General features: G+C 32.5%; 54 protein-coding genes, 1 pseudogene and 1 other annotated feature (2 of these 56 only partly in view). Of the genes and pseudogenes, 43 read left to right on the forward strand and 12 right to left on the reverse strand.

The annotated features are described in order from the left end of the window. Both DFR54_RS05885 and DFR54_RS05890 read right to left on the reverse strand, forming a co-directional pair. Positions 1–330: the beginning of an HD domain-containing protein gene (locus DFR54_RS05885; RefSeq protein ID WP_114289421.1), read on the reverse strand. The gene continues 1,023 nt to the left of window position 1, outside the view; 330 of the gene's 1,353 nt are visible here — the first part of the coding sequence; its start codon is at positions 328–330; its stop codon lies off the left edge, out of view. Continuing rightward, positions 327–1,184 carry a lipoate--protein ligase family protein gene (locus tag DFR54_RS05890; RefSeq protein ID WP_170126928.1) on the reverse strand — a complete coding sequence of 286 codons (858 nt, stop codon included), beginning with the start codon at positions 1,182–1,184 and terminating at the stop codon, positions 327–329. The genes DFR54_RS05885 and DFR54_RS05890 overlap by 4 nt, the downstream gene beginning before the upstream one ends. A 140-nt stretch (positions 1,185–1,324) precedes the next feature. On the opposite strand from DFR54_RS05890, the gene DFR54_RS05895 reads away from it, so the two are divergent. The 16 genes and pseudogenes from DFR54_RS05895 to DFR54_RS05970 all read left to right on the forward strand — a co-directional run bounded on the left by DFR54_RS05895 (position 1,325) and on the right by DFR54_RS05970 (position 17,141). Continuing rightward, the gene (locus tag DFR54_RS05895) at positions 1,325–1,762 is read left to right on the forward strand and encodes a YwiB family protein (RefSeq protein WP_114289425.1); all 438 of its coding nucleotides are present in this window, start codon (positions 1,325–1,327) and stop codon (positions 1,760–1,762) included. A gap of 85 nt (positions 1,763–1,847) precedes the next feature. Next, entirely contained in the window at positions 1,848–2,450 is a 603-nt protein-coding gene (gene rpoE / locus DFR54_RS05900; protein WP_086341618.1) for a DNA-directed RNA polymerase subunit delta, read from the forward strand. A 58-nt stretch (positions 2,451–2,508) separates the two neighbouring features. Further along, a pseudogene (locus DFR54_RS13535) lies at positions 2,509–2,840 on the forward strand (DUF1622 domain-containing protein). A gap of 134 nt (positions 2,841–2,974) precedes the next feature. Further along, complete coding sequence (locus tag DFR54_RS05910; protein WP_114289427.1) at positions 2,975–4,450, forward strand: aldehyde dehydrogenase family protein; 1,476 nt, start codon at positions 2,975–2,977, stop codon at positions 4,448–4,450. A 163-nt stretch (positions 4,451–4,613) separates the two neighbouring features. Further along, positions 4,614–5,480, forward strand: a complete 867-nt coding sequence (locus DFR54_RS05915; RefSeq protein ID WP_114289428.1) for a class II fructose-bisphosphate aldolase — start codon at positions 4,614–4,616, stop codon at positions 5,478–5,480. Between the two features lie 191 nt (positions 5,481–5,671). Next, positions 5,672–6,937: a UDP-N-acetylglucosamine 1-carboxyvinyltransferase gene (gene murA / locus DFR54_RS05920; RefSeq protein ID WP_114289430.1), complete on the forward strand. Its 1,266-nt coding sequence runs from the start codon at positions 5,672–5,674 to the stop codon at positions 6,935–6,937. Positions 6,938–6,942: 5 nt separating this feature from the next. Continuing rightward, positions 6,943–8,214 (forward strand): transcription termination factor Rho, encoded by a 1,272-nt coding sequence (rho, locus tag DFR54_RS05925; RefSeq protein ID WP_114289432.1) that lies wholly within the window; start codon positions 6,943–6,945, stop codon positions 8,212–8,214. Positions 8,215–8,304: 90 nt separating this feature from the next. Next, positions 8,305–8,568, forward strand: coding sequence for a type B 50S ribosomal protein L31 (locus DFR54_RS05930; protein WP_086341624.1), 264 nt, complete (start codon positions 8,305–8,307; stop codon positions 8,566–8,568). 145 nt (positions 8,569–8,713) lie between these two features. Further along, positions 8,714–9,304 carry an AAA family ATPase gene (locus DFR54_RS05935; protein ID WP_114289434.1) on the forward strand — a complete coding sequence of 197 codons (591 nt, stop codon included), beginning with the start codon at positions 8,714–8,716 and terminating at the stop codon, positions 9,302–9,304. 48 nt (positions 9,305–9,352) lie between these two features. After that, on the forward strand, positions 9,353–10,183 hold the full coding sequence (gene nadE, locus DFR54_RS05940) for an NAD(+) synthase (RefSeq protein ID WP_114289436.1): 831 nt from the start codon (positions 9,353–9,355) through the stop codon (positions 10,181–10,183). Positions 10,184–10,196: 13 nt separating this feature from the next. Continuing rightward, positions 10,197–12,020 (forward strand): LTA synthase family protein, encoded by a 1,824-nt coding sequence (locus DFR54_RS05945; protein WP_114289438.1) that lies wholly within the window; start codon positions 10,197–10,199, stop codon positions 12,018–12,020. Positions 12,021–12,175: 155 nt separating this feature from the next. Continuing rightward, positions 12,176–13,024, forward strand: a complete 849-nt coding sequence (locus tag DFR54_RS05950) for a helix-turn-helix domain-containing protein (RefSeq protein ID WP_170126929.1) — start codon at positions 12,176–12,178, stop codon at positions 13,022–13,024. An 84-nt stretch (positions 13,025–13,108) separates the two neighbouring features. Further along, positions 13,109–13,549 carry a hypothetical protein gene (locus DFR54_RS05955; RefSeq protein ID WP_114289441.1) on the forward strand — a complete coding sequence of 147 codons (441 nt, stop codon included), beginning with the start codon at positions 13,109–13,111 and terminating at the stop codon, positions 13,547–13,549. Between the two features lie 234 nt (positions 13,550–13,783). Further along, positions 13,784–14,302 (forward strand): GNAT family N-acetyltransferase, encoded by a 519-nt coding sequence (locus DFR54_RS05960; RefSeq protein ID WP_114289442.1) that lies wholly within the window; start codon positions 13,784–13,786, stop codon positions 14,300–14,302. A 22-nt stretch (positions 14,303–14,324) separates the two neighbouring features. Beyond that, positions 14,325–16,688: an HAD-IC family P-type ATPase gene (locus tag DFR54_RS05965; protein ID WP_114289443.1), complete on the forward strand. Its 2,364-nt coding sequence runs from the start codon at positions 14,325–14,327 to the stop codon at positions 16,686–16,688. A gap of 129 nt (positions 16,689–16,817) precedes the next feature. Beyond that, positions 16,818–17,141 (forward strand): MazG nucleotide pyrophosphohydrolase domain-containing protein, encoded by a 324-nt coding sequence (locus DFR54_RS05970; RefSeq protein WP_114289445.1) that lies wholly within the window; start codon positions 16,818–16,820, stop codon positions 17,139–17,141. Between the two features lie 14 nt (positions 17,142–17,155). On the opposite strand, the gene DFR54_RS05975 is transcribed toward DFR54_RS05970, so the two are convergent. Both DFR54_RS05975 and DFR54_RS05980 read right to left on the reverse strand, forming a co-directional pair. Beyond that, positions 17,156–17,530, reverse strand: a complete 375-nt coding sequence (locus tag DFR54_RS05975; protein ID WP_114289447.1) for a hypothetical protein — start codon at positions 17,528–17,530, stop codon at positions 17,156–17,158. A gap of 80 nt (positions 17,531–17,610) precedes the next feature. Next, a complete protein-coding gene (locus DFR54_RS05980) occupies positions 17,611–18,474 on the reverse strand; it encodes a YitT family protein (RefSeq protein WP_227258697.1) in 864 nt (287 codons plus the stop codon). 424 nt (positions 18,475–18,898) lie between these two features. Between DFR54_RS05980 and DFR54_RS05985 the strand changes: the two genes are divergently transcribed. From DFR54_RS05985 to DFR54_RS06025, 9 genes are all read left to right on the forward strand, one after another. Beyond that, entirely contained in the window at positions 18,899–20,449 is a 1,551-nt protein-coding gene (locus tag DFR54_RS05985) for an ABC-F family ATP-binding cassette domain-containing protein (RefSeq protein WP_114289449.1), read from the forward strand. Between the two features lie 188 nt (positions 20,450–20,637). Then, positions 20,638–21,273, forward strand: a complete 636-nt coding sequence (locus tag DFR54_RS05990; protein WP_114289451.1) for a hypothetical protein — start codon at positions 20,638–20,640, stop codon at positions 21,271–21,273. A 112-nt stretch (positions 21,274–21,385) separates the two neighbouring features. After that, positions 21,386–22,501, forward strand: a complete 1,116-nt coding sequence (locus DFR54_RS05995) for a helix-turn-helix domain-containing protein (protein ID WP_114289453.1) — start codon at positions 21,386–21,388, stop codon at positions 22,499–22,501. A 2-nt stretch (positions 22,502–22,503) separates the two neighbouring features. After that, positions 22,504–22,728, forward strand: a complete 225-nt coding sequence (locus DFR54_RS06000) for a PLDc N-terminal domain-containing protein (RefSeq protein ID WP_227258693.1) — start codon at positions 22,504–22,506, stop codon at positions 22,726–22,728. After that, entirely contained in the window at positions 22,725–23,630 is a 906-nt protein-coding gene (locus tag DFR54_RS06005) for an ABC transporter ATP-binding protein (RefSeq protein ID WP_114289455.1), read from the forward strand. The genes DFR54_RS06000 and DFR54_RS06005 overlap by 4 nt, the downstream gene beginning before the upstream one ends. After that, positions 23,627–24,391 carry an ABC transporter permease gene (locus tag DFR54_RS06010; protein WP_114289457.1) on the forward strand — a complete coding sequence of 255 codons (765 nt, stop codon included), beginning with the start codon at positions 23,627–23,629 and terminating at the stop codon, positions 24,389–24,391. The genes DFR54_RS06005 and DFR54_RS06010 overlap by 4 nt, the downstream gene beginning before the upstream one ends. Positions 24,392–24,546: 155 nt before the next feature. After that, positions 24,547–27,174 (forward strand): pyruvate, phosphate dikinase, encoded by a 2,628-nt coding sequence (ppdK, locus tag DFR54_RS06015; RefSeq protein ID WP_114289459.1) that lies wholly within the window; start codon positions 24,547–24,549, stop codon positions 27,172–27,174. A 19-nt stretch (positions 27,175–27,193) separates the two neighbouring features. Beyond that, a complete protein-coding gene (locus DFR54_RS06020; RefSeq protein WP_086341642.1) occupies positions 27,194–27,820 on the forward strand; it encodes a helix-turn-helix transcriptional regulator in 627 nt (208 codons plus the stop codon). Further along, positions 27,817–28,647 (forward strand): pyruvate, water dikinase regulatory protein, encoded by an 831-nt coding sequence (locus tag DFR54_RS06025; protein ID WP_114289461.1) that lies wholly within the window; start codon positions 27,817–27,819, stop codon positions 28,645–28,647. Before DFR54_RS06020 ends, DFR54_RS06025 begins: the two co-directional genes overlap by 4 nt. Before the next feature lie 89 nt (positions 28,648–28,736). On the opposite strand, the gene DFR54_RS06030 is transcribed toward DFR54_RS06025, so the two are convergent. Continuing rightward, positions 28,737–29,102, reverse strand: coding sequence for a hypothetical protein (locus tag DFR54_RS06030; protein WP_114289462.1), 366 nt, complete (start codon positions 29,100–29,102; stop codon positions 28,737–28,739). Positions 29,103–29,184: 82 nt separating this feature from the next. Continuing rightward, positions 29,185–29,727 (reverse strand): DUF2179 domain-containing protein, encoded by a 543-nt coding sequence (locus DFR54_RS06035; protein ID WP_086341646.1) that lies wholly within the window; start codon positions 29,725–29,727, stop codon positions 29,185–29,187. Positions 29,728–29,884: 157 nt separating this feature from the next. Between DFR54_RS06035 and DFR54_RS06040 the strand changes: the two genes are divergently transcribed. Then, a complete protein-coding gene (locus tag DFR54_RS06040) occupies positions 29,885–31,543 on the forward strand; it encodes a glycerol-3-phosphate dehydrogenase/oxidase (RefSeq protein ID WP_114289463.1) in 1,659 nt (552 codons plus the stop codon). Between the two features lie 14 nt (positions 31,544–31,557). Here the strand turns inward: DFR54_RS06040 and DFR54_RS06045 are convergent, their stop codons facing one another. Then, positions 31,558–32,271, reverse strand: a complete 714-nt coding sequence (locus tag DFR54_RS06045; RefSeq protein WP_086341648.1) for an alpha/beta fold hydrolase — start codon at positions 32,269–32,271, stop codon at positions 31,558–31,560. A 24-nt stretch (positions 32,272–32,295) separates the two neighbouring features. Continuing rightward, positions 32,296–33,111, reverse strand: coding sequence for an NUDIX hydrolase (locus DFR54_RS06050; RefSeq protein WP_114289464.1), 816 nt, complete (start codon positions 33,109–33,111; stop codon positions 32,296–32,298). A gap of 334 nt (positions 33,112–33,445) precedes the next feature. On the opposite strand from DFR54_RS06050, the gene abc-f reads away from it, so the two are divergent. From abc-f to DFR54_RS06065, 3 genes are all read left to right on the forward strand, one after another. Beyond that, complete coding sequence (gene abc-f / locus DFR54_RS06055) at positions 33,446–34,987, forward strand: ribosomal protection-like ABC-F family protein (RefSeq protein WP_126809038.1); 1,542 nt, start codon at positions 33,446–33,448, stop codon at positions 34,985–34,987. A 102-nt stretch (positions 34,988–35,089) separates the two neighbouring features. Beyond that, entirely contained in the window at positions 35,090–36,727 is a 1,638-nt protein-coding gene (locus DFR54_RS06060; RefSeq protein WP_114289466.1) for an FAD-dependent oxidoreductase, read from the forward strand. 41 nt (positions 36,728–36,768) lie between these two features. Continuing rightward, on the forward strand, positions 36,769–37,038 hold the full coding sequence (locus tag DFR54_RS06065) for a metal-sensitive transcriptional regulator (protein WP_086341652.1): 270 nt from the start codon (positions 36,769–36,771) through the stop codon (positions 37,036–37,038). Between the two features lie 56 nt (positions 37,039–37,094). Here the strand turns inward: DFR54_RS06065 and deoC are convergent, their stop codons facing one another. Beyond that, a complete protein-coding gene (gene deoC, locus DFR54_RS06070) occupies positions 37,095–37,760 on the reverse strand; it encodes a deoxyribose-phosphate aldolase (RefSeq protein WP_114289467.1) in 666 nt (221 codons plus the stop codon). 188 nt (positions 37,761–37,948) lie between these two features. Beyond that, positions 37,949–38,202, forward strand: a binding site (T-box leader). Between the two features lie 77 nt (positions 38,203–38,279). On the opposite strand from deoC, the gene DFR54_RS06075 reads away from it, so the two are divergent. The 8 genes from DFR54_RS06075 (at position 38,280) to sufB (ending at position 46,242) form a co-directional block, all read left to right on the forward strand. Beyond that, positions 38,280–39,317: a methionine ABC transporter ATP-binding protein gene (locus tag DFR54_RS06075; protein WP_114289468.1), complete on the forward strand. Its 1,038-nt coding sequence runs from the start codon at positions 38,280–38,282 to the stop codon at positions 39,315–39,317. Continuing rightward, positions 39,310–39,996, forward strand: coding sequence for a methionine ABC transporter permease (locus DFR54_RS06080; protein WP_114289469.1), 687 nt, complete (start codon positions 39,310–39,312; stop codon positions 39,994–39,996). Before DFR54_RS06075 ends, DFR54_RS06080 begins: the two co-directional genes overlap by 8 nt. A 27-nt stretch (positions 39,997–40,023) precedes the next feature. Then, positions 40,024–40,863, forward strand: coding sequence for a MetQ/NlpA family ABC transporter substrate-binding protein (locus DFR54_RS06085; protein ID WP_114289470.1), 840 nt, complete (start codon positions 40,024–40,026; stop codon positions 40,861–40,863). Positions 40,864–41,058: 195 nt separating this feature from the next. Next, entirely contained in the window at positions 41,059–41,829 is a 771-nt protein-coding gene (sufC, locus tag DFR54_RS06090) for a Fe-S cluster assembly ATPase SufC (protein WP_086341657.1), read from the forward strand. A 19-nt stretch (positions 41,830–41,848) separates the two neighbouring features. Beyond that, on the forward strand, positions 41,849–43,138 hold the full coding sequence (sufD, locus tag DFR54_RS06095) for a Fe-S cluster assembly protein SufD (RefSeq protein ID WP_114289471.1): 1,290 nt from the start codon (positions 41,849–41,851) through the stop codon (positions 43,136–43,138). Between the two features lie 2 nt (positions 43,139–43,140). Continuing rightward, positions 43,141–44,373 (forward strand): cysteine desulfurase, encoded by a 1,233-nt coding sequence (locus DFR54_RS06100; protein ID WP_114289472.1) that lies wholly within the window; start codon positions 43,141–43,143, stop codon positions 44,371–44,373. Next, complete coding sequence (gene sufU / locus DFR54_RS06105) at positions 44,360–44,794, forward strand: Fe-S cluster assembly sulfur transfer protein SufU (protein WP_114289473.1); 435 nt, start codon at positions 44,360–44,362, stop codon at positions 44,792–44,794. Before DFR54_RS06100 ends, sufU begins: the two co-directional genes overlap by 14 nt. 53 nt (positions 44,795–44,847) lie before the next feature. Then, complete coding sequence (gene sufB / locus DFR54_RS06110) at positions 44,848–46,242, forward strand: Fe-S cluster assembly protein SufB (RefSeq protein ID WP_086341661.1); 1,395 nt, start codon at positions 44,848–44,850, stop codon at positions 46,240–46,242. A gap of 96 nt (positions 46,243–46,338) precedes the next feature. Here sufB and DFR54_RS06115 read toward each other — a convergent pair whose 3' ends face one another. Continuing rightward, entirely contained in the window at positions 46,339–47,247 is a 909-nt protein-coding gene (locus DFR54_RS06115) for a tyrosine-type recombinase/integrase (RefSeq protein WP_249033370.1), read from the reverse strand. Between DFR54_RS06115 and DFR54_RS06120 the strand changes: the two genes are divergently transcribed. From DFR54_RS06120 to DFR54_RS06135, 4 genes are all read left to right on the forward strand, one after another. After that, the gene (locus DFR54_RS06120; RefSeq protein ID WP_114289474.1) at positions 47,235–48,236 is read left to right on the forward strand and encodes a hypothetical protein; all 1,002 of its coding nucleotides are present in this window, start codon (positions 47,235–47,237) and stop codon (positions 48,234–48,236) included. The genes DFR54_RS06115 and DFR54_RS06120 overlap by 13 nt on opposite strands. Before the next feature lie 114 nt (positions 48,237–48,350). Next, positions 48,351–48,764, forward strand: coding sequence for a hypothetical protein (locus tag DFR54_RS06125; protein WP_114289475.1), 414 nt, complete (start codon positions 48,351–48,353; stop codon positions 48,762–48,764). Positions 48,765–49,716: 952 nt separating this feature from the next. Next, complete coding sequence (locus DFR54_RS06130; protein ID WP_399292088.1) at positions 49,717–50,880, forward strand: recombinase family protein; 1,164 nt, start codon at positions 49,717–49,719, stop codon at positions 50,878–50,880. Next, the gene (locus DFR54_RS06135) at positions 50,873–51,304 is read left to right on the forward strand and encodes a hypothetical protein (protein WP_114289477.1); all 432 of its coding nucleotides are present in this window, start codon (positions 50,873–50,875) and stop codon (positions 51,302–51,304) included. The genes DFR54_RS06130 and DFR54_RS06135 overlap by 8 nt, the downstream gene beginning before the upstream one ends. Positions 51,305–52,133: 829 nt before the next feature. Here DFR54_RS06135 and DFR54_RS06145 read toward each other — a convergent pair. Further along, positions 52,134–53,108, reverse strand: a complete 975-nt coding sequence (locus DFR54_RS06145; RefSeq protein ID WP_206172280.1) for an NAD-dependent epimerase/dehydratase family protein — start codon at positions 53,106–53,108, stop codon at positions 52,134–52,136. A gap of 127 nt (positions 53,109–53,235) precedes the next feature. On the opposite strand from DFR54_RS06145, the gene DFR54_RS06150 reads away from it, so the two are divergent. Together DFR54_RS06150 and DFR54_RS06155 are read left to right on the forward strand one after the other, a co-directional pair. Next, positions 53,236–54,435 (forward strand): helix-turn-helix transcriptional regulator, encoded by a 1,200-nt coding sequence (locus DFR54_RS06150; protein ID WP_114289479.1) that lies wholly within the window; start codon positions 53,236–53,238, stop codon positions 54,433–54,435. Between the two features lie 170 nt (positions 54,436–54,605). Next, a complete protein-coding gene (locus tag DFR54_RS06155; protein ID WP_114289480.1) occupies positions 54,606–57,521 on the forward strand; it encodes a glycoside hydrolase family 2 TIM barrel-domain containing protein in 2,916 nt (971 codons plus the stop codon). A gap of 108 nt (positions 57,522–57,629) precedes the next feature. Here the strand turns inward: DFR54_RS06155 and DFR54_RS06160 are convergent, their stop codons facing one another. Further along, positions 57,630–57,671, reverse strand: partial view of a MerR family transcriptional regulator gene (locus DFR54_RS06160; protein ID WP_114289481.1) — the 3' end only. 864 nt of this gene lie beyond the right edge of the window; the window shows 42 of its 906 coding nt (coding positions 865–906); its start codon lies off the right edge, out of view — the gene reads right to left on this strand; its stop codon occupies positions 57,630–57,632.

Genomic DNA, 57,671 nt, shown 5'->3' on the forward strand with positions numbered 1-57,671 from the left:
TCCCACGTCATGAAGTAAAGCAGCACATAAAGCAACTAAGCGTTCACTATCATCCCAACCATTTTCTGGATCCTCTTCAATAGAAAAATTTCGAGCAAAGAAGTTACAAATTCGTCTAGTAATCTCATAAACTCCTAAAGAATGACCAAACCTAGAATGCTCAGCTGCGTGAAAAGTGAAAGAAGAAGTTCCTAATTGTTTGATTCTTCTTAATCTTTGAAATTCTTTAGAGTTAATTAATTCTAAAATAATTTGATGCTCTACATGAATATATTGATGAATAGGATCTCTGAAGACTTTTTCTATTGGAAGTTTTGCTTCAAAGCTCATTTATTTAACGCCTCCCAGTTAATAATTTCATTTCTTTGTAACATTCTTTTTTCTTGAAAAGTATAACTTTCTTTAAAGTCCTCTGATTCTAAAAAGTCATTAAATGTCTGCTGTTTTTCATCACTTATGATGTAATCAGTTGCGATGACTTTTTTTAGGCGTGTAACCATATCAGCTACTGTTAAATCAGCTTTAAGTAAGTCAGATAAGTTAGCCATCGAGTCAGGGTTAACAGGCGGGAAGTTTTTTTGACCAAAATCTTCACCTAAACTTGCTTGATAAAAATCTCTGACTAATTCGCCACGTGCTTGTTGATTCCCGTTAACACTTAAATAAATCATGATGCCAATTCCTTTTTTTATTCTACGTTGAGAGATACCAGCAAATTTTTTACCATCAATACTTAAATCAAATTCTCCAGGACAATAAGAATCTGATACTTCAAAGGCATCAATGGACGCTTTGAAATCACCTAATGCTTTTTCAATGACTTCTTTCATAAATTCATAGCCATTATCAATTGAGATGGCAAATTTTTCAGAAGGTTGAGGCATAATTAAAGAGAAATTAAGGACTCCCTCATCTGCTACAACTGCTAAGCCACCAGAATTTCTAACAATTGGGTGGTACTGATTAGACATAATAGAAGTAAGTCCTTTTTCTAGGTCATTAACTCGAGTGTCTTGCATACCTAAAATAAGTTGATTTTTCATTGTCCAAAAGTGGAAACAATTTACTTGGTGATTTCCTGCATATTCGGCTAAAATATCTGTATATATAAATGGCTCCAATGCTTGATTAGGTTTTATTTGATATTGTTCAAGTAAGAGAGCTTGTTTATTTGATTCTGTCATGTGAAACACTCCTAAATAGATAGTAAACTTATTATACATGAATTTTGACAAAATATTGAATAAATAAGCTTTGACTTTATTTGACAAAAGCATGGAACCCGTGGAAAATAGAGGAAAGATTAAATAGAGGTGCTTGTAAAATGGAAGAAAGAAAATCAATACCAGTTATCATAAAAGTGAAGACAGAAGTTTTCCAAGAAAATGAATTAAAAGAATTTTTTATGGAAGAAGAAGGACAAATAGTTAGAATCGGTGAAGTTCTTTATATTAGATACAATGAACAGTTAGAAGGTGTCGATAACAAGGTTTCAGTTACAATGAAAATTTTAGCAGACGGTAGCGTTCAGTTGATTCGCGCAGGGGACGTACGAATGAAATTAAAATTTGATTACCAAAAACACAATGAAACGCATTACCAAACATCATTTGGAACTATGTGGATTACAACTTTTACTAATAATATGCGTGTTAGCTTAAAAGATCGTCCTTACTCAGGACAAGTGACTATTGATTATGATTTATTTGGTGGAGATGAAAAAATTGGTGTCTACCATCTAGAGTTAAATTTTACAGCGTAAATAGACTTAAAAAGTCATATTTGAATTGCATTGACACTGTAGTTATTGTATTATAAAGAGTAGACTGTGAAAGGACGTGTGCCAGTTGGAATTAGACGTATTTAAAGGTATCGACAAAAAAGAAATTTCAATGATTGAAGTGGCTCATGCTATCTTAGCTGAGCGTGGCGATATTATGGATTTTTCAGATTTAGTAAACCAAATTCAAACTTATTTAGAAAAAGCAGATAGTGAAATTAGAGATGTATTACCTCAATTTTATACAGATTTAAATATTGATGGTAGTTTTATTTCTTTAGGTGATAACCGTTGGGGCTTACGCTCTTGGTATCCAATCGATTCAATTGATGAAGAAGTTTCAGGAATTGATGAAGATGAAGATGAAACTGTTCGTCGTAAAAAACGTAAAAAAGTTAATGCCTTTATTGGTATGGACGAAGATGCCATTGACTACAACGATGACGATCCAGAAGATTCAGATATTCATGATGAAGATGATGAAGAGTTATACGAAGAAGAAGATGACGATGAAGCAAAAGAAATTAAAGAATACACAACTGATTTATCAGAAATCGGTGATGTAGATGAAGATACAGATGAAGCAGAAGGTTTAACAATCGTTGATGAAGATGATTTAGACGAAGATGATCTTTATGAAGAAGACGAAGAAGAAACTGAAGAAAATTAATTAATTAAAAGAGCATCTTTTTAAAGGATGCTCTTTTTTTAAAAGTGAGGAAATAAAAATGGTGCATCAATTAGTGGAGTATATTATTTTTGCTTTGAATTCTTTTTCAGTTGTCATTTTATTATTTGGTGTTGGAAAAGCAATGATTGATTTCTTTAAAAATAAATTTAGTGGATTAGACCGAATGAGTATTTCAAAAAAAATAACTATGTGAAAATGTATTTAGGGTCTTATGTTTTATTAAGTTTAGAAGTTTTAATTGCTTCTGATATTATCGAAACAATTCTGAATCCATCAATTGAAGATATTTTAATTTTAGCTGGTGTAGTAGTGATTAGAACAGCGATTTCTTACTTCTTAGGTAAGGAAATGGAGAGTACTGAAATTTAAAAAAAGGAAGCTTAACATCTTAAAAAAGTGTTAAGCTTCTTTTTTATTTCAAACAAAACACTTGTAATATTTTTTAACAACGCTTACAATATCAACTATACCAAAAAAACAAAAATGTTAGGAGAGATTTTTAAATGGTTGATTTTAATATAGATGAAAGCTATGGTATGTATATAAATGGTGAGTGGACCAATGGTGTTGGTTCTAAAAAGATAGCTAGTCTCTCACCGGCAACTGGTGAAAAATTAGCAACTTTTATAGATGCAGTCGATGAAGATGTGGATATGGCTGTTTCAGCTGCACAAGAAGCATTAGTTGATTGGAAAAAATGGTCACTTCTAGACAGAAGTAATTTATTATTAAAAATTGCTGATGTGATTGATGAGAACATGGAACATTTAGCAATGGTTGAATCGATGGACAATGGAAAACCAATTAGAGAAACAAGAACAATTGATGTGCCACTTAGTGCAGATCATTTTAGATACTTTGCAGGTGTTATTAGAAGTGAAGAAGGAAGTGCTACAGCATTTGATGAAAATACATTAAGTATAGTCATTCGTGAACCAATCGGAGTAGTCGGACAAATTATTCCTTGGAACTTTCCGATTCTTATGGCTGCTTGGAAAATAGCGCCAGCCTTAGCTGCAGGAAATACAATTGTTATTCATCCATCATCATCTACTTCACTAAGTTTACTTGAGCTGGTTAAGTTAATTGGACCGATGTTACCAAAAGGAGTTTTAAATGTTATTACTGGTAAAGGTTCTAAATCTGGTGAATATATGTTACACCATGAAGGATTTAACAAACTAGCTTTCACAGGTTCTACTGAGATTGGTCATAATGTGGCAAAAGCTGCAGCAGAAAGATTAATTCCAGCTACTTTAGAATTAGGTGGTAAGTCAGCGAATATTTTCTTTGATGATATGCCTTTTGAAAAAGCAATTGAAGGAGCACAATTAGGTATTCTTTTTAATCAAGGCCAAGTTTGTTGTGCGGGGTCAAGAATTTTCGTTCAAGAAGGAATTTATGACAAATTTGTTAATGCTTTAAAAGAAAAATTTGAATCAGTAGTAGTAGGTGGTCCTTTAAATGAAGATACTCAAATGGGAGCTCAAGTAAATGAGGCACAATTAAGAAAAATTGAAGATGCTGTAGAAAGAGGTCGCAAGGAAGGAGCAACTATTTTAACAGGAGGGACAAGATTAACAGGTGCTTTAAGTAATGGTTGTTTCATGAGACCAACTTTATTAACAGATGTGACAAATGATATGGAAATTGCTCAAGAAGAAATTTTTGGACCTGTTGCTGTAGTTATTAAGTTTAAAACAGTTGATGAAGTGATTAAACTGGCAAATGATTCTGACTACGGATTAGGTGGTGGTGTATGGACTAATAATATCAATACAGCTTTAAAAGTTGGACGTGGTGTTGAAACAGGACGTGTCTGGGTAAATACGTATAACCAAATTCCAGCAGGTAGTCCATTTGGTGGTTATAAAAAATCTGGTATTGGAAGAGAGACTCACAAGGCAATTTTAGATAGTTATTCTCAAACTAAAAATATTTACATTGATACAAATGAGAATCCGATTGGACTGTATTAATTTGTATTAAATAGTAGGAAGATGAAATGGTTTGAAAGTTTCAGAAAATTCATAGTAAAATTTTAGTTTAACTAGCAAAATGGAGTAAACAGTGGTAAAATAACCGTGTTAGCTAAGCTAAACTTAATAAAAATCTTTATCCAAAATTAGGAGGAAATTATTTATGGCATTAGTATCAGCAGCAGAAATGTTAAAAAAAGCTAGAGAAGGACAATACGCAGTTGGGGCTTTTAATACAAACAACTTAGAGTGGACTCAAGCTATCTTACGCGGAGCTCAAGCAGCAAACGCACCAGTTATGATCCAAACATCTATGGGAGCAGCTAAATATATGGGTGGCTACCAAGTTTGTTACGATATCGTAAAAGATTTAATTGATTCAATGGGAATTACAGTTCCTGTAGCTTTACATTTAGATCATGGTGAATACGAAGATGCTTTAAAATGTATCGAAATTGGATATACTTCAGTAATGTTCGATGGTTCTCATTTACCATTTGACGAAAACTTAGAAAAAGCTAAAGACGTTGTTGCTAAAGCTCACGCTGCAGGTGTTTCTGTAGAATGTGAAGTTGGAAGCATCGGTGGAGAAGAAGACGGAATTATTGGCTCTGGTGAATTAGCAGATCCAGCTGAATGTAAAGCAATGTCTGATACAGGTATTGATTTCTTAGCAGCAGGTATTGGTAACATCCACGGTTCATACCCAGAAAACTGGACAGGATTAAGCTTTGAAACTTTAGAAGCAATCGCTGACGTTACTGATGGTAAACCTTTAGTATTACACGGTGGTTCTGGTATTCCTTTAGACCAAGTACAAAAAGCTATTTCTTTAGGTGTTTCAAAAATCAACGTAAACACTGAATGTCAAGAAGTATTTGCATCAGCTACACGTAAATACATCGAAGAAGGTAAAGACTTAGAAGGTAAAGGATTTGACCCTCGTAAATTATTAGCACCAGGATTTGATGCTGTTACTGAATTAGTTAAAGAACGTATCGAATGGTTCGGTTCTACAAACAAAGCGTAAATAATTTTTAAGAAGAGATTAGCACTTTAGCTAGTCTCTTTTTTTGTTTAAAAGACATAAATGTATCTATGACTTTTTTTAGTGACCTATTTATGGTAGAATATCATTGGTTAATAAAAACTAGATGAAACTTGTAGCTGCTTGTAAAAAAGCAGCTTTTTTAAAGTATAAAGTGAGGAAATTTAAAAATAATGAAAAAATTGGTTATTAACGGTGGAAAGAAGTTAAAAGGTGAAGTTAAAATCAGTGGAGCTAAAAATAGTGCTGTCGCATTAATTCCAGCAGCCATTTTAGCAGACTCACCAGTTATTTTAGAAGGTGTACCTGACATTAAAGATGTCCACTCATTAAAAGAAATTTTAGAAATGATGGGTGTAACTGTCAGTTTTGAAAATAATCGCATGAAAATTGATCCAACAAATATGAAATCAACACCAATGCCTAGTGGCAAAATCCAAAGTTTACGTGCATCGTATTACTTCATGGGAGCATTATTAGGTAAGTTTAACGAAGGTGTCGTTGGTTTACCAGGTGGTTGTTACTTAGGACCTCGTCTAATTGATTTACATATCAAAGGATTTGAAGCTTTAGGAGCAACAGTTACAACTGAAAATGGAGCAACTAATTTAAAAGCAGCTGAAGGATTAACAGGAACTAGAATCTATATGGATATGGTTTCTATTGGTGCAACAATTAATGTTATGCTTGCAGCTGTAAAAGCTGAAGGTCGTACAGTGATTGAAAATGCAGCTCGTGAACCTGAAATTATTGATGTAGCAACTCTATTAAACAACATGGGTGCTAATATTCGCGGTGCAGGTACAAATGAAATTCGTATTGATGGTGTGAAAGAATTACATGGTTGCCGTCATTCTATTATTCCAGACCGTATTGAAGCTGGAACTTATTTAGCAATGGCAGCAGCATACGGTGACGGTGTTAAAGTTAAAAATGTGATTCATGAACATTTAGAAAGCTTTATTGCGAAATTGACTGAAATGGGCGTTAAAATGACAATCGAAGAGGACTCAATTACAGTTCATCTTTCAACTGGTCTTAAAGCAGCTAACGTGACAACAGTTCCTTATCCAGGATTTGCAACAGACTTACAACAACCAATTACACCTTTATTATTATTAACAGAAGGCACAAGTATTGTAACAGATACTATTTATGAAGCTCGTGTTAACCATATTCCAGAATTAGTAAGAATGGGTGCTAACGCTAGTATTGAAGGTAACATGATTGTTATTAATGGTAACCCAGATTTACAATTAGTTGGAGCAGAAGTAACTGCAAGTGATTTAAGAGCAGGAGCTTGTTTAGTGACGGCTGGTGTTATGGCTACTGGAGAAACTAAAATTTCAAATGTAGGTAATATTTTAAGAGGTTACGATAGTATTATTGAAAAATTAACAGCTCTTGGTGCAGATATTCGCATGGAAGAAGAGGAGTAGTTGATATGCGTGATTATTTAACTATGGGGGAACTTGAAAACAAAACATTAAAAGAAATCTACACTTATGCCAAAGATTTTAAAATCCCTTATTATAGCCAAATGAATAAAAAAGAATTATCTTTAGCCGTGATTCGTGCGCAAGCTGAAAAGCAAGGCTTTTTCATGATGGAAGGTGTTCTTGATATTGTTTCTCAAGATGGCTATGGTTTTTTAAGACCGATTAATTATTCATCTAGTAAAGAAGATATTTATATTTCAACATCTCAAATCAGACGTTTTGGATTAAGAAATGGGGACAAAGTAGCTGGAAAAGCTCGCCCACCAAAAGAATCAGAGCGTTATTATGGTTTGATGCATGTAGAAACTGTTAACGGGAAAAACCCGGAGGAAGCTAAAGAACGTCCTCACTTTCCTGCTTTAACAGCTCTTTATCCGGATAAACAAATTAAACTTGAAACACATAAAACACGACTTGCTACAAGAATGATAGATATATTTGCTCCAGTTGGTTTTGGACAACGTGGATTAATCGTTGCCCCACCAAAAGCGGGTAAAACAAGTGTCATTAAAGAAATTGCTAATGGTATTAGTAAAAATTACCCTGATGTCGAGTTGATTGTGCTTTTAATTGATGAACGACCAGAAGAAGTAACTGATATTGAGCGTAGTGTCAAAGGGGAAGTTGTGTCATCGACTTTTGACCAAAAACCTGAAAACCACACGCGTGTAGTAGAGCTTGTTTTAGATAGAGCTCTTCGTCTTGTTGAAGATAAACGAGATGTAGTTATTTTAATGGACAGCTTAACTAAATTAGCAAGAGCCTATAACTTAGTGGTTCCACCAAGTGGTAGAACACTAAGTGGTGGTGTTGATCCAGCATCATTCTATAAACCAAAACGTTTCTTTGGTGCTGCCAGAAATATTGAAGAAGGTGGAAGCTTAACTATTTTAGCCACTGCTTTAGTCGATACAGGTAGTCGTATGGACGATGTGATTTATGAAGAGTTCAAAGGAACAGGTAATATGGAACTTCATTTATCACGTGAGCTATCTGAAAGACGAGTATTCCCAGCGATTAATATCAAGCGTTCTGGTACAAGAAAAGAAGAACTTTTAATTGCACCAGAAAACCTAGAAGAAGTCTGGAAATTACGCCGAAACATGAAGGGTGATTCGATTGACTTCACTAATCAATTTTTAAATGTCTTGAAAAAGACTGATGATAATGAGGCATTCTACAAAACTTTTAAAGATGTTTCATTTACAAAAAAGTAATTGCTAATTTGAAATCGACGTGTTAAAATAGTAGCGTTGTATAATAACTCTGTTTCAGCAAATGACTCAGGGCAAAGGAGAGAAAAGAACATGAAACAAGGAATTCATCCAGAATACCATCCAGTAGTTTTTATGGACACTCAAACAGGGTTCAAATTCTTATCTGGATCAACTAAACATTCAGAAGAAACTGTCGAATGGGAAGATGGTAACACTTACCCAGTAATCCGTGTGGAGATCACATCTGATTCACATCCATTCTATACAGGTCGTCAAAAATTCACTCAAGCAGACGGACGTGTGGACCGCTTCAACAAAAAATACGGTCTCAAAGACGAAAACGCTGCAGAGTAATCTTGCACCGAAAAAACAATGTAACTTACAAAGTTTTAAGAACTTCTCTAGAAATAGAGGAGTTCTTTTTTTGATTCCAGTAGCATTATTTGATTTAATGTAGTAGTAGATAAACAAATTAATAGAAAAATATAGGTGACAAGAGATGATTATTTGGTTAAATGGCGCTTGGGGTTCAGGGAAAATAACAACTGCAACGGAACTTTATAAAAGATTACCTGGTAGTATGATTTATGATCCAGAAGAAGCAGGATTTTTTATCAATAAGGTATTACCGAAAGAATTACATCAATCAGATTTTCAAGACTTTAAAGAGTGGCGTGAAATTAATGTTCAACTGTTAAAAAAATTAGCTAATGATTTTGATGGAGATATTATTGTTCCTATGACTTTAATCAATTCTCTTTATGTAGAAGAAATTATTGGTGAGCTAAGTCAGTCAAATGTGGAGATATATCATTTTATACTCGAAACGACTCCTCAAACTCTTAATCAGAGATTAGATAAACGTTTTGAGGGAAAAAAGTCTTGGGCTAGAGAGAGAATTGAAATCGCTGTGTCTTCATTAATAGAATTAGAAGGAGCTAAAAGAATTAAGACAGATGATTTATCTATTGAAGAAGTATTAGACCAGATTACAAAAGAAACAAACATAAAATTACTTGATGACAATAGATCAGCTTTTAAGAAAAAAATAGATCGTGTGCTTTTAAGTCTTAAAGAAAAAGTAATCTAATCGTAAATATCAGTATGCTATAATATAACAAAGCAAGGAGAGATAATGATGAGAGAATTACAGAAAGAAATCATAGAAACATTACAAGTATCACCAAGTATTGAACCAGGAATTGAAGTTCGTGATCGTGTTCATTTCTTAAAGGCTTATTTAAAAAGATATCCTTTTATCAAATCATTAGTATTAGGAATTAGTGGTGGGCAAGACTCTACCTTAGCTGGTAAGTTAGCTCAAATGGCTATTTCTGAAATGAGAGAAGAGACAGGTGACACGAGTTATCAATTTATCGCCATTCGCTTACCTTATGGAAAACAAAACGACGAGGATGATGCAAATAAAGCATTAGCTTTTATTCAGGCTGATAAAGAATATGTTGTTAATATTAAGCCAGCTGTTGACCAGTTAGTGGCTGAGTTAAAAGATAATAGTAATCTGCCTATTGGGGATTTTAACAAAGGAAATATGAAAGCAAGACAACGTATGATTGTTCAATATGCCGTTGCTGGTGAATTTAATGGGGCTGTTCTTGGAACAGATCACGGCGCAGAGGCAGTTACAGGTTTTTATACTAAATTTGGTGACGGAGCTGCTGATTTATTACCACTTTCAGGTTTAAATAAACGCCAAGGACGTCAATTGTTAGCATTTTTAAATGCTGATGAAAGTTTGTATTTAAAAGTACCAACAGCAGATTTAGAAGAAAATAAACCAATGATTGCTGATGAAGTAGCTTTAGGAGTAACTTATGAAGCAATTGATGATTATTTAGAAGGTAAAGAAGTAACAAAAGAAGCAGCTGAAACGATTGAGAATTGGTATCTAAAAACAATGCATAAACGTCATTTACCAATTACACAATACGACACATTTTGGAAGTAAGTAGGTTTATTTAATGACATTAAAATCAAAAAAACTCGCAAAATTTAGGTCACCTTGGGTAGGTCTATTACTTAGCGTTGTTTTAGTCTTAATCAGTAATTATTATTTACAGTTATCAGAAAATGAATGGTCCTTTTATTTAGCTAGTAAGTTTGCTTTTTCTTGGCATACTGAAAAATTTTTATTAGGTTCACTGGTTTTACTAATATTAAATTTATTCATTGTTTCTGTGGCTGGCTCCTTTTTTATTGGTAATTTATTCTATGTAGTAGGAATTTCTCTTTTAGGAATAGCCAATGCGATTAAGTTATCTTACCGAATGGAACCAATCTATCCAGATGATTTAAAAATGATTTTTGAGTGGAGTATGCTGCGAGATATTTTAGGAGTGACCCTCTTTTTACTCTTTATTTGTGTGGTAATTGTAGTTACCGTAACACTTATTTATTCTTTTTATAAATCCCTTAAATTACCTCCTAGATGGCAACGAGTTAGAATGGTTGTTTTAGTAGTGACAACACTGTCATTATTTTATGTTAGTAACTTTAATCAACCAAATAACTTATTAAAAAAAGCCTTTGATAGGTCGGCCAAATGGATTCCTTATAGTCAGAAAATGAATTATTATAATACTGGCTTTATGGGTGGGTTTTTATTTAATTTAAGAGTTGATGGTATGAGTGAACCAGATAATTATTCAGCTAATAAAATTGAAGAAATTGCCTTAAAATATACTAAAAAAGCTGATAAAGTGAATCAATCTAAAAAGGATGCAGAGCAACCTAATGTGGCTTATATTATGTCAGAAAGTTTTTCTGATCCACTTAAACTAAAAGGAATTGATATGACACCAGATCCTTTGAAAAAATATCGAGAAGTGGCTAGTGAGGGAAATGCTTACGGTCAAATGTTATCTCAAAATTATGGTGGTGGAACAGCTAATATTGAGTTTGAAGCGTTAACCGGATTTTCAATGGGATTATTAAACCCACAAATGACAACACCCTATACAATGATGCTACCAAAAGAAAAGGAATTTCCATCACTTGTTTCAACTTTAAAAAATCAACAGTATGAAACAACAGCTATTCATCCTTATAACACATCGATGTACAAGCGAAAAGATGTTTATAAAACATTTGGCTTCGATGAATTTTTAGATGAAAAAACAATGACTCACCAAGATAAGTTGTCAAAAAATGGTTTTATTTCTGATGAGTCTGCTTTTAAAGAAGTGCTAGATATTTTTGAAAAAAGTGATAATCCGCAGTTTGTTCACTTGGTGACGATGCAAACTCATATGCCATATTCTAACAAATACGAGCATTCAGATTATTCGATTCCTAGTATGGAGAAGTCACAAAGTATTGAAAACTATGCTCAGGATACTGCCTATACATCAGATGCTTTAGAAATGTTTATGAAAGAGATAAAAGAATTAGATCGTCCAACAGTTGTCGTTTTTTGGGGTGACCATCTACCTTCGATTTATCCAGACGAGATTTTAAAGGAAAATGAAGATATTACTGCTCATTTAACTGAATATTTTGTATATGATAGTAGAGATGATTCTCCTACTAAAGAAAGTATCATAAGTCCCTTTTATTTCCCACTTTTAGTTAGTAAAAGTCAGGGGATTCAAACAACAGGATTTTTTGAGCTATTAGATGAGATGTACGAATTTTTACCTGCTTTTGAAAGAGGCTCTTATTATTACGATCAATCTTGGCAAAAAGAAGTTAGTTTATCCAAAGAAGAAGAAGCTGTTTTTTCTGATTATCAGCTCATTCAATATGATATGATTTCAGGTAAAAAATACAGCGGAAAATTCTTCTAGGCCAATTTTAATAGATAAATAAAAAGTAATGTTTCTTAAAAAAGGAAACATTACTTTTTTTGTTAAAACATTGATATAATAAGGATGCAACTAAAAGGTTCGTTACTAAATATTAGTTTTTTGTTATGGTTGAGGTACAAAAGGAGTGGGTGGAAATGATAATTTCAAACAACATTAAAAAACATAGAGAAGCACAACATTTTACACAAGAAGAGTTAGCAAATAGGATGCATATTTCAAGACAATCAATTTCAAAATGGGAACGTGGAGATGCTTTACCGAGTATTGAAAATTTAATTGCTTTAAGTGAGTTACTAGATTTATCATTAGATGAATTAATATTAAACAAAGAAGATTTACCATTACCTCTAAATTATGGTAAATTAAAATCTAAAAGAGTATTCTTATACTGGATGTTTTTTCCAATGCTATTGATACTTTCAGGTTTATTTAGTTTGAAGGATTTAGAAAATGCTTTTATACCGATTTTAGTAGGTTTATGGCTAGGTGGGATGGTTCAAGCGATTGGTATGATAGATTTAAGGAGAATGTTTACTTATTTTACTGTTACAAAATCAGGAATAGAATTTTTTTCACCTAAAATATATTGTCCAAGTATTATAAGAGAAATATTGGCTTTATTTAATAAGCGTTCTACAAGATTCATATTATATAGTGAAATAAGCAAAATGGTGATTTATTTTGATAATACAGGATTTGAAGGGCACGGAACTACAGTTGCTTATCGTCCACGACAATATTTTTACAATAGGGAATTTTTTGAATTACACTTATATCTTAAAAATGGGGAAGTAATTTGTTTAAACTTAGACAGAGCTTTCTTTCCCGATTCTAATGAAAGAATGTATTTCTGTCCAATGTTTGATTATTTTGAATCACGAGGTATTCAGATAATTGATAATTATAATGTATTAAAAAGTATTAAAAAAGAGTATTCAATTATAGAAGAAGCCTATAAACTGAAAGAAAAACAAAATAATTAAACACCTTTTCTTAGAGAAAGCTTTATCTTTTCATTGAAACAAGTTAAAATGAATTGGTGAGTAATTTAAGAAAGAGGGATCCCTTTGAAAAAACCAAGCTTAGGATTTTATGTACAAAAAATAAATGACGTTGTAACTACTTCTGAAAATGTAGGAGAAGAAATGAATCCGTCATACGAAAAAGTAAGAACAGCTATTGATGATAACAAAGTAGCTAATTTATCAAAAGAAGAATTAACAGAAATTAAAGAGTTATTCTTAAGTGGAACTAACAAATACCGTGAATTATTAGCAGAAATTACAAGCTTAAAAGCACCTGCTAAAGTAATTGGAATCCATAAAAAATTAGAAAAATCATTTACAGAATACGTTGAAGGGTGTCAAGAAATGGTTGATGCTATTGATGTAGATGCTGTTAGTGTAGATGTTGAGCAATTTAATACATCTGAAAATAAACAAGATGAAGCAACAGATACAATTTCATTCTGTATCCAACGTGTGACTCAATTAGTTTTAGGAAAATAATAAGAGAAAGCTAGCCTAGAGAGGTTAGTTTTTTTTATTAGATAAATCAGCCGAAATATTATAGATTAATAGGAAAAATTTATATATAAAGGTATAATTAAGAAGTGATGTATAAAATAAGGGTTAAAAAAACATGGCAAGTTAAAAACTAAATTTCTTTTAACTCGGTCTTAAGTACGTGTTAAGAAGGCAAAATACATGATAGGATAAAATAAGTTAGAAAGGTGTGGACAAATGAAAGTAAGAATCGCAGAAATGGAAGACTTTAATCAATTAGATAAGTTACAAAAAGAAGCAGCCACACGATTAAAAAATCAAGGTTCTAGTCAATGGTCAGAAATACTGACTAATGACGAACAACGTAATTTACTAACACGTCTTGAGTCAAAGGAACTCTTATTAATTGAAGAAGAGAATCAATTAGTAGGGATGTGTTATTTGTATACACAGCCAAATGACTGGGATTTCTCGCTTTGGAAAAGGGAAGAAAATAAAAAACACTATTATTTACATAAATTAGTTATTGGGGATTTGTTTGTTGGAAATAATTATGGAGCAAAGGTATTGAGTAATGTTATTAAGTGGGTTAAAGAAAATGAAGGAGAAAAAGTTTTACTTGATTGTAGAGCTGATGTTTCTTATCTTAATAATTTTTACCGAAAATCAGGCTTTAAATTTATAGAAACTGTAAAAGCTGATGAGGTTGCAGAGCTTTTTGGTGACTTTAATTTGTATGAATACCTTATCCAATAAAACTAACAAACGAGGTAGTAGCATGGAGAACATAAGTAAATATCCAGGATTAACACAATTAGAAGCTGAAAACCGTAAAGCGCGAGGAGAGGCAAATTTATCTGCTCCAAGTACCACACGCAGTTTCAGACAAATATTTGCAGAAAATAGCTTAACTCTATTTAATTTTATTAATTTAATTATTGCAGGGTTTATTATTTATACTGGAAGTTATAAGAATTTACTCTTTCTAGGTGTCATAGTGACGAATACCTTTATCGGAATTTACCAAGAGTTAAAGGCGAAAAAAAATATTGATTCCTTAACTCTTTTAAATCAAACAAAAGTGACAGTTATTCGTGATTATGAAAAGCAAGAGATACCTCAAGATGAGGTAGTAAAAGATGATTTAATTATGTTAAGGCGCGGCCAACAAATCATCGTTGATGGAATAGTTATAGAAACAGAAGGCATTGAATGTGATGAGTCACAACTTACAGGTGAGTCAGACCCAGTTGAGAAATTTAACGGTTCAGAAGTTTTCTCAGGTAGTTTTGTTGTTAGTGGTAATGGTTTAATGCAAGCTACTAAAGTCGGAGCAGATAGTTATAGCTATAAAATAACTATGGAAGCAAAACAAACTCAAGGTATTTACAGTGAGCTTGTTATGATGATGAAAAAAATGATTCGTATTTTAACCTTTGTCATTATTCCAGTAGGTGCTATGTTAATGTTTACTAGTATTGCTAGTGGAATCCATTTAGATAAAGCTATTTTAGGTAGTACAGCAGCAATGATTGGTATGATTCCAGAAGGTTTAGTTTTAATTACCAGTGTTGCTTTAGCTGTTGGTGTTGTTAAGTTAAGTAAGAAAAATGTTTTAGTTCAAACCATGGGATCAATTGAAACTCTTGCTCGTGTTGACGTTCTTTGTCTTGATAAGACAGGAACTTTAACTAGTGGTAAGTTAAAAGTTGTTGAGCGAGAAGTATTAGCCAGTGACACGTTTACAAATGAAGAATTTGATAGTTTAGTAGCATCAGTTGTTCACGGATTAGACGAGGACAATGCAACAGGACAAGCTCTGATGGATGAATATCCAAATAAAAATCAAGCATTTAGATTAACTAAACAAATTCCATTTTCATCAGCAAGAAAATGGAGTGCTGTCTCATTTGAAAATAATGGCAGCTACTATATGGGAGCACCAGAGTATTTATTCGCAAGTTTTGAAGAAAAACAAATTGATAAAATGAATGAGGCCATGGCTCATGGGTTGAGAATTATTGCCGTAGCTAAATCACTTGGTGAAATTGAGGGTTCGGAATTACCTGAAAATCTCGAACTACTAGGATTTATCTATTTAGAGGATGAAATTAGACCAGAAGCTCCTCAAACATTAGCCTACTTTAAAAAAGAAGAAGTGGATATTTGTATTATTTCAGGAGACCATCCAGAAACAGTTTCTCAAATAGCTAAACGAGCTGGTGTGAATAATCCAGATAAAAAAATTGATATGAGTCAGGTGAAAGATGAAGAAATTCCGAGTCTTGTTGATGAATACCGAGTATTTGGACGAGTTTCACCAGAACAAAAACGCTTATTAGTAACTGCTCTTCAAAATAAAGATCATGTGGTTGGAATGACAGGTGATGGAGTTAATGATATTTTAGCTTTGAAAAAAGCAGATTGTAGTATAGTTATGTCTAATGGTAGTGACGCGGCAAAAGGTGTGGCTGATTTTGTTTTACTAGATTCTAATTTTGATTCCTTAGTTGGAGTTGTATTAGAAGGAAGAAAAGTAATTAATAATATTCAGCGTGTGGCTTCACTTTATTTGACTAAGACCGTTTTTTCAATGATTTTAGCAGCTGTTTATATTTTTATTGCTTCAACATACCCATTCCAACCGATTCAGTTAAGCCCAATTAGCTCATTAACAGTTGGGATACCCTCATTTTTCTTAGCTTTAAGACCTAATACTGCACCGATTAAGGGTAGGTTCTTAAAAAATGTATTCGAACCAGCCTTAGCAAGTGGATTTAGTGTCGTGATATTCACGTTAAGTATTGAAGTAATCGGAAATATGTTGAACTGGAGTTATGATGAGAAATCAACAGTTACCGTTTGGCTAACAGGTTTAGTTTGTTTTGTGGCGTTACATTTTATTGCTAGACCACTAACATGGAAAATCTATCTTTTAATCGGAAGTTTGTTTGCAATTTTCTTAACCATTTTTGTGTTCTTTACAGATATTTTCTCTTTAGTAAATATCTTTACGTTCCATTTAATGGTAGTTTATGTGCCAATGATGATAGTAGCACCTTTCCTATTCCATAAATTAAAACAACTATTCCATTATTTACTTAATTTGGATATCAAATCAAAAAAAGCAAAATCTTATTAATTTAAGATTTTGCTTTTTTGTTTTAAAATAAATATCATTAAATGAACTATTAAATAATATTTTACTTTTGATATAATAATAGAGGTAAGTACCAAGATGTATATTAATAAAAAATATAAGGAGTGTACGATGAATAAATTAACAGTTGAAGAGCTACAATCATATTTAGGTAATAAATATAAAGAAACAGGAATCACAGAGAGTCTTTTTATGAAACTTGTTGAAGAAATCGGTGAGGTTGCTGAAGTTCTTAACAAAATTGATGGCAGAAAAAAGAATACGACAGATCATAATCTTGCTTTTGAATTAGCAGATGTTATTCATTATACATTTGCAATAGCAGCACTTAATAATATTGATTTAGAACAAGCGATTTTGGAAAAGGATAAGATAGGTTCTTTAAAATATAATCAATATCCTAATTTAACAGAGTTTATATCTGAAAATAAATAATTAATTCCTGAGTATTAAATTTCATCAACTAGCTTTATAAATGCTTCATAGTTAATAGGTATTAGATTCTCTACACTATATGGAAGCTGGAAATCAAGGATGTCGTAAGTTTTTTCAGTTACGTAATAAACTTTTTTACCAAGAGAGATAGCTAGGCCTAGTTCGAAATAACTTGTTTGATCCAACTCACCAGTCATATAAATAAGGGAACTCTTTTTTATAGTAGCAATCGTTTTATCTAGTGAATTCATCATCCCAGTTGTAATTGAAAAATCACCTACAAATCCAAAAGCAAAATTATCAATGTCATTTATAGGTAGATGTGTAATGTTTGATTTAATGATGGGATTAGTTGAAATTTGATAAATGAATATTTCTTGATGAGTCATTAGTGTGAGCAACTCCTTTTTGATTATTATAGCATAAAAAAAATAAAACACCTTATGAATTTCATAGAGTGTTGTTACTTTTAATCTCTAAATAGAGTGAAACCTTTACCGTAAACTTCATTGGCACTTGAAACTACCATGAAGGCTTCTGGGTCCACATCAAGAATTGCTTGTTTGATAGTTGTGTAATTATTTTCTCGAATAGTCGTCATAATCATTTTTTTCTGATCTAAACGATGACCACCTTCAACAGGTAAGAAAGTAACACCAGAATCTAATTCAGTCATTAATAATTTAGAGATTTCTTCGTATTTAGGCGAAATGATAAATAAATTCTTAGATAAGTCAGGTCCAACTTGAACTAAATCAACCATTCGACTTGTTAAAAATAGTGAAATAAGTGCGTATAAAACTTGTTGGACATCGAAGATTAATAATGCAGATAGAATAACTAATCCATCACAAAATCCAACTAAAATACCTAATTTTAAGTGAGTGAATTTTTGAATAATTTTAGCAATTAAAGTTGTTCCTCCTGTTGAGCCATTTCCTAAAAAGACAAGCCCAACACCAAGACCGATACAAAGTCCACCAAAGATAGCAGCTAAGATAGGTTCATGAGTAGCTGGTTTAATAAAGTGTAATAAGGAAATAAATAAAGGCACAAGTAAACTTCCTAAAATACTCTTCATAAAGATTTCTTTTCCTAAAATCAGAAAACAAGCTGCTAGTAGAAAAATATTTACTGCATATAAAACCATACTAGGTGACCAATTAAACATTTCATGTAAAATAATAGTCAATCCATTAATACCACCTGAAACAATTCTATTTGGTAATAAAAAAGCATTAAAACCAAGAGCTACCATAAAGGAACCAGCTGTGATTAGAATAACTTCTACAACTCTTTTTCCAAAAAGTTGATTTAATTTTTGAATGATCAAAACAATTTCCCCCTTAAAGACAAATAGTAACTTACTTTTATTGACTTTACAATATTAGGAAGCGTTTACCTTAAATTTGTTCTGTTTGACGTGGTTTTTTTAGTGTGTTATATTGCATTTAACAACATTAAGGGTGAGCAAAATGGTTTTCATTAGACGAATTTGCTCTGAACATTAGATATAGATGAAGCATATGTTCAGAGCTTAAAGAAGAATTTCTTCATCACTATTACGAATAAGGATTATAAAAAAAGACTAAAAGAATTAGTCTTATTTTGTGGTGCTTCTATTCTAGTAGTGATTGTGGAGAGGGCGACTGGTATGTGTTAAAGTTGTTCTCTCTATTTTTGTCTAGGATAGAAGTAGAGAGGTCAATCAATTAACTTTGATTTGGCCTCTTTTTGATAGAAAGAAGGATAAAATAATGAGTATATTAACAATTACAGATTTAAATTATGAATTACCGGATAAAGTATTATATAAAGATAGTTCCCTAAGACTTAATAAAGGTGAACACCTTGGTTTAACAGGGAAAAATGGTGCTGGGAAATCAACATTATTAAAAATGATTCAAGGTGAAATTTTACCAGATAGTGGTCAAATTGTGTGGCAAAATAATTTACGTATTTCTTATCTAGAACAACAGTTAACTTATGATGAGGGCGATACGATTTTTGATTACTTGAAGCGTGCCTTTAACCATTTATATGAGATGAATGATAAAATCCAAGCTTTGTATATGGAGTACGCTGAAAGTTATGATGATGCTCTTTTAGAAGAAATTGGTCAGTATCAAGATATTTTAGAGAATAATGATTTCTATAATATTGAAACTGAAATTGAACGTGTAGCAACAGGACTTGGGATTACAGCTTTAGGTCTTGATAGAGAAGTGGAAGCATTAAGTGGTGGGCAACGCTCAAAAGTTTCCTTAGCTAAATTATTATTAGAAAAAGCAGACGTCTTTTTATTAGATGAGCCGACTAACTATCTTGATGTGGAGCATATTGAGTGGTTATCTGACTACCTTAATCAACTAGAAGATGCTTATATTGTAATCTCTCATGACAGAGATTTTTTAAACCGTGTGACTAATTGTATTTGTGACATTGAGTTCCAAGTGTTATCGAAATATATGGGTAACTATGACAAAGCCATGAAACAAAAAGAGGCTCAACAAGAGCACTTACATCGTGAATATGAAAAACAACAAAAAGAAATTGATAAATTAGAAACTTATATTAGAAAATATAAAGCAGGAAGTCGTTCAACAATGGCGAAAAGTCGTGAGAAACAACTTAACCGTATGGATAGATTAACGCCACCAGTAGCACCAAAACCAGGACATTTCCATTTTCCTTACTCAGCTTCTCATGGAAATTTAGTAGTAGAAGCAAAACGTCTTGAAATTGGTTACGGTAAAAAAGCTTTATTACCACCGATTAATTTATTAGTTCAAAATGGAGAAAAAATTGCGATTAGTGGGTTTAATGGTATTGGTAAATCTACATTATTAAAAACATTAATAGGCGAAATTCCAGTTATATCAGGTGATATTGAATTATCAAGAGAAGCTAAAATTAGTTATTTCTCTCAAGATTTAGTCTGGGATAACCCTCATCAATCAGCTTTCGATTGGATTAAAGAGCAATTTCCAAAATTAAATAATAAAGAAGTTCGTCGTTATTTATCACGAAGTGGGATTGTTGATGATAATGTAACAAAAGCACTTGATCAGTTAAGTGGTGGGGAACAGACAAAAGTGAAGTTATGTAGCTTAACTCTTAAGAAAAGTAATTTCTTAATTTTAGATGAGCCGACAAACCATTTAGACCAAGGAACAAAAGATGGTCTGAAGAGAGCCTTAAAAGATTTTGAAGGAACACTAATTGTTGTTTCTCATGAGCCTGAATTTTTCGATGGGTTAGTTGATAAACAATTTGATGTTGAAAGCAATACAATGAAACATGTTTAATAAAAGGATGAGTTAAAAGTCGTTTTGCTCGAAGTAACTGAAGCAGATAAGAAACAATTGGCTTATTTCCGCCAAAGCTATTTCTATAACACTGTTTGTTCATAATGAAGGATGTGCATATTCATATTGAGTCTTATAAGTATTTCATGTAAGATTTAAGTTAATACGTGTAGGAAGAAGGGGCTTCAATGACAAATTTTATTATGGGTCGTCTTGTAGTGACAAGAGCTGAGATAACAAGTTTTACTAAAATCTTGTTTTTAATGTTTATATCACTTCTTGTCTTTTGGTTAGTAGGTAGTATCCTTTCTTCTGTCATGAAAAAAAGATATAAAAAACAAAAGAAAAACAATAAAATTTGGTATCTGATTAATATGGTGGTCGGTATAATATCAGAAATATCATTATTATTAACAGGAGCAACATTATTTATTATGTTGACACTTTTAGCAACAATTGAAACCGAAGTTGCTCTTAAGGAATATGCCATATTTATTATTTTAGTCGCTATATTTTCTGGTATCTTGGCTTATATGGGCTTAGTGTTGTTAAGTCGATTCTTTTTAAAAAAGAAAAAACGCCGTAAAATTAAGTATTCCGAGTATATTGTTACTCTTTGTATTGTCTCATCAATTCTCTTTGTAGCCATGTATTTGTTATTTCCAACCAGTTTTAAAAGAACGGCTTTAATTTTTATTATTAGTTACTTCTTTATCTTTTTAGTGGGAATTTTATTTCAAAGTCTTAGTTATCAAAGTAGAGAAGCGAAAAGAAAAGAAAAACGAAAAAAATCTAAAAAAAATAGAAAAAAGAAAATTTCTTAGGAAGTTTTCTTTTTTTGTTTCCTAATGAGAAACTTTTTCCACTTTTGTTGTGCTTAACTCCATTGTAGTTTTGTCATAAAAGACTTATGATTAATTTGAAGAGGTGATAAATATGTGGGAGTTTAACATGGGAGCAGTTATTCAGCAAAAAAGGAAAGAAAAGGAATTAACCCAAGAAGAATTAGCCCGCCTTATGGGAGTTTCTAAATCCTCAGTGTCAAAGTGGGAGACAGGACAAACGTATCCAGATATTTACTTATTACCTGAGTTAGCTACATTCTTTAATATATCAATTGATTCTTTGATGGCTTACAAACCCCAATTAGATAAATTTCAAATTAGAGATATTTATGTAGAATTCAGTGAAAAATTTGGAAAAGAACCATTTGATACGGTTTTTGAAGAGTATAAACTAATAGTCAAAAAATACTATGCAAGTGAACGATTTCTTTTGCAGATGGCAGTGTTGCTACTTAATTATTCTAGCTTAGCTAAAGAAAGTAGACACCAAGAAATATTGAACTATATTATTGAATTAACGAGTCGAGTGAAAAAAGAAAGTAAAGATCCAAGTTTAATGACTCAAGCTAACGTTTTAGAAGGTTTTTGTCAGCTTCAATTAGGGAATATTGATGAAACTTTAAGGGTTTTAAACCACGATGCATTAGTTTATATGGGACAAGAGCAATTATTATCTCAAGCTTATGCTGCTAAAGGAGATATAAAAAAAGCACAAGAGATTTTACAGGTCACACAATATCAACATTTGATTGGGCTAATTGTCACAAGTGGTGATGAGCTAATTTACGAAATTGGAAATATTGAGAAATTTGATGAAATTGTTTCTCGCGTTAAAGCATTAGCAAAAACTTACGACTTGAAACATCTGCATCCTTTTTTATTAATAACCTTTTTAAATAATGTTTTTATTTCTTATACGCAACAATATAGATTTGAAGAAGCTATTAATACAATGAAAGAGATTGTCGATTTAATGATTAGTCAGATTTTTCCAGTGGAATTACACGGAGATGATTATTTTTATTTATTAGATGATTGGATGATAGAGCAACCAAGTATTAATACTAATATGCCTAGAGATGAAAAAACAGTTAAGACAAGTTTAATTGAATTTTATGAATCTCATCCAGGTATTAGTACGTCTTATAAGGATAATAAAGAATTTAATCAATTATTACAAAAACTAAAAGAAAATTGTGGTGAATAAAAATGAATACAACAACAATATCAATGGAACAATTTATCGAGCTATTACCAATTATTACTCCTATTTTGCTCATTCAATTAGGATTAATCATCTTTTGTTTAAGAAAAGTACTAAAACAAACAACTTTTAAATTTTTAAATAAACCTGTTTGGATGATGATTATCTTATTTGTTCAATTATTTGGTCCGATTGCTTATTTACTTTTAGAAAGAGGCGAGAATGAATGACCGTCTTAAAAGTTTCTAATATCGAGAAAAGGTTTGGACAGCAAGAAGTTTTAAAAAGTGTTAGTTTTGAAGTGCCAGAAAATAGTGTTCTTGGATTTATTGGACAAAATGGTGCTGGAAAAACAACTCTAATGAAAATGATTGTTGGTCTTTTAAAGCAAGACAAAGGGACTATTGAGGTATGTGGTAAAGAGGTGACTTTTGGTGAGAATGAAACGAACCAATTAATTGGTTATTTACCAGATGTTCCTGAATACTACAGCTTTATGACAGCAAAGGAGTATTTAAAACTTTGCGGAGAGGTGACTGGTGTTCCTAAAAATGAGTTAACGAAACGAATTGATGACTTACTTGTTCTAGTAGGTTTAAAAGATACGAAGAAAAAAACTAAAACTTATTCAAGAGGTATGAAGCAGCGTTTAGGTATTGCTCAAGCCCTACTTAATAGACCGAAATTATTAATTTGTGACGAACCTACATCAGCTCTTGACCCTATTGGACGTAAAGAAATATTAGATATTTTACAACAAGTTAAAGGAGAAACCACAGTCCTTTTCTCAACCCATGTTTTATCTGATGTGGAAAAAATTTGTGATCATATTGTGTTACTCCATGAAGGTGAAATTAAACTAGATATGACACCTGAGACGTTTAGAAAAAACTACAGTGTTGAAAAAATTAGAATCAATTTAGAACAAAAAAATGCTGTTGAAAAGCTAAAAATTAAATTTGTTCTTGAAGAAACAGCCCATAAAAACGACTATTTAATTGTCGCAAGTCATTCTTTAGCTGAAACTCAAAAAGAGTTATATCAGTTTTTAGCAGCAGAGGAAATTTATCCAGAGTGGATAGGTGTGTATCAACCAACTTTAGAGGAAATTTTTACAGAGGTGGTCTCATGAGAGCATTAAGTGCATTTTTAAAAAAAGAATGGCAAGAAGCTCTTGCTAGTTACAGATTAGTTATTTTAATTATTTTATTTGCCTTATTTGGCATAATGAATGTTTTTACAGCTAAGTACACACCAGAAATGATAACTTATTTTGTTTCAGAAGAGTTTGCTAAAAGCATTCCAACACCGACATTAATAGATGCTTGGTTACAGTTTTTCAAAAATATTGGCCAAATTGGTGTGAGTGTCACAGTTATTTTATTCAGTGGGACTCTCACACAAGAATATAGTAAAGGAACACTGACATTACTTGTTACCAAAGGGTTATCACGTTGGAAAATAGTCACAGCTAAGTTTTTAATGAATAGCTTTATTTTCACCTTAGCCTATTTATCAGGCATATCATTAACTTTCATCTATGGTAAATTTTATTTTGATTCAATGGAAGTACCTCATTTAGCTTTTGGTTTAATTAGTTTATGGCTATTTACTATTTTTCTAATAGCTTTAATTAATTTAGGTTCTGTACTTTGTGCCACAAATTATTTAGTTTTATTAGTTGTAGGTGGTGTGAATGTCATTCTAATGCTATTAAATTTTATACCTGATGTTAAGGAATATAATCCAATCAGTTTATTTACAGCAGGCACACCTTTAATTCAAGGTGATATGGTACCATCAGATGTGCTACCAGCCATTTATGTGACAATTGGTATAGTTGTTATTATAAAAATCTTAACAATTGTTTTATTCAATAAAAAATCTTTATAAATCCTTATGACTAAACACTTTTAAAGGAGTGTTTAGTCTTTTTTTATTTTAATAAGACCTACCTTTTTAAAAATATATAAGATGTCCTATTGAAATTATATAATACGTCATATATAATTCAATCATACTTAAATAAGATATTTGGAGGTCTATTCATGACAAAGCGTGTGTATCGTTTTAAAGAAGGAAATGCAGAAATGAAAGAAATATTAGGAGGGAAAGGAGCAAACTTAGCTGAAATGACGCGTCTTGGTTTGCCTGTACCAGATGGTTTTACTATTTCTACAGAAGCCTGTATGGACTATTTAAACAACGGACATTCCTTTACAACTGAACTTAAAAAAGAAATCGAGAAATACTTAGAACAATTAGAAGTAAGTTCGGGTAAGTCTTTTGATGATCCAGAAAACATCATGTTATTATCTGTGCGTAGTGGAGCCAAATTCTCAATGCCAGGAATGATGGATACCGTTTTAAATTTAGGTTTAAATGATGAAAATGTGGAGCATTTAGCCAAGATTACAAATGATGAAGCATTTGCTTATGATTGTTACCGTCGTTTACTACAAATGTTTGGTGACGTTGTTTTTGGTATTGATACGTCACATTTCGAAAATTTCTTAGGATTCTACAAACAAAAAAATGGTGTACTTGTAGATTCAGACTTAACAGCTGAACAGTTAAAAGAAATTGTGGTTGAATATAAACGCTTATACTTAGAAATTAAGAAACAGGAATTCCCACAAGATCCTCGTGAACAATTATTTGCAGCTGTTGAAGCAGTATTTAGTTCTTGGAATAATGAAAGGGCTATTTTCTATCGTCAGTTACATAATATTCCTCATGACTTAGGAACAGCTGTTAATATTCAATTAATGGTCTTTGGAAATAGCGGCGAGGAAAGTGGAACAGGAGTTGCTTTTACAAGAAATCCTTCAACTGGTGAAAATAAATTATTTGGTGAATATTTAATTAATGCTCAAGGTGAGGATGTTGTAGCTGGTATTAGAACACCGCAACCAATTTCTAATTTACATGAAACAATGCCTAAAGTGTATGATGAGTTTGTTGAAATGTCTGAATTACTTGAGAAACACTATAAAGATATGCAAGATATTGAGTTTACGATTGAAAATAAAAAATTATATTTATTACAAACTCGTAATGGTAAACGTACAGCTCATTCTGCCTTTAAAATTGCTGTAGATTTAGTGAATGAAGGCTTAAAAACAAAAGAAGAAGCTATTATGAGTTTAGATGCTCAATCAGTTAACCAATTACTCCACCCTGTATTTGTTGAAGAAGCTTTAGCAAAAGCTAATGTGATTTCGAAAGTAGGTTTACCAGCAAGTCCTGGTTCTGCAACTGGTCGTATTTGTTTTGATGCAGCAACAGCTAAAGAGTGGGTAGATCGCGGTGAAAAAGTAGTTTTAGTTAGACAAGAAACCTCTCCTGAAGATATTGGTGGTATGGTTGTTAGTGAAGCTATTGTAACTAGTCGTGGAGGAATGACTTCTCATGCTGCTGTTGTGGCTCGTGGAATGGGAACATGTTGTGTCGCTGGATGTAGTGAACTTGAAATAGATGAGTTTTTAAAAGTAATCAAATACCCAAATGGTACTTTAACTGAAGGAGATATTATTTCAGTTGACGGAACAAATGGAGATTTATATGTTGGTGAAGTTGAATTAACATTATCTGAGAAAAATGAAGACTTTGAAACAGTTATGGCATGGACAAAAGAAATTGCTCGCTTAGAAGTTAGAATGAATGCTGAAACAAGTTCAGATATCAAAACAGGAATAGCATTTGATGCTAGTGGTATCGGCCTTGCAAGAACTGAGCATATGTTCTTTGCACCAGAGAGATTAATTGAAATGCGTCGTTTTATTTTATCAGATAGTACGTTAACTCGAAAAGAAGCTTTAGAAACGATTCTTTCTTACCAAATTGAAGATTTTAAATCAATTTTCTCAACTATTGAAGAAAAATCTGTAGTTGTCCGTTTACTTGATCCACCATTACATGAATTTGTTCCATCTAAAAAAGAAGATGTTGAGCGCGTTGCAAAAGAGATGGATATGAAGTATCCAGTGTTGCAACAACGTATTAATGAATTACATGAAGTTAATCCTATGCTAGGCCATAGAGGATGTCGTTTAGCGATTACTTACCCTGAATTATACTTAATGCAGGCAGAGGCGATTATCCGTAGTGCAATTAGTATGAAAGAAGAAAAGAACATAGACGTGAATCCTGAAATTATGATACCATTAGTGGGAATGAAGGGTGAATTGACTGTCTTAAAAGAAAAAATCACGAGTCATATTGAAAGTATTTTACAAGAAGAAAAAGCGACTATTTCTTACACTTTAGGAACAATGATTGAATTACCTAGAGCGTGTCTGATTGCGGATGAATTAGTTAAAGATGCAGACTTTTTTAGCTTTGGAACAAATGATTTAACTCAAATGACTTACGGCTTTTCAAGAGATGATGCAGCGAAATACATTAATCAATATGTAGCAGATGGTATCTTACCAGTTGACCCATTCCAAACAATTGATGTGGATGGTGTTGGTGAGTTAATTACTGTAGCTGTTAAAAAAGCAAGAACGATTAAACCGAAAATGAAAATCGGAGTTTGTGGGGAATTAGGTGGCGATCCTGAATCTATTTTATTCTTTGATAAATTAGGTTTGGATTATGTGTCTTGTTCACCTTACCGAGTACCTGTCGCTTATATTGCAGCAGCTCAAAGTGCTATTCAGTTAAAAAAATAAGTTAAAATGAGGGGACAAAATGGAGTTAAGTGAACGTCAAAAAACAATTGTTGAGATTGTTAAAGCAAATGAACCCATAAGTGGCGATAAAATTGCTGAGTCTTTAGGACTTACAAAACCAACGCTGAGAAGCGATTTAGCAGTGTTAACCATGACAGGGGTACTTGATGCTCGTCCAAAGGTAGGTTATATCTATTCAGGCCTTTCTTTTGAACCTTTACTTCATGAACAATTATTTGAAACACAAATCGGTGAATTGATGACCTCAAGTATCATTGTTTTTCCAGATACAAGTGTCAGAGATGCGACAACTTCACTATTTATGTATGATAGTGGTTCTTTATATGTAACAGAGGCTGAATCAGGAGATTTGATTGGCTTAGTATCTAGAAAAGATTTATTAAGAAGTTTATTAAATAATCAAGATAATGAGTTATCTGTAGCGATTATCATGACTAGGATGCCAAATATTTTTGTTGCCTATCCGGAAATGACAGTGTTAGAAGCAGGTAAATTATTAACAAAACATGAAGTGGATTCCTTGCCAGTGGTTGAGAGTAAAGGATCTAAAAAAGTCATTGGTAAAATTTCTAAAACACGCATTATGGAACACTTTATTAAAATGGGGAGCGAAGGAAACAAATGAACAAACTAAGAGAAAGACATTACCGACAAGTTAGACTATTTGTTGTATCAGACTCAATAGGAGAAACGGCACAAAGAGTGATTAACGCAGTATTAGCACAGTTTCCAGACTTGAATAACTATGAGATAAAGAAATTCCCTTTTGTTGACTCAAAAGAAGTTTTAACCAATATTTTATCTGATGCCTTACAAGAAAAAGCAGTTGTTGTAACAACTTTAGTTAATGAGGAATTAAATGAATTATGTGCTGATTTTGCAAGAAGAACTGGTTTAGAGTATGTTGATTACATGTCACCACTTGTAAAGATTGTTTCTGAGAGAACACAAATGACACCATCTTACCAAAGTGGTTCACTTTATTTAATGGATGAAGACTACTTTAATCGTGTGGAAGCTATTGAATTTTCCGTTCGTTACGACGACGGGAAAGACCCAAAAGGTTTCGCCAAATCAGACTTAGTCATTCTAGGTATTTCAAGAACATCAAAAACGCCTTTAAGTATGTATTTGGCTAACCGTTCTTTTAAAGTTTCCAATTTACCATTAATACCAGAAGTACCAGTACCTAAAGAGGTTTTCCAAATTGATTCAAGACGAATCATTGGTTTAACTGCTGATCCAGAGTATATTAGAAAAGTCCGCCAATCAAGACTTGTTTCACTTGGTTTAACAGGAAGTTCTTCCTATGTTTCTTTAGAAAGAATCAAAGAAGAATTGAAATATTCTCAAAACTTGTACCAACAATTAGGAGCAACGATTATTAATGTAGAGAATAAATCTATTGAAGAATCAGCTCAACTAATTGAAGAACACGCAAAAAGTTTCTAAGTAGATAAAATAATAAGAAAAAATGATAATAAATAAGAAAAATAAAACCATGAGTTCAAGTAGATATGAACTCATGGTTTTTTGTCTGTTTAGTTTAGTGATTCTAAATATGAAATTCCTTTTTGAATATCTTTTTTAGGAGGTAAATAAAGAAAGTCTTTATCTCTTTTAGTTGCTTCTAAATCAAGACGACCAATCCCTGTTACTTCACTTAATTTAGCAGTTGATACTTGCAATTTGTCTGCTAAAGACCACATGTGGTTAATTTCTTCTATCCGATTTTTTTGGTAATAACTTTGAGCTTGGTAGGTAGCTCCTATAAACAAGAAGTAATGAACAAAGCTCCAACTATTTTTTCCAAAAATTAAAGTAAGAATAAAAAGAATGATCGCAAAAATAATATATATAAATAGTGATTTTTGTTTAGAAGTGAGTTCTTTAAATTTACCTATCATAATTAACCTCCAAAAACATATTATAGATAAATTAAGTTTATCATTTTAAAATTAAAATAACAAATGTACTTAAGTTGAATAGTTAATTTTTATTAAGTTTTTTCTTCTTTAATTTTTTTGACCAAAAGCCGCCAGAGATATATTTAGGTTCATGAGAAATAATAAAAGCACGTTCATCTAGTTCTTTAATCAACTTATAAAGAGCGCGCTCACTTTTTCTAGTAGAAAGAATTTCTAGGATAACCCGTTGACCATCGCGACCTTCTCCAAAGCTTTGTGTCACACCGTATCCTTCTTCTCTAATCAGCGAAGTCAGATTCGGTTTTAATTCATCTACTGGCAAAATAACAGTGACCATAATGTAACCTAATGCTAAATAATCCTCAATTCGAATACCAACACTAATACCAACTGCATATCCTAATGCATAAACAAAAATATTAATAGGACTATCAATATGATCAAGAACTAAGGATAGACCAACAATGTAAATCGTAATTTCTAACATACTCACAAGAGGAGCTGCTAAGCGGTATCCCTTCATTGTTAACATAAAACGCAACGTATTAAGTGTGACATAGGAAAAATTAATTAAAAATATTTGAATTAAAATAGACCAGTCCAATAATTAACCCTCCTTTTAAGTGGTATATCCATGCTATCATAAAAAAGATATTTGTAAAATAATTAAACTACAATAAAATCAACCACAAGTTTAAAAAGTTATGTTAAAATATAAGAAGTAAACGCTTATAATCAAAAAACGTCTAGGAGGATGATTCATGTTATTTTCAAATAAAGAGAGAATAAAAAATCTCGAAGCAATGTCAGAACAAGAATTAGATGTTTTAGTTATTGGTGGTGGTATAACAGGAGCTGGAATTATTTTAGATGGCACTCTCCGTGATTTAAAAATGGGCCTTGTAGAAATGCGAGATTTTTCTTCAGGAACATCAAGCCGTTCAACTAAATTAGTTCATGGTGGCTTACGTTATCTAGCACAATTAGATGTTAAAACTGTAGCTGAGGTTGGGCAAGAACGTGCCGTTGTTTATGAAAATGCACCCCATGTAACAACACCATTAAAAATGGTTTTACCTTTTTATTCTAAAGGAACGTATGGCTCTTTTACCACATCAGTTGGTCTTGAGATTTATGATAGATTGGCTCGTGTTAAAAAAGATGAGCGCAAATTTATGTTAGAACCTGATGCTTCTCTTGAGAGAGAGCCTTACTTGAAAAAAGAAGGCCTAAAAGGAACAGGAGTCTATGTTGAATATAGAACAGATGATAGTAGACTGACACTTGAGACTATTAAAAAAGCTAATGAAAAAAAAGCTCTAATTTCAAATTACGCTAAAGTAACAAAGCTTCTTTATAGTAATGAGTCAGGACGTATTATTGGTGTGGCTGTTATGGATACCGTTAATTTAAAAGAATACCGAATTTATGCCAAACGAGTTGTCAATGCAGCAGGTCCTTGGGTAGATAAAATTCGTGAGATGGACAATTCTAAAAAAGGGAAGTATCTTCATTTAACAAAAGGCGTCCATGTAGTAGTAGATAAGGATAAATTCCCAATCACAAATTCTATTTACTTTGATACACCTTTTAACGATGGCAGAATGATGTTTGCGATACCTCGGGAGGGTAAAGTTTATATTGGAACAACAGATACTTTTTATGAAAAAAATCCAGCAGAACCAGACATTAAGCGCGAAGATGTGCTTTATATAATTAATGGTGTTAATCAAATGTTTGACATCGAACCTTTATCATTAGAAGACGTGGAATCAGCTTGGGCTGGTGTTAGGCCTTTGATTCATGAAGATGGTAAAGATCCTTCAGAAATTTCAAGACGGGATGAAATTTTTGTATCTGATAGAGGGCTCTATTCAATTGCTGGAGGTAAGCTGACGGGCTACCGTAAGATGGCAGAAGAAATAGTTGATAAAGTTCTTAAAGACATGGAAGCCTCACATGAGGCTCGCTTTATTCCATGTTTAACAAAAGAACAACGTCTTTCAGGAGGATTAGCTGGCGGAAGTGAAGGGTTTAATCGATTTGTTGAAAATAAAGTTCGTATCGGGACTGAGAACTTTAATTTAGACAAAGAAGTAGCAGAGGCTCTAACTCATAGATACGGTGGCAATGTTGAAAAAGTTTATAACTACTTAATGGAAGATAATCAAACTGGTTTAGATGATATGACCTATGCGATGTTACGTTATGGTCTTGAAGAAGAAATGGTTATTCATCCAATTGATTTTCTATTAAGAAGAAGTAGTATGATGCTCTTTAATATTGAAAAATGTTTAGAAATTAAGGATGCAGTCATTGACTACATGGCTGATTACTATGAGTGGACTGAGGAAGTAAAAGAAACAATAACTAAAGAAGTAGAAGAAGAAATTCAAAGACATACTGTTTATGGATATTAATAAAAAAAGTCTGACTAATGAGTAGTCAGACTTTTTTGTTCTAAAAATTTTAGAGATAGTTTATTTAATTCACGTGGTTTTAATTTTGGAACTGAGTGGCCACATCGTTTGATTACAGATAAGTGACCGAGTGGTAAGTTCTTAACAAATGAGCTCATCTTATCAGGAGTCACAATATCATGATCCCCCATAACCACTAAAGTAGGGACATTTAAATTAGATAAAATATCTTTTGTGACAGGTAAATCTTCTCTAGCTAATTGTAAAACACGCTCTTTCTTTTTAGAGCGAATAATATGTTTAGCCATCCAATGAAGCTTGTTGGAAACAAATTGTTGTAATGGTTTTAGCTGATTAAAGGTAATATTAGGTGATACTAAAATCATTTGGCTCACTTTCTTTTGATAGTAACTAGCAAAAGTAAGGGCAATATTAGCGCCATCGCTAAAACCAAATAAAGCTGTTTGTTTAATTTTTTCATGCTCCATAATCACATTCATGTCTGAAACAATTTGTTCAAAACTTAAATGATCTTTTTTGTTAGATGAATTTCCATGATCTCTTGTATCCATTAAAATCAACTGGAAACGATCTTTAAAGAAATTAATTTGTTGTTTAAAGTAATTATGACTGCCACTATTTCCGTGAATAAAGAAAAGTGGTGGTCCTTGTCCTATTGTTCGATAAAAAATATGAGAACCATCAGTTGTTGATACTAGTTTTTTCATCTCATCATCACCTTTAACTAAAAATTAAAAATGGAGTTCGTAGATCTTAGAGGGTCTGCCAACGCCCATCGGTTTTTCTCCGATTTCTTTGAAATAAGGAAGCATCGCTTTTTTAAAATTCGAATGATCGATTTCTCTGTAATTAACACCTAAAAACTTAGCGTAAACTTTTCTTGCTTCTGTAATAGTAAAGGTATCACCTAACACACGTAAAACTTGAGGTTCATGATACATTTTATTACAAACACGGTTAAAAGCTTTAATAATAATTTGAGAGTGGTCAAAAGCTAAACTTTCTGTTCCTAAAGACTCTCCTGTTTTTAAGTTTAAGACAATTTTAGCATCATCTTCTTCACTTGTTAAGTGAATTAACTCGCCTTTTCGATCAATTGAAAACCAAGTAGCATCTGCAGCTTGATCCCCAGCTTCTAATGGTTCCTCACCAATAAAAGCTAAGTAACTAACTGTAATTACCCAACCACGAGGGTCACGATTTGGTGTGCTGAAAGTATGAAGCTGTTCAATGTGGTCGCGAGTAATCGATACATTGGTTTCTTCCTTAGTTTCTCTAATACAACTATCAGAAGTAGCTTCACCATTTCTTACAAAACCACCAGGCAATGCCCAAGAATTTTGGAAAGGGTGAGTTTTTCTTTTTATTAATAATACTTTGAAATCATCTTGCTCTTTATTATAACAAAATAACACCATATCTACTGTAACAGAAGGCATATCTTGTGTTGGGAAGTGCTGTTTTTTATACCATTCTAAGAACTCTTTTTCAGATACTTGAGTTTCAAAATAATGGCGTTCTTCAGCTCTTGATGTAAATGAAGACATTTATATACATCCTTTCTTCACGTATGTGCATATCTTTAACATTCTTATTTTATCAAAAACCCAAAATGAATCAAGGATAAATGATTGAAAGATGAGAACTTCTCTGTTACTATGAATCTAATTATAAGAAAGGGATAGGTAACTAAGACGATGAAGACAACATTCGCTAACTAATTTTTTAAGCAAATTAAAAATTACAAGTGGATGAGTGTGTCTAAAATTACCTATACTAACGTTGAAACCAAGGGATTATTGTATTAATTTCTTTGGGTTATTTTAAGTATATTTGTAGACAGCATCCATTCGTTAATGAAAGGATGTTTTTTTATTGGTAATGAAAATTCAAAATTTAACATATTATATTGGAGAAAGACTACTTTTAGAGATTCCTAATTTAACAATTCCTAGTAACAGTAAAATAGGTATTGTTGGTAAAAATGGTAGTGGGAAGACAACTCTTTTGAAATTGATTTCAGGAGAACTTGAACCAGATGAAGGAAGTATTGATTATCAAGGTGAGATTGCTATGATTGATCAATTTATAGCAATAGATAGTAACAAAAGTGGTGGAGAACAGACAAAAGAAAAAATAAGAAAAAGTATTCACCAAGGAACTAGTCTAGTTTTAGCTGACGAGCCAACTAATCATTTAGATAGTCGTGGCCGTGAATACCTAATGAAGGAGCTACGTCGTTTTGATGGCACTGTGTTAATGGTCTCTCACGACCGTGATTTTTTAAATCAAATGTGTGAGGAAATGATTGAAATTTCAGATGGTAAAGTGAGTCATTATCCAGGTAACTATGACCAGTATCTAGTGCAAAAAGAAATTGAGGAAAAGGAACAACTTCGAAAATATGATTCTTATGTAAAAGAAAAAGAACGTCTGAGTACATCAATTAATGAGTTGCATAATAAAAGTGCAGGTATAAAAAAAGCACCTAAAAGAATGGGAAATTCTGAAGCTAGGCTTCATACTAGAGGCAAGGGAACTATTGCAAAAGGTGTGATTTCAAGACAAGCTCAACGAATAGAAACTCGTTTGGAAAAATTGGAAAAAATTGAGAAACCCTGGCAGAAAAAAGAGTTACATATTCCTTTTTCTGAAGGTCAAAAGATTCACAAAATTAATGTGGTTGAAGTGGATAATCTAAATCTTTCAGTAGATGAAAAGATATTACTGAAAAATGCTAGCTTTAAAATAAAAACAGGAGTTAGAACGGCATTTGTAGGAGCTAATGGAGTTGGTAAAACAACTTTACTTAAAGCTATATTAAATAAGAAAAAGCCAATCACTGTTAGTCAAAAAGCTAAGTTTGCTTATTTTAGTCAATCTTTTAATCAGTTAGATGAAGCTAAAAGTATTCTAGATAATGTTCAGCAAACATCTATCCATGACCCACAAGTCGCAAGAGATTTATTAGCTCATTTACTTTTTAGAGGGAGTGAGGTTAATAAACGAGTGGCAGTTCTTAGTGGTGGAGAGAGAACGAAAGTTGCCATTGCTAAATTAATTTTAGGAGATAGTAATGTTTTGGTTTTAGATGAACCTACTAATCACTTGGATATTGAATCTTTAGAAGTTCTAGAAGAATCATTAAAGGCGTACCAAGGGACAATTATTTTTGTTAGTCATGATCCTTATTTTATAAAAAACGTAGCTGAAGAGATATTAGCAATTAAAAATAAAAGTGTTATTAACTTAACTCAAGGTACAGCAATTAAGAAGAGAGATAGTAAAAAAGAAGATAAGATGGTATTAGAAATGAGAAAAACGATGGTTTTATCAGAACTATCTTTCTCTACAGATGAATCACGAAAAAATTCTTTAGAAAAAGAGCTGTGTGAGATTACTAAGAAATTAAGGAATCTCTAGATTAAAAAAATATAATGAGCATTTTACTTTTCTTTTTATAGGGTAGGGGGTATATTTAAATTATCAATTGATAATGAAAAATATTAAAAGGCAGGTAAAAAGATGAAACGTACAGTGATTATTGGTGGAGTAGCTGGTGGTATGTCAGCGGCAACTCGTTTAAGAAGACTAGATGAAAATCAAGAGATTGTTATTATAGAAAAAGGACCTTACGTGTCTTTTGCTAACTGTGGATTACCCTACTACGTATCAGGTGAAATAAGTGACCGTGAAAAACTCTTAGTTCAAACACCTGAATCTTTGAAAGCACGTTTTAATTTAGATGTGAGACCATTTTCAGAAGCAACTGAAATTAATAGTGAGAAAAAACAAGTTACTATTAAATCAGCTGAATCAACTTATGAATTAAGTTATGATCAATTAATTTTGTCTCCTGGAGCTAAACCTTTTATTCCGCCATTAAATGGATTAGAAGAAGCAGATAATATCTTTACGCTAAGAAATGTTCCTGATGTAGACAAAATTATGGATTCTCTTGAAACAACTAAACCTAAAAAGGCAGTTGTTGTTGGAGCTGGTTTTATTGGGTTAGAGATGGCAGAAAACTTGGCTAAACGAGGTCTTGAAGTCACAATTGTTGAATTTGCTAGTCATGTCTTACCAACTGTTGATGATGAAATGGCAGCATTCATTCATAATGAATTAGTTGATAACGGAATAATTGTTCACACTGAAAAAGGTGTTGTAGAAATTGAAGACAAAGGTCGAACACTTATTTTAAATACTGGTGAAAAAATTGAAACAGATTTAGTTATTTTATCTGTTGGTGTGAGACCAGAAAATGATTTGGCAGAATCAGCTGGAATTGAACTAGGTATGCGTGGTGGGATTTTAGTTGATGAAAACTATGAAACATCAGTCAAAGATATTTACGCAGTTGGAGATGCGATTATTGTAAAAAATCAAATTACAAAAGATGATGCTATGATTGCACTAGCTTCTCCTGCCAATCGTCAAGGTCGCCAAGTAGCCGATGTAATTGCTGGTATGCCACGTAAAAATAAAGGCAGCATTGGAACAGCAATCGTTAGAGTATTTAACCAGTCGATCGCTTCAACGGGACTAACAGAAAAACAATTAAATGATTTAAATTATGATTTTTCAATTGTTCATATTGACGGTAAAAACCATGCTGGGTATTATCCAAATGCTTCAATGGTCTTTTTAAAACTATTATTTAATGAGAAGACAGGTGAGCTTTACGGAGCACAAGCAGTCGGTAAAGATGGCGTTGATAAACGAATTGATATTATTGCCACTGCCATTAAAGGTGGATTAACTGTTGAAGATTTACCAGAATTAGAGCTAACTTATGCACCACCATTTGGTTCAGCTAAAGATGTAGTGAATATGGCAGGTTACGCAGCTTTAAATATTATGGAAGGTATTTCTCAAAATATCCAGCTTCATGAATTAGAAGAGGTTAAAAATTCAGGTGCTGTATTAGTAGATGTTAGAACAGCTGCTGAATTTGAACGTGGTAATATTCCTGGATTTGTTAACTTCCCGCTAAATAATTTAAGGGACTCAATGAGTGAGTTACCAAAGAATAAAGAAATTATTTTAAGCTGTCATAGTGGACAAAGAAGTTATATTGCCTCTCGTATGCTAGAGCAACATGGATTTAAAGTGAAAAATTTAGATGGTTCATATTTGCTTTATAGTGTTGTAAACAGGTAGAATAAGTAAAAAGGAATTGAGATGATTTAGGAGGGAAGTCTATGACTGAATCAGAAGAGACAAAGAAAAAAATAGAAAACAGATTAAAACGTAGTGAAGGACAAATTCGCGGTGTTTTAAAAATGTTAGATGAGGATAAAAGTTGTCGCGAAGTAGTGACTCAATTATCAGCCATCAGATCAAGTATTGACCGGGCAATTGGCGTTATTGTCGCTGAAAATTTAAAAGAATGTTTAGCAATGGAAGATATTAGTGATGATGAAAAAACAGAAAAAATTCAAGAAGCAATTGCCTTAGTTGTTAAGAAATAAGGAAAAGGAGCTATGACATATTTATGCCGTAGCTCCTTTTCTAATTTCATTCTATTTTAGTAACCTGTAAATTCGCCTTTATCACTTACTAAAGCAATACCAGAGCTTGTTCCTAAACGGTCTGCTCCTACAGCAATCATGTTTTGAGCGTCTTCTAGAGAACGAACACCACCTGATGCTTTAACGAAAGCACGGTCACCAACTGTTTCTTTCATTAATTTAACATCTTCCACAGTTGCACCACCTGTTGAAAAACCAGTTGATGTTTTAACAAAATCAGCTTTTGCAGCAACTGATAACTCACATGCTTTAACAATTTCTTCTTTAGTTAACAGGCAAGTTTCAATAATAACTTTTACGATTGCTTTTGGATGACTTGCTTCTACAACAGCAGCAATATCTTCTTGAACAACGTCGTAATTTTTATTTTTTAATTCGCCAACGTTGATAACCATATCAATTTCATCAGCGCCATTAGCAATAGCGTCTTTTGCTTCAAATACTTTAGTAGCTGTTGTGTTAGCGCCTAAAGGAAAACCAATTACTGTACAAACTTTAGCTTCTGAATCAGCTAGTAATTCACTTGAATATTTCACCCAATAAGGATTAACACAGACTGAAGCAAAAACATACTCAGCAGCTTCCTCACATAATTGTTTGATTTGATCTCTTGTTGCATCTTGTTTTAACAAAGTATGATCGACATATTTGGCTAAATTCATTGGAAAAACCCCTTTATCTATAATATGTTACAAAAAAACTACGCTTTCATTTTACCACAAAAAGCATATAAAATAAGCATATTCTGATAAAAAAAGTCTTTTTTACCTATATTAATATATTTTACTAAGAAATGAATTATCCTGTTGACAATCCTATTTTTGTCTGATAAGATACATTTTATTAAATATAACTAGCGTTGAAAAGGAAAGTATGTTTTAGGAAAGTTTAAAGAGACCTCGGATGGTGTGAAAGAGGAACTGGAAAGAAGCAGAAAATGGCCTTTGAGCATAAAAAAGTGAGCAAGTAGTTGTAAACTTTTTTCGGGAGTTCCCGTTACCGGACAACAGTATTCAGAGACTTTTCTTGCGTACTGGGTGAGGCTATTGTTTTGAGACAATAGCGAATAAAGGTGGTAACACGATTAATGCTTTCGTCCTTTGTTTACTTATTAAAGTAGATAAAGGAGGGAAGCTTTTTTTGTTTTCATCTTTTAATTGAATGAAACGAGGAGAAACACAATGAGTATTATAAAAATTAACGAAGTGACAAAAAAATATGTCACAAAAGAAAAAGATGTATTAGCTGTAGATAACGTAAACTTAACAATTGAAAAAGGCGAAATTTTTGGCATTATAGGTTATTCAGGAGCTGGAAAAAGTTCATTGATTCGCCTGCTAAACAATTTAGAAACACCAACTTCAGGTGAAGTAATTATTAATGACAAAAATATTAGCCAACTAAAGGGCAGTGAGTTAAGACAATTCAGAAAGAAAATTGGAATGATTTTCCAGCATTTTAACTTACTTTGGTCACGTACAGTGATTGATAATATTATGTTGCCTCTTGAATTAAGTAAAGTTCCAAAAAATGAGCGAGTCAAAAAAGCTCAGGACTTAATTGAGTTAGTTGGTCTTAAAGGACGTGAGAATGCTTATCCAAGTGAGTTGTCTGGTGGGCAAAAACAACGTGTCGGAATTGCTAGAGCTTTAGCCAATGATCCTGAAATTTTATTATGTGATGAGGCAACAAGTGCACTTGATCCGCAAACAACTAATGAAGTGTTAGATTTATTACTAGATATTAATAAAAAGTTAGGTTTAACGATTGTTTTAATTACTCATGAGATGAATGTTATTCGTAAAATTTGTCATAAGGTAGCTGTTATGGAGCAAGGTAAAGTAGTGGAGTCAGGTGAAGTCCTTTCTCTATTTAAAAACCCACAACATGATGTAACAGAACGTTTTGTCCGTCAAGATACATTAATTGACCGTGAGGAAAATGAAGAAGCAATTGGATACTTACTTGAGGCTTATCCTGAGGGAGTCGTTGTTAGACTTCTATTTGAAGGAGCAAAAGCGAATGAAGCGATTATTTCAAAAGCAGTACGTAACCTTAACGTTGATATTAACGTTTTACAAGCAAACATAAAAAACAGTAACCAAGTATCATTTGGTAACATGTTAATTCAAGTAACAGGAGAGAAACAAGCTTTGGATAATTGTTTAGACTTTTTCAAAGAGAATGGTGTAGGAATTGAGGTGATGCAACATGGATAAAGGATTTTTTGCTACTTATTTTGATTTTAGTAACATTAAAACAGAAAGCTTTTTAACAGCCACAAAAGAAACTTTATATATGACTTTTGTCTCCATGTTTTTTGTTATCATCATTGGCTTATTACTAGGTTTAATGCTTTTCTATTTTGGAAAAAGTAAAAAAAGCAGCTCAAAATTAGCTTACGAAGTTGTGTCACTTATTAGTAATACGTTTCGTTCGATTCCATTTATTATTTTAATGATTTTGCTTTTCCCAATTGTTAAATCATTAATTGGAACGATGTTAGGACCAAGTGCAGCAATTCCAGCCCTTGTCTTATCAGCAGCACCATTTTATGCAAGACTTGTGGATATTGCTTTTCGTGAAGTAGATTCAGGCGTATTAGAAGCAAGTACAGCTATGGGGGCTACTCAGTTCCAAATTATTTATAAAGTTTTAATTCCTGAAAGCTTACCAGCTTTGATTTCAGGTGTGACTGTGACAACTATTACAATGATTGGTTTTACAGCTATGGCTGGAGCAGTTGGTGCAGGAGGTCTTGGAACTTTAGCTTACCAAGCAGGTTTCATGGGGAATGATTACCCTGTTATTATGTTAGCAACAATTTTAATTTTAGTGATTGTATTTATTATTCAAGGTATTGGCGATTTATGTGTGAAATTATTAGATAAAAGATAAAAAACTAAAAAAATGGAGGAAACAAAAATGAAAAAGAAATTATTAGGTTTAGGATTAGTAACAGTATTAGCAATTGGATTAGCAGCTTGTGGCGGTAATAAAGAAACGAGCGATAAAGGGAAAGCTAAAGAAGATGATAAAACAATCGTTGTAGGAGCTTCTCCAACACCTCATGCTGAAATTTTAGAAGAAGCAAAACCTTTATTAAAAGAAAAAGGTTATGACTTAGAAGTTAAAGTTTTCCAAGATTACGTATTACCAAATAAAGCCTTAGAGCAAAAAGAAATTGATGCTAACTATTTTCAACATATTCCCTACTTAGAAAAAGAAATTTTAGATAAAGGTTATGATTTTGCAAATGCAGGATCAATCCACATTGAAAAAATGGCTTTCTATTCAAAAAATGTTAAAAGCGTAGATGATGTAAAAGACGGTGCAACTGTTCTTGTAAGTAACTCTCAATCCGACTGGGGACGTGTGATTACTATTTTACAAGATGCTGGTTTAGTTAAAGTTAAAGACGGTGTTGAATTAACAAAAGCAACTTTTGATGATATTGAAGAAAATCCTAAAAATTTAAAATTCAAATATGATATTGACCCAGCTATTTTAACAACAGCTTATCAAAATGATGAAGCAGACTTAATTGCTATTAATGCTAACTTTGCTGAAAACATTGGTTTAAATCCAGAGAAAGATGGTGTGTTTGTTGAAAAAGATAACTCACCATATGCTAATGTCATTGCAACAAGAACAGAAGATAAAGACAGTGAAAAAATCAAAGCGTTAATCGAAGTTCTACATTCTGAAAAAATTAAAGATTTTATTACTGAAAAATGGAATGGTACAATTTCTGTTGTTCAATAATATATAGAAGAAAAGTGATGTATGATGTAAAGTCATAGTCACTTTTTGACGTTTAAATAACGATAACTTCAAAAAGAATTACTTATTTATAATGATTTTAATTTAAACTACTAAACTAATTGAAGTTCATTCTCAATTGAGCTAGAATAAAAGAGGTAGTTAAAAATTTTTTACTAAACAAATGGAGGGAAAAAAATGTCCGTTTTAGAAATAAAAAACTTACATGTGTCTATTGAAGACAAAGAAATTTTAAAAGGTGTTAACCTTACGATGAAAACTGGAGAAATCCATGCCATTATGGGGCCAAACGGAACGGGGAAATCAACACTTTCAGCAGCAATCATGGGAAACCCTAACTATGAAGTAACAGAAGGGGAAATCCTTTTAGATGGTGAAAATGTGTTAGAGATGGAAGTTGACGAGCGTGCTCGTGCTGGTCTATTTTTAGCTGTTCAATACCCAAGTGAAATTCCAGGAATTACTAATGCTGAATTTATGCGTGCTGCTATTAACTCAAAACGTGATGAAGACGATAAAATCTCAGTTATGGATTTCTTAGATAAATTAGATGAAAAAATGGCACTCTTAGATATGCCTGAAGAAATGGCTGAGCGTTACTTAAACGAAGGATTCTCAGGTGGAGAGAAAAAACGTAACGAAATTTTACAATTATTAATGTTAGAACCTACATTTGCTATTTTAGATGAGATTGACTCAGGTTTAGATATTGATGCCCTTCAAGTTGTATCAAAAGGAATTAACGAAATGCGCGGTGAAGGGTTTGGTTCATTAATCATTACTCACTACCAACGCTTATTGAACTATATCGTGCCAGATATCGTTCATATTATGATGGAAGGTCGCGTTGTGATGACAGGTGGCGCAGATCTTGCTCAACGTCTAGAAGCAGAAGGATACAAAGGTATCAGTGAAGAACTAGGCATTAAATACGTCGAAGAAAAATAATGAGAGGAAGACAAGATAAATGAAAAATGCAGACTTAAAAGATTATCTTGACGATATTACATTATTTTCAGCTAGTCAGGAAGAGCCGCAATGGATGCTAGATTTACGTTTGAAAGCATTAGAAAAATGCGAAGAACTAGATTTACCAAAAATTGAGCGTGTTAAAATTCACCGCTGGCCATTAATGAATGTAGGAAATCTGAATGAAGAAATCTTAGGTAACCCAGTTTTACCAAGCTTTGACGAAATGGAAGATAACCCAATGATTATCCAAGGGCGTACAACGACTCTTTATGAGCAAATGCCTGTTGAATTATCGGAACAAGGAGTTATTTTTACAGATATTTTTACAGCGATGAAAGAACATAGTGAACTTGTAGAAGAGTACTTTATGACAAAAGCAGTTCCAATGGATGAAGATAAAATGACTGCTTTCCATACTGCCTTTTTAAATGGTGGAGTATTCCTTTATGTGCCTAAAAATGTGGTTGTTAAGGAAGCTTTTGAATCACTATTCTTCCAATCTATGACTGATAATAGTGCATGGATTAAACATGTCTTAATTGTTGCTGAAGAAAATAGTGAAGTAACTTACTTAGAAAGACTTCATACTGAAGGAGAAGGCAGCGAAAAAATTTCTGCTAACTTTGTAGTAGAAGTGATCGCTAAACCTGGTTCTAAAGTTAAATTTGCAGCTATTGACCGTTTAGGTGAAAATGTTAGCACTTATATGAACCGCCGAGCTCATGTTATGCGTGACGCTAGTGTGGACTGGGCTTTAGGAATTATGAATGATGGCGATGTGATTGCTGATTTTGATTCTGATTTAGCTGGTGTTGGCTCTCATTCAGAAGTAAAAGTTGTTGCGATTTCATCAGGCCGTCAAGTTCAAGGAATCGATACACGTGTGACAAATATGGCACCACATTCAGTGGGAAATATTTTACAACACGGAGTTATTCGTGAACGTGGTACCTTAACATTTAACGGAATTGGTCATATCCTTAAAGGAGCAAAAGGTGCAGACGCGCAACAAGAAAGTCGTGTCTTAATGCTTTCTGATAAAGCTCGCGGAGATGCTAACCCAATTTTATTAATTGATGAATTTGAAGTAACTGCAGGACATGCAGCAAGTGCGGGACGTTTAGATCCTGAAGAATTATATTATTTAATGAGTCGTGGAATTCCTCAAAAAGAAGCAGAACGCTTGGTAACAAGAGGATTCTTAGGTTCAGTTATTACAGCAATTCCTGTAAAAGCTGTTCAAGATGAATTTGTAGAAGTGATTGATAGAAAGCTGGTTGATTAACAATGCTTGATAACAAAATCAAAAATGATTTCCCTATTTTATTTCAAGAAGTTAATGATGAACCTTTAATTTATTTGGATAACGCTGCAACAAGCCAAAAGCCCAAACAAGTCATTAATTCATTAGTTCATTATTATGAACATGATAATGCCAACGTTCATCGTGGTGTTCATACCTTAGCTGAAAGAGCGACATCTAGTTATGAAGCTTCACGTGAAAAGGTCAGAAATTTTATTAACGCCAAAAGCACGAAAGAAGTTCTCTTTACTCGTGGTACGACAACTGCTATTAACTGGTTATCAAGAAGTTACGGTGACGCTAATGTGTCAGCAGGAGATGAAATTTTAATCTCTCAAATGGAACATCACTCAAATATCGTTACTTGGCAAGAACTAGCTAAAAGACAAAATGCTACATTAGTTTATGTAGACTTAACAGATGAGGGCGAGCTTGATATTGAGGACTTTAAAAAGAAGTTATCTCATAAAACAAAAATTGTTTCTCTTGCTCATGCCTCAAATGTGTTAGGTGTTGTTAATCCAATTAAAGAATTAACAGAACTTGTTCATGAAGTTGGTGCTGTGATTGTAGTTGACGGAGCACAAGCAGTGCCTCATATGAGCGTTGATGTCCAAGATTTAGATGCTGATTTTTATGCTTTTAGTGGTCATAAAATGTGTGGACCAACTGGCATTGGTGTGCTATATGGTAAACAAAACTTACTTGAAAAAATGGAGCCAATTGAATTTGGTGGAGAGATGATTGATTTTGTTTATCATGATCATAGTACATGGACTGAACTACCTTGGAAATTTGAAGCTGGAACACCTAATATTGCCGGGGCAATTGCTTTAGGAAGTGCCATTGATTACTTAACTGAAATCGGCATGGATAATATTCATCAACATGAACAAGAGTTAGTTGAATATGTATTTCCAAAACTTAAAGCCATTGAAGGCCTAACTATTTACGGACCTCAAGACCCTAAAAAGCATACAGGTGTGATTGCCTTTAATATTGACGGGGTTCATCCTCATGACACGTCAACGGCTCTTGATATGGAAGGCGTTGCAGTACGTGCAGGTCATCACTGTGTTCAACCTTTATTAACTTATTTAGGAGTCCAATCAACAACACGTGCTAGCTTTTATTTTTACAATACGAAAAAAGATGCGGACCGCTTAGTTGAAGCGATTATCGCAACAAAGGAGTTTTTCACTGATGGCTTTATCTAAATTAGAAAATCTTTACAGACAAGTTATTTTAGATCATACCAATCATCCTCATAACAAGGGACTGCTTAATGAGGCAACTAGTCAAATTGAATTAAATAACCCGACTTGTGGTGATGTGATTCAATTACAACTAATGATTAAAGATGGTGTGATTGAAGATGTAAAGTTTGATGGACATGGCTGCTCTATCAGTATGGCAAGTGCTAGTATGATGACAGTCGCAATCAAAGGCAAGTCTGAAAAAGAAGCAATGGAAATTATTGCTAGCTTTTTAGAGTTAGTTCAAGGTGAAGAAGTACCAAACCCTAAACCACTAGGAGATGCTAGAATGCTCTCAGGAGTCGCTAAGTTCCCTGCACGGATTAAATGTGCGACCTTAGCATGGAAAGCATTAGAGCGTGGTATTATTGAAGAAAATTAGACAACAGTCGAAGACAATACATAAGACGTAAAGAGTAAGGAGTGGAGCAAATAATGAGTGAAGTACCACAGCTAGAAGAATATAAATTTGGTTTCCATGACGATGTTAAGCCAGTCTTCAGTACTGGAGAAGGTCTAACAGAAGACGTGGTTCGCGCCATTTCAGCTAGAAAAGAAGAACCAGAATGGATGTTAGATTTCCGCTTAAAATCATTAGAAGCATTTAACAAAATGCCAATGCAAAAATGGGGACCTGATTTATCAGATATGGACTTTGATAAGATTAAATATTATCAACAACCAAGTGATAAGCCGGCTCGTGACTGGGATGATGTACCAGATAAAATCAAAGAAACTTTTGAGCGTATTGGGATTCCAGAAGCAGAAAGAAAATACTTAGCTGGAGCATCAGCACAGTATGAATCAGAAGTGGTTTACCACAACATGAAAGAAGAGTTCTCAAAACTAGGGATTGTCTTTACAGATACAGACACTGCCTTAAAAGAGTACCCAGATATTTTCAAACAATATTTCTCAAAATTAGTCCCACCAACAGATAACAAATTAGCTGCTTTAAATTCAGCTGTATGGTCAGGTGGAACATTTATCTATGTACCAAAAGGTGTCCGCGTTGATGTGCCGCTGCAAACATACTTCCGTATTAACGCAGAGAACACAGGACAATTTGAGCGTACGTTAATCGTTGTTGACGAAGGAGCAAGTATCCATTACGTTGAAGGATGTACAGCCCCAACTTATTCAACAAACAGTTTACACGCGGCGATTGTAGAAATCTTTACTTTAAAAGACGCTTACTGTCGTTACACAACCATCCAAAACTGGTCAGACAACGTTTATAACTTAGTAACAAAACGTGCTAAAGCAGAAGCTGGCGCAACAGTTGAATGGATTGATGGTAACTTAGGTGCCAAAACAACGATGAAATACCCAAGTGTTTATTTAGACGGAGAAGGCGCTCGTGGAACTATGCTATCAGTAGCATTTGCAGGAGAAAACCAAATCCAAGACACAGGAGCAAAAATGATTCACAACGCACCAAACACATCTAGCTCGATTGTTTCAAAATCAATCGCAAAAGATGGCGGTGAAGTGAACTACCGTGGACAAGTAACATTTGCTAAAAACAGTGCGGGATCAATCTCCCACATTGAGTGTGATACGATTATTATGGATGAGCTATCAAAAAGTGATACCATTCCATTTAACGAAATTCACAATAGCCATGTAGCACTTGAACATGAAGCCAAAGTATCAAAAATCTCAGAAGAACAACTATACTATCTAATGAGTCGTGGTCTAAGTGAAGAACAAGCCACAGAGATGATCGTTATGGGATTTGTTGAGCCATTTACAAAAGAACTTCCAATGGAATATGCAGTTGAGTTAAATAGACTTATAGCGTATGAGATGGAAGGGTCAGTGGGATAATAAATTTAAAGAGTGCCAAAACATTGAATTGACAATGTTTTGGGCTCTTTTTTTGTTGTGTGATTTTAGAGTAAATGCCAAATTAAATGCCATTTACTAAAAATTAACATATTTTGCAAATCGCTCTCCTGTTTCTCTAACCTTTTCGGGAGTAACATGGGTATAAATATTCATAGTTGTTTTGACATCTTTATGTCCTAATCGTTCTTGAACTTCTTTGATACTAGCACCAGATTCAAAAAGTAAACTGGCGTGAGTGTGTCTAAAACCATGCAAAGTAATTTTAGGTAAATCATACTTTTCAAGAATATTATATAACCAATCATTAGGTGCTTGAGGATAGTACAATTCATTGAATTTGTTTGTAAAAAGGAACTGAGTATCTTTAGATGTGTTATAACCGAATTTTAAATACCACTCTTTTTGATTGTATCGCCATTGTTCGAGAACTTTAATCGTTTTTACATCTAAAGCGATAGCTCTTTGTGAGCTAATAGTTTTGGGTTCTTGAATAATAATCTGATTATGCTCGTCTACAGCAAGTGTCTTTCCAATAGTGATTTTTCTGTTGAAAATATCTATATCTTTCCACTGTAAAGCAAGCACTTCTGATTTTCTCATTCCAGTGAACGCCAAAACACGGAAAAAAGTTAGAATTTTAGTGCTGGTACGACTGGATTGCTCAGTGTGAGTCTCTAAACGCTCAAAAAAGACCTCTAATTGCTCTTTGGTGTAGAAGTTAGGGAATTCTTCGATTTCTTTCTTACGAGGCAGTACGGTCTTCCTCATGGGGTTAGAATCGATTAATTCCATTTGAATGCCAAATTGAAGAACTTGACCGACTACTTTTCTAAAATAATGGTACTGTTTGTATTGTTCATGCCAAAGATTAACTATTTCCTGACAATATCGAACAGTGATTTTATCTAATTTTAAGTTACCAAAGTATTTTAGGGCATAGTTTTCAACAAATCGACGTGATGTAGCTACAGTTGAAGGTTTCACTTTTAATCGATATTGTCATTAATTGGTTATCTTCAGCAAAAGAAGTAAGCTACAAAGCGAATATGGTGTATGAAGATTATACAGATATGCACCAAATACCCGTTGAAATTGATAGACGATTCATAGAAAAAGCGATGAATCGTTTAACATTTTTCCATTTTGATAACCTAAAGAAATATATGCCATTATTAAATTCAAGAGAAGAGTTTTTAGGGGGAAAATGGTTAAATATTACCAATCGTACAATATACGCAAACGTTCCAATGAAAATGACACGACATGATTTAACAGCGCAAGAAAAGTTGAGAATTGTTGAGTTATACTTAGCAGAAGTGGCTCAAAAAATTAAGAAGAACTTTAACAGTCATAGAGGGACGAATAAATTCATTGGTTATCCAGTGAAAGACTATGTGACGGATTATAAGAAACGTATTCCTAACTATGATACGTCAAAATTATTTATGGATAAAAATCCTCAAACAGTGCAACGTTTTGTGATTGATGATGATTATTTCGTATACGAATCAGCGATTATTAACTTAACAGAAAAACAATTGATTGATCGTATTGGGGAAAGAGTACAAGAGTTGAAAGAACACTATTCAGAAGTTTACTTGATTCGTATGGATGAAAACATGCATAGAGAATCAGCCAAAAGTGAAAACATGAAGCTACATGAATTCAATCCTAATGCTAAAGATGTACACTTTGAAGGATTCCAACCAGACTTCATACTATATCTTCAAAATGCCGACTTTTTCTTACAAGTTTTTATTGAACCAAAAGGCGGTAAAATAGAAGAACAACAATGGAAAGAAGATTTGTTGATGTATATCAACGAAAACGAAGCAGAATTAGCCTTTGAAGATGAAATAGACGGTGTTAAAATTAAAGGGCTTAAATTCTACACAATAAATGATGGTAGAAATACCATGAAACAACTCGCTCAAATTGTGATTGATGGGGAGTTTAGGGGATTGAGTATGTAGTCAAACAAGTATAGTTCTATAGGGCTATACTTGTTTGCTTTTTTTAATAATCTCTAGAATGAAATTTAGTTCGATAAATATTAATTTTATTGTTTAAGAAAGGGTGAATTTAAAATGGAAATAAAAGAAGTTCTAGATATATTAAATCAAGCGGATAACGATACCGAGTATTCTAAAGAAATTTTCAAAGCTTATGAAGAAGGTAAGCAAGATATAGAAATTATTAATAGTAAAACTGGTAATAGAAGAGATTGGCTTGTTATAGCAGATATTTATAACAAGGGTGACTACAGTCAAAAGTTTCATCTAAAAAATTATTTAGAGTTTAAATTAAAGAATGGATTGGATGAAACAGCTGATTTTAGAAAATCTTGTTATAGATATTTTAAGAATGCAGCATTAGTATTGTATACAAGGGAAGCCGTATTTGGAGAATCAAAAGACGAAATTAAATTAATTTTTGAAAATGTTAAGAAGTTTTACAAAGACGGTGGAAAAATTAATAATTACAGTGGACTAAGAAAATAGAGGTGAATATTATTTTATTTGAGGATGAAATACTAAATCTAATATCTGAAAAAAGAGAAGTGACATATTGGGGGAAACAGGAATATCACAAAAATAAATCGACAATGTAAACGAATTTATTGAACTATCAATTAATTTATTGAGAACATGAAGATAAGCTATTATTTTATTAGTTATGTTAGTTAGTATTGAAGAAATGACTAACATTGCGAACAGAACACCATTTCTCTTAATAAATCATAAATTTCAAAAAAGTATATTATCAGATTAAAGATTTATTAAATAATATCAGATTTTCACGTTTAGATAAGCCACTGTATAGAGCTAGAGAGGACATCAAGAAGTATCAGATAATTACTTGATGCACGCCATACAATTTTCATCGTTGCTGTGCTCCCCAGAAGATGGTAGGGCTGTAATAAGCTACAATACATATTTACAAGGTTTATTTCAGATGTTGCCTTATTACTAGGGTTTAATGCCGTACGTTATCCTATTGTACGTATGATACAGGCTATAATATAGTAATAATAAACTATGAGATAATTCAGGACAGTATAAATGTAATATCAATAAAACACGTAGACGAGGGGATTCTGAAAAGCGCAGAATCTAAAAAATATGTTAGGTGGTACTAATGATTTCTGAAATAGCTCCTCAAAATGTAATGCCATTCTAAATGCCATTGGTTTGATTTTAGCTTAATATCATTGATTTTATGAAAGGATATTCTTTATAAAAAATGCTGATATTAAGCTGTTTTGACCGTCTATTGTTATTAAAAAATCTAATGGAAGGTTTCGTAGGACGATATATAATTCTAAAAAGATTCAAGATATGTTTTTCATATCTTGAATCTTTTTTATTATTTTGTCAATAAAACTAAAAATAATACTAGTAAAAAATCAATTGTGATTTTATAATCTAGGTATTAGGTTTTTCAAATAAGGAAGTGAGATGGTTGAATAAAAATCAATCAAATTTAGGAAAGGAGAAACAAGTAACAAGAAAGCAAAAAGAGATAAAAGAGTTATTTGAAAATAATAGAATCGTTGAAGTAATACCGTCAAGAATTAAAAATAAAGATAATAAAAAAAGAAAAACTAGAGTAGCAGCTTATTGTCGAGTGAGTACATACGCAGAGGCACAGTCAGGAAGTTATGAGCTACAAGTCCAAAGTTATCAAGAAAAAATTAAAAATAATAACGAATGGGAACTAGTTGATATTTATGCTGATCAAGGAGCCTCAGGAACTTCGATGAAAAAAAGAATCAATTTTAATCGTATGCTCGATGATTGTAGAAATGGCAAAATTGATTTAATACTTGTAAAAAGCATGAGTAGATTTTCAAGGAATACATTGGATTTTATTTCAGTATACAGAGAGTTGAAAAACTTAAATAATCCAGTAGGAATTTTTATTGAAGACCTCAATCTAAATACATTAGATAGTTCTGGTGAAACTATTTTAGTTATGTTTAGTACAGTTGCTCAAGCTGAAAGTGAGCAAAAAAGTGAAGCGATTAAATGGTCAATAATTGAACGTTTTAAAAAAGGATTGCCTATAATCCCTACGCATAATTTATTGGGGTTTACAAAAGATAGATTTGGTCGTATTCAAATTGACAATAACGAAGCAGAAGTTATTAAGTTTATTTACCAGAATTTTTTGAATGGCGTAAGAGCTAAAGAAATAGCTCAGATGTTGATGGATAATGATATTCCTACAGCTATAGGTAATCAAAAGTGGACTTCATCCTCTATTTATAGAATATTAAGAAATGAAAAATATTGTGGTGATGTTTTAATGCAAAAAACATACACTGTTGATTGTTTTAGTCATAAAATAAAGAAAAATAAAGGCGAGAAACCACAATATCTTCTTAGAAATGGTATTCCTGAAATAATTTGCAAAACAGATTGGAATGAAGTTCAAAGATTATTGAAAAATCCAAGTAAGGGAATAAATAGACAATTTGAAAAAATTGAAAAACCTAAAAAATATGTAATGAAAATTAAAACAGGAATTTTTAAAGGTTTTATTATTTTAGATAAAGATTGGACTCAATTAGAGCTAGAAAATATACTCTTAAAAGGAGAAGAAGATAATGACTAGTTTATCATTTGAAGATTTTAATTTTGAAGTTATCAATGTAGAAAATCCTAAAGCTAATGTATTGACAATAAATAAAGGTGCGATTAGTTTTGATCGTTCTATTGCAGAATGTTTGAAGTTTCCAAGCCATATTAGACCTTTGATTGACAGAGAAAATAGAATATTTGCTATTCAATCATGCCGTTCCATTGCAAGTAAGTCTGTTTCTTTTTCTAAGCCTGAAAGCAAGCAAAAAGGTTCTGTAAAAATTCAATCTATTGTTGTTCGAAATGCTATCAAAATGCTCATGAAAGATAAATGGAATGAGGATAAGAGATATCAAATCGAAGGAAAATATATTGAAGAGCATAAAGCTTTTATATTTGATCTTAATGAATATAAAGAATTACCACTATTTAAGATAGAGAGAAAAGAAAAAGTGTAGGCATTTTTTTATGATTTGTTAGATAAAATTGATGTTTTAAATCAGTATATTGAGGAAAGTATTGATAATTTAGAAGAACAGGCTCAAATCTCATTAGATAAGAATGATAATACTTGGGAAGCTTTGAATCAGTTTTTCTTAAGAATGATAGATAAGTAGTTTTTGAATATAAAAAAACAAGAATGAAATCATCCTTGTTTATCAGATTTATTCTTTTTAAAGGGCTCCATGATGAAAAAGCCAATGTAAGCGCACAGTATAAATAATATGACTATAAAAAGAATCGGAATCATGGTTTCGCGTCTACTTAGAAGAATAATAATTAAAGGGACTATCAAAATGATTGAAATTGTATTTTGATGGTTATCATTTTTGTTCATAATAAACAACTCCTTATGAAGAGTATATCAAATTGAAGGTTGAGAAGGAATAAGGATAATATAAAAGCTTGTTGTGGGAAGTCAAAGTTTTAGTTAGATAAAAATCAATCTGAGAATACTTAATTCCTCTCTACAAAAATATTGAAATTATTAAAAAAAACTCCAAATGACATACGACAAATTTTTAAATTTGCGCCATCATTACTCCTTTAAATATCTATTTAAGATTATTTATTTATCTACTCGAGCTAACCAGTTAAATAAAAAGGGGAAGTTGTAACTTTTTAAACAAACTGTAGTGTCGCCAAATTTTTGATTTCATGACAAATCTGGCACAAATTTATAAATTTGTCGTATCTAAAATGAGGCATTTTGAAATAATAAAAGACATGAAATCAGCCTTAAACTGAATATCATGTCTTTTTATATTTCATTGTAAATATATAACTTTACTCAGATACACACTTTTTCAATGTTTCTTCAATAGATTTAATCACATCATGATTTTTAATTCCTAAAATAGGCATCGTATCTTGTGGATTTAAGTAAAGATATTCTTCTTGAAGTTTAGAGCTGATTGTCATGTGGATACCATGTTCAGTTCCATTTTCTTCTGCGTGTTTATCAATAGCTTCGTAGTTTTCTTTTAATTGTTCATATGGAACAACTGGGATAACTGTTGTGTCACTTTGTCCTAAGGCATCAACCATCATTTCATAGAATTTTTGATAAGTCATATTTTCTCCGCAAATCGCGTAAGTACTACGGTGAGTTCCGTTTTCTATTGCGCCAACAGCTGCTTCAGCAACTTGTTCTACTGTAACCATTGCAGTTCCACCTTTTAGAGCAGGGAAGACTGGTTGACCTTTGATTTGATCTGTAAACATTTTCCATAGAGGTGTTCTTCCTGGCATTGTTCCAAAGATATAAGGCAATCTAAGTGACATCACATCCATGCTACCTTCACCCTCAGCAAAAGCGACTTGTTCTTGTAATAGACGAGTATTAGGATAGCCTTGGCTTCTTAAATTGTATTCAGGTAATCTCTCAGCAAACTCTGCAAAGTAAGAACCAAACACAACAAATTTTTTAACATTTGCTTGTTTTGCTAAACGAGCAATACGTTGAGTTGTTAATACATTTGCTTCGTAGAAAAATTTTAAAGCTGGTTTTTGAGGAACTGTTCTTTCATCAGCTCCAGCAGCATAGATGAATCCTTCACAATCACTAAGTAAATCAATTATCTCTTCATCTGATAAGTCGTTCATGTTTCCTAAACGGTTATCAACTGAATCAGGAAATAAGTTGTCTGAAGGAATTGGAGGGAGTGACATAGTTTTTACTTCGTATCCTCTAGCTAATAATTCTTTGACCGTATAATATCCTAAAAAGCCAGTTCCACCTAAAACAAAAATTTTTGACATGATATTTCTCTCCTTTATGTGATTTATTTCACTTATAATTATAAGTGAAATATTTTGATTAAAATAGTAGATAAAAGGACAAAACACTAACTATTTAATTTATACTAAGTAAAAGAGGTGAAATCCTATGTCTAATAAAAATAAAGAATTATTTCCTTATGTTAGTGGAGATTATTATTCGGAAAAATTTGCTAATAATGAATTAAGAATTACAAAGGAGATATTAACTCAGTCTGAAGTACCTATACATAGAGATGAAATTGAGTTTATCTACATTTATAAAGGTAGTGGTACTTTAATGATTAATGGAAATCTCTTTGATGTAAGTAAAGGCAGTCTAGCACTGTTAATGCCTTATCATATTCATTCGTTTATTTTAGAGCCAACAGAAACTCTATCTTTTTATAGAATTAGATTTTCAATTGGCTTTTTGCTCCTAAGTAGTATGAATAGAAAACAGTATTTAGAATCAATGTTAGATATACATGGTCCTGTTACAATCCTAAATGTTCCAAAACTTAAGCAAGAACTTGTTTTAAATTTATGTAAAGAGGTAGTAGAAGAGCATTCTATAGTAAATCAAGAGACTGGAACTTTAGATGTCAGTTTGATTTCTTATCTCATCTACTTAGTTCAAACAGTGGAAGAAGAAAATATTTTAGAAACTAAAAAGAATAAAAGTTGGGAAATATTAGAGTATTTACAAGTCCATCACCAAGAACAAATAACACGCGAAAAAATAGCCAAGCAATTTTCTTGTACAGATGAAGAGCTTAACTATCATTTAAGAACATTAACAGGCGTAGGTTTTTCAGAGAATTTGAATAGGGTTAGGGTTAGAAATGCGGTAGCTCTTCTACAATTTGATGAGTTATCTATTCGTCAAATCAGTGAAATATGTGGCTACAAAACTGAAGCCAATTTTTATAAAAATTTCAAACAGTTACGTGGTGTAACACCACAGACAGTAAGAGAGCTTTCAGAGGAAACTATTCCATTTGAATTTAAACTTGATGCATGGGAAATATATATTTACATACAAGAAAACTATCAACAAAATCTATCATTAAGTGTTATAGCCGATATGACAAATACAACAGAAAAACAAATAAATCGTTTATTGAAAAAATCCTTTAATAAAACATTTCTAAAGTTACTTACTGAAACAAGGCTAAGAATTGCAAAAAATATCCTATTTGTTTTAGATAAAGGAGTTGAAGAAACTGCTATCTCAGTTGGCTTTCCAAGTAGTAAAGCATTTTCTCAAGCCTTTAAAGAGTATTACGGAGAAACACCGAAGCAGTTTAGTATGAGACAACATAAATAGTATTTTAAATTTCTAACTTTGTTTATAAGAGAAAAGTTATTAGTTAAAGAACCATTCTTCCTCAACAAAGACAGATATGACATTCAAATAACGAGATACTCCATTTAAGAGTGATTACTGGGAATTGTATGATGAGTTTATACAATTTTGAATGAGGAAGTGAAGCCAGTATGAACAATTATGAAAATTTCGATATTCAGAGTATTAATAAGGAAGCAAACCGCAACTATTATATTCCCTATGGAACCTTTGAAGAAGCACGAACAGCTATTACGCGTCAAGACTCTTCTAGGTTTACTTTGCTAGATGGTATGTGGGACTTCAGATTTTTTGATTCAGTTCGCAAGCTACCAAGTTCTTTTTATGATGATGGTCAAATAGATTTACATGACAAAATTAAAGCCCCTTCTGCCTGGCAATATGCTGGATATGATTCACATCAGTATATTAATGTTTCTTATCCAATTCCTTATATGCCACCTTTTGTGCCTGATGATAATCCATGTGGTGTCTATCAACGTGAATTTGAAGTTAATGATTTGGAAATGTTACATTATTTAAACTTTGAAGGGGTTGACTCAAATGTTCATATTTGGGTTAATCAGCAGTTTGTTGGTTATGATCAAATAACTCATAGTACAAAGGAATTTAATGTGACACCTTATCTTAAAAAAGGTACTAATACCTTAACTGTTTTAGTAACGAAATGGTGTGATGGTACTTATTTTGAAGACCAAGATAAGTTTAGAACCTCTGGCATTATTCATTCTGTCTACCTTGTATCTCGTCCTAAATCTCACGTAGAAAATTTCAGAATTCAAACTTTTGTTGATTTAAGTAATCAGAGTGGAAGTATTCATTTTGAATTATTAGATAGTCAAGTTGAGAACCAAGAGTATTGGTTATACGATCAAAAGAAAAATTTAATAGCATCTAAAAAAATCTCTGGGAGTCATCTAGAAATAAGTGTAACTAATTGTCATTATTGGACTGCGGAAACACCTTATTTATATACATTGATTGTTAAAGTCGGTGAGGAGTTTATTAAACAGTCTATTGGTATTCGTGAGATTACTAGAGATAAGCGTGCGGTTTTACTTAACGGGACACCTATTAAGTTATTTGGTGTTAATCATCATGATTTTGATGCTCTTGAGGGACCTTCAATGACTTTAAAGCAAATGAAAAAAGATATGCTGATGATGAAAGAAGCCAATATGAATTGTATAAGAACAGCTCATTATCCTAAAGCACCAGAATTTTACGAACTAGCAGATGAACTCGGATTTTATGTAATAAGTGAGGCGGATATTGAGTGTCATGGGATTGTTCATTTGTATGGTGAGACGGCTGATTATAATTTGATTGGCTCAGACAAGACTTTTTTAAAACCAATACTTGAAAGAGTTGAACGTTCAGTTATTCAAAATATCAATTTTTCATCAATTATTATGTGGTCAATGGAGAATGAATCAGGCTATGGGACTAACTTTGAAAAAGCTCAGAAAATGACTCATGAATTAGATCCTACTCGTTTGATTCATAATGAACGTTCGATTGAGCCAGTTATAGAGCAAGAAAATGATTTTCGTCATTTAGATGTTATTAGCCAGATGTATCCTTCATTAGAAACTGTGATCGGTTATTGTGAAGATAAAATGCTTGATAAACCTTATTTTATGTGTGAATATGCTCATGCTATGGGAAACGGTCCTGGTGGATTTAAAGAGTATTTTGATTTAATTCAACAGTATGATTCCTTTTTAGGTGGTTGTGTTTGGGAGTGGGCAGATCACGCTATTGAAGTTGATGGACATTTACTTTATGGTGGTGATTTTGGAGAAGAAACTCATGATGGAAATTTCTGTGTTGATGGCTTAACAACACCTGATAGAAAGGTAACGAGCAAACTAATTGAATACCGAAATATTCACTCACCAATTCAATTAGTGCGGTATTCAGTTGAGAGTGAACAGGTGACTTTAGAAAATATTCAGCGTTTTGTCACAAGTGAGTTATTGACTATTAGTCTTTCGTGGCAAATAAATGGAGAGACAGTTTCCGAATGCCTAATTGATGAGGTTATTGAGCCAAATGAGAAGATAACTATTAAGTATTTGTTACCAGAAGGTATTAAAGATGAGTTGTTAACTTTAAATATGATAGTTAAAACTAAAGGAACAAGTACAATTGTTGCTGAACAACAAATTATAGTGAAGGATAATCTAGTATTAAAAGAAAAGACATCACCTTCTAATTTACTAGAAATAGTTGAAACTGATACCCAAGGAGTCTGGCAAATCCAAGCAGATGAGTTAAAAATTGTATTTGATGTCGTTAGAGGTAGTTTTACAGAACTAACATTTAAAGGACAATCTGTTTTAGCTAATGAAACAATAATCGATATTTGGCGTGCACCAACAGACAATGACCGAAATAAGAAAAACGAGTGGCTTTCAGCTGGCTATAATCGAACTAAACTGAAAAATCTTTCTTATGAGATTCAGGGGAATCAAATTCGAGGTAAATATGCACTCGTAGCAACGGGTTTTCAACCGATTTTAGAATTTGAGCTAGACATACAGATTACCCATAATCAATTAGCAGTTGAGATTAAAGCGTATCGAACAGCAGAATTTCCTGATTTACCTCGATTCGGCATAACGTTACCGCTTCAAAAAGATTTCACAGATGTGACTTATCTAGGAAATGGCCCTCAAGAAAGTTACAGTGACCGAAATTCTGCAGGTGCTCTAGGTATTTATTCCCTAGATTTACATCAGCAGGAACGCTATGTAAAACCTCAAGAATATGGCAATCATACTGATACAAGATGGGTTAAAATAGGTAATGGAGATATCACTGTTCAAATAAATAATCCTAATAATTTTTCTTACAGACCATTTTCTAAAGAACAATTAACTGCAAAAAATCATGATTTTGAGTTAGTAGAGGAGGGAAATTATTTAACTTTAGATTATAAACAAAATGGAATCGGGTCTAATAGCTGTGGTCCTTACGTGACAGAAGATTATCGTTTTGATGAGGAAGAATTTAATTGGGATTTTCAAATGACGTTTAAATAAAATTTTTGATAGTTAATTAATGATACTGAAGTTAATCTTTTAAAGTGAGAATATATTTTTTAATCTAAAAGCTCCTGTAGAGTCAAAATAATTCTACAGGAGCTTTTACTATTTTTTTTGTAAAGGAACTAAAATTTCAGTGACAAAATC

Origin of the sequence: Vagococcus fluvialis, assembly GCF_003337315.1 — a bacterium.
Taxonomy (GTDB): Bacteria; Bacillota; Bacilli; order Lactobacillales; family Vagococcaceae; genus Vagococcus; species Vagococcus fluvialis.

Bases quoted from the DNA above. Each gene is read 5' to 3' on its own strand.
- DFR54_RS05890 (WP_170126928.1), bottom strand. From the start codon at position 1,184: ATGACAGAATCAAATAAACAAGCTCTCTTACTTGAACAATATCAAATA.
- DFR54_RS05895 (WP_114289425.1), top strand. From the start codon at position 1,325: ATGGAAGAAAGAAAATCAATACCAGTTATCATAAAAGTGAAGACAGAA.
- DFR54_RS05910 (WP_114289427.1), top strand. From the start codon at position 2,975: ATGGTTGATTTTAATATAGATGAAAGCTATGGTATGTATATAAATGGT.
- DFR54_RS05915 (WP_114289428.1), top strand. From the start codon at position 4,614: ATGGCATTAGTATCAGCAGCAGAAATGTTAAAAAAAGCTAGAGAAGGA.
- murA (WP_114289430.1), top strand. From the start codon at position 5,672: ATGAAAAAATTGGTTATTAACGGTGGAAAGAAGTTAAAAGGTGAAGTT.
- rho (WP_114289432.1), top strand. From the start codon at position 6,943: ATGCGTGATTATTTAACTATGGGGGAACTTGAAAACAAAACATTAAAA.
- DFR54_RS05930 (WP_086341624.1), top strand. From the start codon at position 8,305: ATGAAACAAGGAATTCATCCAGAATACCATCCAGTAGTTTTTATGGAC.
- DFR54_RS05935 (WP_114289434.1), top strand. From the start codon at position 8,714: ATGATTATTTGGTTAAATGGCGCTTGGGGTTCAGGGAAAATAACAACT.
- nadE (WP_114289436.1), top strand. From the start codon at position 9,353: ATGAGAGAATTACAGAAAGAAATCATAGAAACATTACAAGTATCACCA.
- DFR54_RS05945 (WP_114289438.1), top strand. From the start codon at position 10,197: ATGACATTAAAATCAAAAAAACTCGCAAAATTTAGGTCACCTTGGGTA.
- DFR54_RS05950 (WP_170126929.1), top strand. From the start codon at position 12,176: ATGATAATTTCAAACAACATTAAAAAACATAGAGAAGCACAACATTTT.
- DFR54_RS05960 (WP_114289442.1), top strand. From the start codon at position 13,784: ATGAAAGTAAGAATCGCAGAAATGGAAGACTTTAATCAATTAGATAAG.
- DFR54_RS05965 (WP_114289443.1), top strand. From the start codon at position 14,325: ATGGAGAACATAAGTAAATATCCAGGATTAACACAATTAGAAGCTGAA.
- DFR54_RS05970 (WP_114289445.1), top strand. From the start codon at position 16,818: ATGAATAAATTAACAGTTGAAGAGCTACAATCATATTTAGGTAATAAA.
- DFR54_RS05975 (WP_114289447.1), bottom strand. From the start codon at position 17,530: ATGACTCATCAAGAAATATTCATTTATCAAATTTCAACTAATCCCATC.
- DFR54_RS05985 (WP_114289449.1), top strand. From the start codon at position 18,899: ATGAGTATATTAACAATTACAGATTTAAATTATGAATTACCGGATAAA.
- DFR54_RS05990 (WP_114289451.1), top strand. From the start codon at position 20,638: ATGACAAATTTTATTATGGGTCGTCTTGTAGTGACAAGAGCTGAGATA.
- DFR54_RS05995 (WP_114289453.1), top strand. From the start codon at position 21,386: ATGTGGGAGTTTAACATGGGAGCAGTTATTCAGCAAAAAAGGAAAGAA.
- DFR54_RS06000 (WP_227258693.1), top strand. From the start codon at position 22,504: ATGAATACAACAACAATATCAATGGAACAATTTATCGAGCTATTACCA.
- DFR54_RS06005 (WP_114289455.1), top strand. From the start codon at position 22,725: ATGACCGTCTTAAAAGTTTCTAATATCGAGAAAAGGTTTGGACAGCAA.
- DFR54_RS06010 (WP_114289457.1), top strand. From the start codon at position 23,627: ATGAGAGCATTAAGTGCATTTTTAAAAAAAGAATGGCAAGAAGCTCTT.
- ppdK (WP_114289459.1), top strand. From the start codon at position 24,547: ATGACAAAGCGTGTGTATCGTTTTAAAGAAGGAAATGCAGAAATGAAA.
- DFR54_RS06020 (WP_086341642.1), top strand. From the start codon at position 27,194: ATGGAGTTAAGTGAACGTCAAAAAACAATTGTTGAGATTGTTAAAGCA.
- DFR54_RS06025 (WP_114289461.1), top strand. From the start codon at position 27,817: ATGAACAAACTAAGAGAAAGACATTACCGACAAGTTAGACTATTTGTT.
- DFR54_RS06030 (WP_114289462.1), bottom strand. From the start codon at position 29,102: ATGATAGGTAAATTTAAAGAACTCACTTCTAAACAAAAATCACTATTT.
- DFR54_RS06040 (WP_114289463.1), top strand. From the start codon at position 29,885: ATGTTATTTTCAAATAAAGAGAGAATAAAAAATCTCGAAGCAATGTCA.
- DFR54_RS06045 (WP_086341648.1), bottom strand. From the start codon at position 32,271: ATGAAAAAACTAGTATCAACAACTGATGGTTCTCATATTTTTTATCGA.
- DFR54_RS06050 (WP_114289464.1), bottom strand. From the start codon at position 33,111: ATGTCTTCATTTACATCAAGAGCTGAAGAACGCCATTATTTTGAAACT.
- abc-f (WP_126809038.1), top strand. From the start codon at position 33,446: ATGAAAATTCAAAATTTAACATATTATATTGGAGAAAGACTACTTTTA.
- DFR54_RS06060 (WP_114289466.1), top strand. From the start codon at position 35,090: ATGAAACGTACAGTGATTATTGGTGGAGTAGCTGGTGGTATGTCAGCG.
- DFR54_RS06065 (WP_086341652.1), top strand. From the start codon at position 36,769: ATGACTGAATCAGAAGAGACAAAGAAAAAAATAGAAAACAGATTAAAA.
- deoC (WP_114289467.1), bottom strand. From the start codon at position 37,760: ATGAATTTAGCCAAATATGTCGATCATACTTTGTTAAAACAAGATGCA.
- DFR54_RS06075 (WP_114289468.1), top strand. From the start codon at position 38,280: ATGAGTATTATAAAAATTAACGAAGTGACAAAAAAATATGTCACAAAA.
- DFR54_RS06080 (WP_114289469.1), top strand. From the start codon at position 39,310: ATGGATAAAGGATTTTTTGCTACTTATTTTGATTTTAGTAACATTAAA.
- DFR54_RS06085 (WP_114289470.1), top strand. From the start codon at position 40,024: ATGAAAAAGAAATTATTAGGTTTAGGATTAGTAACAGTATTAGCAATT.
- sufC (WP_086341657.1), top strand. From the start codon at position 41,059: ATGTCCGTTTTAGAAATAAAAAACTTACATGTGTCTATTGAAGACAAA.
- sufD (WP_114289471.1), top strand. From the start codon at position 41,849: ATGAAAAATGCAGACTTAAAAGATTATCTTGACGATATTACATTATTT.
- DFR54_RS06100 (WP_114289472.1), top strand. From the start codon at position 43,141: ATGCTTGATAACAAAATCAAAAATGATTTCCCTATTTTATTTCAAGAA.
- sufU (WP_114289473.1), top strand. From the start codon at position 44,360: ATGGCTTTATCTAAATTAGAAAATCTTTACAGACAAGTTATTTTAGAT.
- sufB (WP_086341661.1), top strand. From the start codon at position 44,848: ATGAGTGAAGTACCACAGCTAGAAGAATATAAATTTGGTTTCCATGAC.
- DFR54_RS06125 (WP_114289475.1), top strand. From the start codon at position 48,351: ATGGAAATAAAAGAAGTTCTAGATATATTAAATCAAGCGGATAACGAT.
- DFR54_RS06135 (WP_114289477.1), top strand. From the start codon at position 50,873: ATGACTAGTTTATCATTTGAAGATTTTAATTTTGAAGTTATCAATGTA.
- DFR54_RS06145 (WP_206172280.1), bottom strand. From the start codon at position 53,108: ATGTCAAAAATTTTTGTTTTAGGTGGAACTGGCTTTTTAGGATATTAT.
- DFR54_RS06150 (WP_114289479.1), top strand. From the start codon at position 53,236: ATGTCTAATAAAAATAAAGAATTATTTCCTTATGTTAGTGGAGATTAT.
- DFR54_RS06155 (WP_114289480.1), top strand. From the start codon at position 54,606: ATGAACAATTATGAAAATTTCGATATTCAGAGTATTAATAAGGAAGCA.